Origin of the sequence: Microcoleus sp. D2_18a_D3 (assembly GCF_036702455.1) — a bacterium.
In the GTDB taxonomy this organism is placed as follows: Bacteria; Cyanobacteriota; Cyanobacteriia; order Cyanobacteriales; family Microcoleaceae; genus Microcoleus.
This window is the reverse complement of the sequence record NZ_JAUBTK010000007.1, coordinates 57,672-107,186: the sequence shown is the minus strand read 5'-3', so window position 1 is coordinate 107,186 and position 49,515 is coordinate 57,672. Positions and strand designations below refer to the sequence as shown.

Annotated in this window: 48 protein-coding genes, 2 tRNA genes and 1 pseudogene (1 of these 51 cut by a window edge); 23 read left to right on the top strand and 28 right to left on the bottom strand. The window is 44.4% G+C overall.

Annotation, left to right across the window (positions count from 1 at the left end; genetic code table 11):
- Together QUB06_RS05660 and QUB06_RS05655 are read left to right on the top strand one after the other, a co-directional pair.
- Nucleotides 1-73, top strand: a tRNA-Met gene (locus QUB06_RS05660).
- A gap of 74 nt (nt 74-147) precedes the next feature.
- Nucleotides 148-224 (top strand) — tRNA-Met (locus QUB06_RS05655).
- A gap of 307 nt (nt 225-531) precedes the next feature.
- On the opposite strand, the gene QUB06_RS05650 is transcribed toward QUB06_RS05655, so the two are convergent.
- The 3 genes from QUB06_RS05650 to QUB06_RS05640 form a co-directional block, all read right to left on the bottom strand.
- Complete coding sequence (locus tag QUB06_RS05650; RefSeq protein ID WP_333434499.1) at nt 532-720, bottom strand: DUF2949 domain-containing protein; 189 nt, start codon at nt 718-720, stop codon at nt 532-534.
- A gap of 230 nt (nt 721-950) precedes the next feature.
- Nucleotides 951-1,334 (bottom strand): hypothetical protein, encoded by a 384-nt coding sequence (locus QUB06_RS05645; RefSeq protein ID WP_333288678.1) that lies wholly within the window; start codon nt 1,332-1,334, stop codon nt 951-953.
- Between the two features lie 569 nt (nt 1,335-1,903).
- Nucleotides 1,904-2,098, bottom strand: coding sequence for a hypothetical protein (locus QUB06_RS05640; RefSeq protein WP_333434472.1), 195 nt, complete (start codon nt 2,096-2,098; stop codon nt 1,904-1,906).
- Between the two features lie 87 nt (nt 2,099-2,185).
- Between QUB06_RS05640 and QUB06_RS05635 the strand changes: the two genes are divergently transcribed.
- The gene (locus QUB06_RS05635; RefSeq protein WP_333434471.1) at nt 2,186-5,059 is read left to right on the top strand and encodes a PAS domain S-box protein; all 2,874 of its coding nucleotides are present in this window, start codon (nt 2,186-2,188) and stop codon (nt 5,057-5,059) included.
- Nucleotides 5,060-5,312: 253 nt separating this feature from the next.
- Here the strand turns inward: QUB06_RS05635 and QUB06_RS05630 are convergent, their stop codons facing one another.
- Nucleotides 5,313-5,903 (bottom strand): rhomboid family intramembrane serine protease, encoded by a 591-nt coding sequence (locus tag QUB06_RS05630; protein ID WP_333434470.1) that lies wholly within the window; start codon nt 5,901-5,903, stop codon nt 5,313-5,315.
- Nucleotides 5,904-6,372: 469 nt separating this feature from the next.
- On the opposite strand from QUB06_RS05630, the gene QUB06_RS05625 reads away from it, so the two are divergent.
- A complete protein-coding gene (locus QUB06_RS05625; protein ID WP_333434469.1) occupies nt 6,373-6,750 on the top strand; it encodes a Mo-dependent nitrogenase C-terminal domain-containing protein in 378 nt (125 codons plus the stop codon).
- Nucleotides 6,751-6,782: 32 nt separating this feature from the next.
- On the opposite strand, the gene QUB06_RS05620 is transcribed toward QUB06_RS05625, so the two are convergent.
- Complete coding sequence (locus QUB06_RS05620; protein WP_333434467.1) at nt 6,783-7,049, bottom strand: hypothetical protein; 267 nt, start codon at nt 7,047-7,049, stop codon at nt 6,783-6,785.
- Between the two features lie 519 nt (nt 7,050-7,568).
- On the opposite strand from QUB06_RS05620, the gene QUB06_RS05615 reads away from it, so the two are divergent.
- Together QUB06_RS05615 and QUB06_RS05610 are read left to right on the top strand one after the other, a co-directional pair.
- The gene (locus QUB06_RS05615) at nt 7,569-8,405 is read left to right on the top strand and encodes an SGNH/GDSL hydrolase family protein (RefSeq protein ID WP_333434466.1); all 837 of its coding nucleotides are present in this window, start codon (nt 7,569-7,571) and stop codon (nt 8,403-8,405) included.
- 124 nt (nt 8,406-8,529) lie between these two features.
- Nucleotides 8,530-8,664, top strand: a pseudogene (locus QUB06_RS05610) (Mo-dependent nitrogenase C-terminal domain-containing protein); the annotation flags it as partial.
- A 254-nt stretch (nt 8,665-8,918) separates the two neighbouring features.
- On the opposite strand, the gene QUB06_RS05605 reads toward QUB06_RS05610, so the two are convergent.
- The 3 genes from QUB06_RS05605 to QUB06_RS05595 form a co-directional block, all read right to left on the bottom strand.
- Nucleotides 8,919-9,377 carry a hypothetical protein gene (locus QUB06_RS05605; RefSeq protein WP_333434465.1) on the bottom strand — a complete coding sequence of 153 codons (459 nt, stop codon included), beginning with the start codon at nt 9,375-9,377 and terminating at the stop codon, nt 8,919-8,921.
- A gap of 449 nt (nt 9,378-9,826) precedes the next feature.
- Complete coding sequence (locus tag QUB06_RS05600; RefSeq protein WP_333200861.1) at nt 9,827-10,009, bottom strand: ribbon-helix-helix domain-containing protein; 183 nt, start codon at nt 10,007-10,009, stop codon at nt 9,827-9,829.
- Nucleotides 10,010-10,079: 70 nt separating this feature from the next.
- Entirely contained in the window at nt 10,080-10,301 is a 222-nt protein-coding gene (locus QUB06_RS05595) for a helix-turn-helix domain-containing protein (protein WP_332944252.1), read from the bottom strand.
- A 140-nt stretch (nt 10,302-10,441) separates the two neighbouring features.
- Between QUB06_RS05595 and QUB06_RS05590 the strand changes: the two genes are divergently transcribed.
- On the top strand, nt 10,442-10,699 hold the full coding sequence (locus tag QUB06_RS05590; RefSeq protein WP_333434501.1) for a hypothetical protein: 258 nt from the start codon (nt 10,442-10,444) through the stop codon (nt 10,697-10,699).
- Between the two features lie 137 nt (nt 10,700-10,836).
- Nucleotides 10,837-11,466 (top strand): Uma2 family endonuclease, encoded by a 630-nt coding sequence (locus tag QUB06_RS05585; RefSeq protein WP_333434464.1) that lies wholly within the window; start codon nt 10,837-10,839, stop codon nt 11,464-11,466.
- A gap of 55 nt (nt 11,467-11,521) precedes the next feature.
- Here the strand turns inward: QUB06_RS05585 and QUB06_RS05580 are convergent, their stop codons facing one another.
- The 4 genes from QUB06_RS05580 to QUB06_RS05565 are packed head-to-tail and all read right to left on the bottom strand — an operon-like array spanning nt 11,522 to nt 12,644.
- Complete coding sequence (locus QUB06_RS05580) at nt 11,522-11,788, bottom strand: DUF4926 domain-containing protein (RefSeq protein WP_333434463.1); 267 nt, start codon at nt 11,786-11,788, stop codon at nt 11,522-11,524.
- A gap of 43 nt (nt 11,789-11,831) precedes the next feature.
- A complete protein-coding gene (locus tag QUB06_RS05575; RefSeq protein WP_333434462.1) occupies nt 11,832-12,116 on the bottom strand; it encodes a type II toxin-antitoxin system mRNA interferase toxin, RelE/StbE family in 285 nt (94 codons plus the stop codon).
- A complete protein-coding gene (locus QUB06_RS05570; protein WP_333434461.1) occupies nt 12,113-12,337 on the bottom strand; it encodes a hypothetical protein in 225 nt (74 codons plus the stop codon). Before QUB06_RS05570 ends, QUB06_RS05575 begins: the two co-directional genes overlap by 4 nt.
- A gap of 16 nt (nt 12,338-12,353) precedes the next feature.
- Nucleotides 12,354-12,644 carry a DUF1778 domain-containing protein gene (locus tag QUB06_RS05565; protein ID WP_333434460.1) on the bottom strand — a complete coding sequence of 97 codons (291 nt, stop codon included), beginning with the start codon at nt 12,642-12,644 and terminating at the stop codon, nt 12,354-12,356.
- A 148-nt stretch (nt 12,645-12,792) separates the two neighbouring features.
- On the opposite strand from QUB06_RS05565, the gene QUB06_RS05560 reads away from it, so the two are divergent.
- The 3 genes from QUB06_RS05560 (at nt 12,793) to QUB06_RS05550 (ending at nt 14,343) form a co-directional block, all read left to right on the top strand.
- On the top strand, nt 12,793-12,942 hold the full coding sequence (locus QUB06_RS05560; RefSeq protein WP_333434459.1) for a hypothetical protein: 150 nt from the start codon (nt 12,793-12,795) through the stop codon (nt 12,940-12,942).
- A 9-nt stretch (nt 12,943-12,951) separates the two neighbouring features.
- Nucleotides 12,952-13,089: a hypothetical protein gene (locus tag QUB06_RS05555; protein WP_333434458.1), complete on the top strand. Its 138-nt coding sequence runs from the start codon at nt 12,952-12,954 to the stop codon at nt 13,087-13,089.
- Between the two features lie 135 nt (nt 13,090-13,224).
- Nucleotides 13,225-14,343 carry an endonuclease NucS domain-containing protein gene (locus QUB06_RS05550; RefSeq protein ID WP_333434457.1) on the top strand — a complete coding sequence of 373 codons (1,119 nt, stop codon included), beginning with the start codon at nt 13,225-13,227 and terminating at the stop codon, nt 14,341-14,343.
- A 63-nt stretch (nt 14,344-14,406) separates the two neighbouring features.
- Here the strand turns inward: QUB06_RS05550 and bchB are convergent, their stop codons facing one another.
- The gene (gene bchB / locus QUB06_RS05545) at nt 14,407-15,933 is read right to left on the bottom strand and encodes a ferredoxin:protochlorophyllide reductase (ATP-dependent) subunit B (RefSeq protein ID WP_190659189.1); all 1,527 of its coding nucleotides are present in this window, start codon (nt 15,931-15,933) and stop codon (nt 14,407-14,409) included.
- Nucleotides 15,934-16,672: 739 nt separating this feature from the next.
- Nucleotides 16,673-16,864 carry a hypothetical protein gene (locus QUB06_RS05540; RefSeq protein WP_333434456.1) on the bottom strand — a complete coding sequence of 64 codons (192 nt, stop codon included), beginning with the start codon at nt 16,862-16,864 and terminating at the stop codon, nt 16,673-16,675.
- A gap of 142 nt (nt 16,865-17,006) precedes the next feature.
- Between QUB06_RS05540 and QUB06_RS05535 the strand changes: the two genes are divergently transcribed.
- Both QUB06_RS05535 and QUB06_RS05530 read left to right on the top strand, forming a co-directional pair.
- Nucleotides 17,007-22,520 (top strand): AAA family ATPase, encoded by a 5,514-nt coding sequence (locus QUB06_RS05535; protein ID WP_333434455.1) that lies wholly within the window; start codon nt 17,007-17,009, stop codon nt 22,518-22,520.
- Between the two features lie 453 nt (nt 22,521-22,973).
- On the top strand, nt 22,974-25,160 hold the full coding sequence (locus QUB06_RS05530) for an ATP-binding protein (RefSeq protein ID WP_333434454.1): 2,187 nt from the start codon (nt 22,974-22,976) through the stop codon (nt 25,158-25,160).
- A gap of 276 nt (nt 25,161-25,436) precedes the next feature.
- On the opposite strand, the gene QUB06_RS05525 is transcribed toward QUB06_RS05530, so the two are convergent.
- Entirely contained in the window at nt 25,437-26,648 is a 1,212-nt protein-coding gene (locus QUB06_RS05525) for an acetate kinase (protein WP_333434453.1), read from the bottom strand.
- Nucleotides 26,649-26,876: 228 nt separating this feature from the next.
- Here QUB06_RS05525 and psaK point away from each other — a divergent pair, with 228 nt between their 5' ends.
- Nucleotides 26,877-27,137, top strand: a complete 261-nt coding sequence (gene psaK / locus QUB06_RS05520; protein ID WP_333285462.1) for a photosystem I reaction center subunit PsaK — start codon at nt 26,877-26,879, stop codon at nt 27,135-27,137.
- Nucleotides 27,138-27,177: 40 nt separating this feature from the next.
- On the opposite strand, the gene QUB06_RS05515 is transcribed toward psaK, so the two are convergent.
- Genes QUB06_RS05515 through QUB06_RS05505 form a run of 3 tightly spaced genes read right to left on the bottom strand, consistent with a single transcriptional unit; the run spans nt 27,178 to nt 29,532 of the window.
- Complete coding sequence (locus tag QUB06_RS05515) at nt 27,178-27,816, bottom strand: histidine phosphatase family protein (RefSeq protein ID WP_333434452.1); 639 nt, start codon at nt 27,814-27,816, stop codon at nt 27,178-27,180.
- Between the two features lie 32 nt (nt 27,817-27,848).
- Nucleotides 27,849-28,535 carry a DUF3226 domain-containing protein gene (locus QUB06_RS05510; RefSeq protein WP_333434451.1) on the bottom strand — a complete coding sequence of 229 codons (687 nt, stop codon included), beginning with the start codon at nt 28,533-28,535 and terminating at the stop codon, nt 27,849-27,851.
- Nucleotides 28,528-29,532, bottom strand: a complete 1,005-nt coding sequence (locus QUB06_RS05505; RefSeq protein ID WP_333434450.1) for an AAA family ATPase — start codon at nt 29,530-29,532, stop codon at nt 28,528-28,530. Before QUB06_RS05505 ends, QUB06_RS05510 begins: the two co-directional genes overlap by 8 nt.
- Between QUB06_RS05505 and QUB06_RS05500 the strand changes: the two genes are divergently transcribed.
- Nucleotides 29,531-29,860 (top strand): DUF433 domain-containing protein, encoded by a 330-nt coding sequence (locus QUB06_RS05500; protein ID WP_333434449.1) that lies wholly within the window; start codon nt 29,531-29,533, stop codon nt 29,858-29,860. The two genes, QUB06_RS05505 and QUB06_RS05500, sit on opposite strands and share 2 nt — an antisense overlap.
- Complete coding sequence (locus tag QUB06_RS05495) at nt 29,857-30,180, top strand: hypothetical protein (protein ID WP_333434448.1); 324 nt, start codon at nt 29,857-29,859, stop codon at nt 30,178-30,180. The genes QUB06_RS05500 and QUB06_RS05495 overlap by 4 nt, the downstream gene beginning before the upstream one ends.
- A 149-nt stretch (nt 30,181-30,329) precedes the next feature.
- Here QUB06_RS05495 and QUB06_RS05490 read toward each other — a convergent pair whose 3' ends face one another.
- On the bottom strand, nt 30,330-32,804 hold the full coding sequence (locus QUB06_RS05490) for a phosphoketolase family protein (RefSeq protein ID WP_333434447.1): 2,475 nt from the start codon (nt 32,802-32,804) through the stop codon (nt 30,330-30,332).
- Between the two features lie 891 nt (nt 32,805-33,695).
- Here QUB06_RS05490 and QUB06_RS05485 point away from each other — a divergent pair.
- Both QUB06_RS05485 and QUB06_RS05480 read left to right on the top strand, forming a co-directional pair.
- On the top strand, nt 33,696-33,917 hold the full coding sequence (locus tag QUB06_RS05485) for a DUF433 domain-containing protein (RefSeq protein WP_333434498.1): 222 nt from the start codon (nt 33,696-33,698) through the stop codon (nt 33,915-33,917).
- Nucleotides 33,904-34,242, top strand: a complete 339-nt coding sequence (locus QUB06_RS05480) for a DUF5615 family PIN-like protein (protein ID WP_333434446.1) — start codon at nt 33,904-33,906, stop codon at nt 34,240-34,242. Before QUB06_RS05485 ends, QUB06_RS05480 begins: the two co-directional genes overlap by 14 nt.
- 136 nt (nt 34,243-34,378) lie before the next feature.
- Here the strand turns inward: QUB06_RS05480 and QUB06_RS05475 are convergent, their stop codons facing one another.
- Nucleotides 34,379-34,627, bottom strand: a complete 249-nt coding sequence (locus tag QUB06_RS05475) for a hypothetical protein (RefSeq protein WP_333434445.1) — start codon at nt 34,625-34,627, stop codon at nt 34,379-34,381.
- A gap of 630 nt (nt 34,628-35,257) precedes the next feature.
- Between QUB06_RS05475 and QUB06_RS05470 the strand changes: the two genes are divergently transcribed.
- Nucleotides 35,258-35,617 (top strand): DUF433 domain-containing protein, encoded by a 360-nt coding sequence (locus tag QUB06_RS05470; protein ID WP_333285489.1) that lies wholly within the window; start codon nt 35,258-35,260, stop codon nt 35,615-35,617.
- Nucleotides 35,618-35,621: 4 nt separating this feature from the next.
- Nucleotides 35,622-35,969 (top strand): DUF5615 family PIN-like protein, encoded by a 348-nt coding sequence (locus tag QUB06_RS05465; RefSeq protein WP_333108475.1) that lies wholly within the window; start codon nt 35,622-35,624, stop codon nt 35,967-35,969.
- 406 nt (nt 35,970-36,375) lie between these two features.
- Here QUB06_RS05465 and QUB06_RS05460 read toward each other — a convergent pair whose 3' ends face one another.
- The 3 genes from QUB06_RS05460 to topA all read right to left on the bottom strand — a co-directional run bounded on the left by QUB06_RS05460 (nt 36,376) and on the right by topA (nt 40,799).
- On the bottom strand, nt 36,376-37,332 hold the full coding sequence (locus tag QUB06_RS05460; protein WP_333434444.1) for an MrcB family domain-containing protein: 957 nt from the start codon (nt 37,330-37,332) through the stop codon (nt 36,376-36,378).
- A gap of 258 nt (nt 37,333-37,590) precedes the next feature.
- Entirely contained in the window at nt 37,591-37,836 is a 246-nt protein-coding gene (locus tag QUB06_RS05455; RefSeq protein WP_333434443.1) for a hypothetical protein, read from the bottom strand.
- A gap of 191 nt (nt 37,837-38,027) precedes the next feature.
- Complete coding sequence (topA, locus tag QUB06_RS05450) at nt 38,028-40,799, bottom strand: type I DNA topoisomerase (RefSeq protein ID WP_333434442.1); 2,772 nt, start codon at nt 40,797-40,799, stop codon at nt 38,028-38,030.
- Between the two features lie 565 nt (nt 40,800-41,364).
- On the opposite strand from topA, the gene QUB06_RS05445 reads away from it, so the two are divergent.
- Nucleotides 41,365-42,036 (top strand): hypothetical protein, encoded by a 672-nt coding sequence (locus tag QUB06_RS05445; protein ID WP_333434441.1) that lies wholly within the window; start codon nt 41,365-41,367, stop codon nt 42,034-42,036.
- Between the two features lie 491 nt (nt 42,037-42,527).
- Complete coding sequence (locus QUB06_RS05440) at nt 42,528-43,541, top strand: poly(ethylene terephthalate) hydrolase family protein (RefSeq protein WP_333434440.1); 1,014 nt, start codon at nt 42,528-42,530, stop codon at nt 43,539-43,541.
- 254 nt (nt 43,542-43,795) lie between these two features.
- Here the strand turns inward: QUB06_RS05440 and QUB06_RS05435 are convergent, their stop codons facing one another.
- The 5 genes from QUB06_RS05435 to QUB06_RS05415 form a co-directional block, all read right to left on the bottom strand.
- Nucleotides 43,796-44,149, bottom strand: coding sequence for a helix-turn-helix domain-containing protein (locus QUB06_RS05435; protein ID WP_445251360.1), 354 nt, complete (start codon nt 44,147-44,149; stop codon nt 43,796-43,798).
- Between the two features lie 150 nt (nt 44,150-44,299).
- Nucleotides 44,300-46,399 carry a SpoIIE family protein phosphatase gene (locus QUB06_RS05430; RefSeq protein WP_333434439.1) on the bottom strand — a complete coding sequence of 700 codons (2,100 nt, stop codon included), beginning with the start codon at nt 46,397-46,399 and terminating at the stop codon, nt 44,300-44,302.
- Nucleotides 46,396-47,385, bottom strand: coding sequence for an ABC transporter substrate-binding protein (locus QUB06_RS05425; protein WP_333434438.1), 990 nt, complete (start codon nt 47,383-47,385; stop codon nt 46,396-46,398). The genes QUB06_RS05430 and QUB06_RS05425 overlap by 4 nt, the downstream gene beginning before the upstream one ends.
- Nucleotides 47,382-48,374, bottom strand: a complete 993-nt coding sequence (locus QUB06_RS05420; RefSeq protein WP_333434437.1) for an ABC transporter substrate-binding protein — start codon at nt 48,372-48,374, stop codon at nt 47,382-47,384. Before QUB06_RS05420 ends, QUB06_RS05425 begins: the two co-directional genes overlap by 4 nt.
- A 35-nt stretch (nt 48,375-48,409) precedes the next feature.
- Entirely contained in the window at nt 48,410-48,625 is a 216-nt protein-coding gene (locus QUB06_RS05415; protein ID WP_333434436.1) for a hypothetical protein, read from the bottom strand.
- Nucleotides 48,626-48,890: 265 nt separating this feature from the next.
- Between QUB06_RS05415 and QUB06_RS05410 the strand changes: the two genes are divergently transcribed.
- A protein-coding gene (locus QUB06_RS05410) for an NAD(P)H-quinone oxidoreductase subunit N (protein WP_333434496.1) crosses the window boundary here: on the top strand, nt 48,891-49,515 show its start. The gene runs 947 nt beyond the window's last position; the window shows 625 of its 1,572 coding nt (coding positions 1-625); the start codon lies at nt 48,891-48,893; its stop codon lies beyond the right edge, outside the window.

Sequence of the window (49,515 nt, the reverse complement as noted above, 5' to 3'; positions counted from 1 at the left end):
GGATAGAGCAGCCTGGTAGCTCGTCGGGCTCATAACCCGAAGGTCAGTGGTTCAAATCCACTTCCCGCCACCAAATTCAAGCGAACCCTGTAATCGTTAAGGTTTCAGGGTTTTGTTTTTGGAAACCACTAGAGAAAGACAACGCGACGCGGGATAGAGCAGCCTGGTAGCTCGTCGGGCTCATAACCCGAAGGTCAGTGGTTCAAATCCACTTCCCGCCACCAAATTAAACAAGATAAGCCCCGGCAGCCTAAAAGTTGCTGGGGTTTGTTTTATGCCGTCTGTTTGATGCCGTCTGCGATCGCATCTTCGACAGATTGAAAACAGTTTATTTTAGTCGGCAACAAAAAAGAGGACACAGCAGTGCTGTGTCCCTACTGTATATTTGTATTTTTCTAATTGGGACAAAATAAGACCCACCCTTAACCTAAACACTCAACCCTATACTTTCCGACGACCGTTTGTGCAAGCTTTATTTGTTAAAAAATTGCAATCCGATATCCATATTTTTTAAATCAGGATTTTAAATTGCTAAATTGGCTGAGCTTCCAACCAATCAAAAATCTGGTTTAACTGTTCCAGTGTCACTAACCCGTATTGCCACAGAACCATCGGCAGTTCGCTGGCATCTTGTTCACCGTGTCGGAGAGCAACGGCGATCGCGGAATGCGATATTGCCAACTCTCCCCGCAAATAATCGATCAGTTGAGCCTTTCTCATCACCTTCACCGCCAGTTTTATGCGATTTTGTAAAGATATGTAGCTAATCAGTCTGTATCGGAAGTTTAATTGGTCTAATTTTAGGTTCACAATAGAGAACCTTGTGTGATGGAAACCTCACAAAACTTGTGATCAAATTCATATCAAAAAGCGATCGCAGTCACAATCACTCCGAAAATCAAAAATTGGGTTCCGCGATCGCTCGCTTCCCAGGAATTCATTTAAAATTGCTAAAGTCCTAGCTGAAGCTGAACTCCCGCTTCTGTACCGCTGTCGGTTTGTTTTGGAGGTAAAGGATTTCCTTGACGCTGGGCGTCCGAAGGAGTAGTAATAAATTCCAATGGGCCCTCGATTTTGAGGCGAAATGTGTCGCCCAAGCTTCTTTCCCTTCTAGCAGAATTAGCCGCCGTTTCTGGTCCACCAATCAAGTTTTGGTAGTCCGAGTCTAAGGTTCTGTCCTCCACACTCCTCAACGAGTCCCCAGATAAAGTCGTTTCCGAATATTGGGGCGCTGGTTGCAGTCTTTGTTGGGCGAGAACCGCCGGAGTCAAACCGATAAAAATTGAGCTCAGTCCGAGAGCAGTGCCAAGAGTAGCAATAACTGCGTTCATCATCCATGCCTCCGCTAGTTGCATCCTACTATAGCAATCCTAAATGATTCAGATAAATTTGTAGAGGTAGTACCTTTCTTTGCCTACTCCCTATCTATCGGGCAACCGGGCGTGGGATTGCCCCTACTACAAGAATTATGCAAATGATGCGAGGATTGCTATATGCTTATTTTACCTAGCCGGAATTAAGTTGCACTCTATCAAAAGTAGCTGCTTGTGGAGATATCAATTAAAGTTACTGTCAAAACTTATAACTTTGGATAGCGCTATGGGTCAAATAGAACTGACGCAGCAAGCGGGTTTAAACTCCAAAATACGTCATTGCAGGAATGAGTCAACCAAAAACTCGGTTTGTTTGATTAGCGCGCGTCAGGAGTGGAAAAATAGTTAGTGCGGGACGCACGGGCGGCTATCCACCGGGTTTTTTCATAAAAATAGTTGGTTGCAGCCCGCCGACACGCTAAAAAAACCCGGTTTCAGATACCAGTTTAAAAAAAGAATGCAACAGCCCGCCAATTCTAAACCCTTACAGAATCAGTCTTTCCCACTTCTTTAATTCTTTAATCTCAAATCTATAATAGTATGAGCGTGTAGAGTGAGTCCAGGATTGATACTGCATTCATCTCGATCGCCAATGTTCCCAAAGCGGACGATCGCGCTAAGATGGCGGTGGCAGTCGTTAAAAATTCAGTTGCCAGCGGCGGATTCCGAACTCTTAACATCACTTTGCCTACTAAAACCATCTCAACTTCAAAACCTGCGCTCATCAAGTTGTACTTTACCGGAATGTTGTGGGTTCATCATAGTTCTGCTTCATCATGCCAATCAGATATTTGACCGACCAAATTTTAAAAATGTCAGGCAAAGTGCCAATTCGCATCGTCCTTGTTGTGCCTTTTGCCCTCCAGACTTTCGCGGCGGTAGGGTTGACGGGGTGGCTGTCGCTGCGGAACGGGCGCATAGCCGTCAACGATGTTGCCGCACAACTGCGGACAGAAGTCACATCGCGTATCCAGCAACATATTAATAGTTATATTGAAACGCCACACCAAATCAATCAGCTCAATCTCGATGCCATCCGTCTCGGCATTGTGAACCTGCAGGATAGTGATAGTTTGCAACGCTACTTCTACAAACAAATCAAAATTTTTGATAAAATTAGCTACATTCAATTCGCATCCGAAGAAAAAGATTTTATTGGAGTTGAACGCCTCGACGACGGCAAGTTGCAAGTTCAGATTTCTAATCCATCTACTGGCTATAATTTGCATAGCTACGCGCTGTCCGAGTTCGAGGAACCAACCAAGCTATTAAAAACTACTCTCAACTACGACCCCCGCGTCCGACCTTGGTACATAGCTCCGGTGCGCGCAGGCAAACCGACTTGGAGTAAAATCTATAATTTTTTTGACGCTCCCAAACTAGCGATTACGGCTGCTCAACCAGTTTATGGCGATGATGGTAAACTGATTGGCATCCTGGGTTCTGACTTGGCCCTTGCCAAGCTCAATCAATTCTTGGAAACTCTAAAAATTGGGAAATCAGGACAGACTTTTATTGTAGAAAGGTCGGGGCAATTGGTGGCAAATTCTACTAGGGAACCGCCATTTATTGTTAGCAATGGTGTTGCGAAACGGATTGTGGCAACGAGCAGCAAGAATGTTCTCATTCGATCGACCGCCCGCTATTTGACAGAACACTTCGGGGATTTGCACAAAATTGACAGATCTCGCCAGTTAGATTTTACGATCGACGGTCAACGGCAATTTCTACAGGTGACGCCGCTTTTAGACAGCAGGGGCCTCGACTGGTTGATTGTGGTGACGGTTCCTGAAGCCGATTTTATGGAAAGGATTCATGCCAACACTCGGTATACTGTGGTGATGTGTCTGGGTGCTTTGGTGCTGGCAACGGCGATTGGCGCTCTGACTTCTAGGTGGATTGTTGTACCGATTCGGCGTCTGAGCAAGGCTGCGGAGGCTTTGTCCCGGGGAGAATGGGACGGGATGGTGGTAGATTCCCGGTTGATGGCGTCTGTAGAGCGGGAGGATGAGGTGGGTGTTCTGGCTCGCTCTTTTAATATGATGGCCGCTCAATTGGAAGAGTCGTTTACTACTCTCGAAGATCGGGTACAATCTGCGATCGCCGACAAAAATGAATTAATTATTTCTCTGAAAAACTCGCAGCAAAAACTGGCTCTCCATCTTCACCAAACTCCTTTGGGAGCGATTGAATGGGATCTAAACTTTCAAGTAGCGGAATGGAATTTGTCAGCGGAAAGAATTTTTGGATACAACCGCTTGGAAGCAATGGGACGCCACGGAGTCGATCTCATAGTTCCTGAAAGTGCTAAGGAGTATGTCAGGCAACTATCTATAACTTTGCTCACTAATAAAGGAGGACTTACCAGCCTTAACGAGAACCTCAGAAAAGACGGCAAAATAATTCTGTGCGAGTGGTACAATACGACTTTGGTTGATGCTGACGGCAGCATCATTGGGGTGGCATCGCTGATTCAGGATGTGACTGAATTTCACAGTGCTGTGGAGAAGTTGCGCGCCAGCGAGGAGCGGTTTCGCCAGTTGGCAGAAAATATTCATGAGGTATTTTGGATTAGAGAACCCAATCAAAAGCAGCTAGTTTATGTGAGCCCTGCTTGCGAAAAAATATGGAATTTGAGCTGTCAGAGTTTGCAGTCAGAACCGGAGGCTTTTTGGGGTGCTATTCACCCGGAGGATGTCGATCGCGTCAAGGCTGCTTTTGAGAAACAGGTGCGGGGCGATTATGATGAGGAGTATCGGGTAGTGCGAGTCCCTACGGGGGCTACGCCAACGGAAGGTTCAGTTTGCTGGGTGCGCGATCGGGCTTTTCCAGTCCGCAACCAAACCGGAGAAATTTACCGCATCGTCGGTATTGCCGAAGATATTACCCAGCGCAAATTAGCAGAAGAATTCCAAAAGGTAGCTCAAACCGCTCAAGCAGCAAACCAAGCCAAAAGCGCCTTTTTAGCTAATATGAGCCACGAATTGCGAACTCCCCTCAACGCGATTATTGGTTACAGCGATATGCTCAAAGAAGACGCCGAGGATTTAGGCTGCGAAGATTTTATCCCCGACTTGCAAAAAATTCAAACAGCGGGCAAACACTTGCTATCTTTAATTAGCGACATTCTAGATATTTCTAAGATTGAAGCGGGTCGGATGGAACTTTACTTAGAAACTTTCAACCCGGTTAATTTAATTGACGAGGTAGTTTCTACTGTCAAACCCTTGGTAGATAAAAATTCTAATAAGTTTGAAGTTGATTGTGCTGACGACTTGGGAATGATGTATGCGGACATTACCAAAACTCGTCAAATATTGCTCAACCTGCTGAGCAATGCAGCCAAATTTACGGAACATGGCACTATTAGCCTCTGTATTGAAAGAGTTAAACATGACAGCTTAACCACTCAAGAAATAGGAGAACCTTCCGACTCAATAATTTTTCGCGTAGCTGATACGGGCATTGGGATTCCCCCCGAACAATTGCAGCATTTATTTCAAGCATTTATGCAGGGCGACGCATCAACTACCCGCAAGTATGGCGGCACGGGTTTGGGATTGACTATTAGTCGTCACTTTTGCGTGATGATGGGTGGCGATATGCACGTTGAAAGCGAGTTAGGTTGCGGTTCGGTTTTTACTGTGTGCTTGCCGGCCCGCGTTGAATTATTGGTCAGCAGTTAGTCTTGCTATCCGGGACGCAATTGTTATATCATTTCCGGTAACACCGGAATGATGTTGACTGTTGACAGTTGACTGTTGACGCCGTGAACAGTCAACTGTCAACGCCGTGAACACTGAACTCGAATTTACTATTCCGATGCTAACGGATTTGATCTTACACAAGAAACCAGGTTTATTGACAAAAAACCTACGCTTTTAGATAATTTATGAGCAATAAACCAAGGTGATGATAGGATGCAGCCTCAGTCTTATTCTAGTTAATTCGCCGTTTCTGCCGGCCCAAAAGTTGAGCTGTTAATACGCCGCCGACAAAGCCAAAGAAATGCGCTTGCCAGGAAACTCCCGGCTGCGACGGCAAAACTCCCCAAATTAAACTGCCGTAGAAGAAACCGACAATTAAAGATACCAAAATAGATGTAAAACTGCGTTCAAAATAGCCCCGCAGCAGCAAGAAACCGAAGTAACCAAAGATTAATCCGCTGGCACCAATGTGAACGGAATAGGGCGCGCCAGTCAGCCAAACTCCGAATCCGCTGACTAGCACAGTGACGGCACTCACAATAAAAAAGTCGCTCATTTCTCGCAGCATTATCAACCAACCCAATGTCACAAAAGGGAGGGTATTGGCGGCTAAGTGAGCAAAACTGCCATGCAGAAAAGGCATCAACAGGATGCCTTGAAGTCCGTCGAGGCTGCGGGGGCGGACTCCGTAGGCATTCAGCCTGCCTCGGAACAGGAATACATCGACAATTTCGATAATCCACAGAAGGGAGACGAAGCCACCGAGAATGGCGGCGTGGCTTTGCAATTCGCGGGTGATAGCTTTGGTTTCTGGGTTACTCATGGGTTGTGAGGGCGGTGATACCGATTATTTCTAATTGTAGGAGTTTCTGGGCGATCGCGAGCAAAGATTGTTGGGGGGAGGTTTCAGGGTTTTTTGCAGCAGAGCTTATTTAGAAATATTATAAGTTTTATTAAAAATTCCGCATTTTCACGTATAGGATAATTCACCTGAATGCGCCACAATTGTAATTGAACTACAAAAGGAGAGTCAACCGAAGGTTGAAGCTAAAACGTAGAAGACAGAATTTTTACCCTATCAATCAATTGTTGGGCTTGAAATGAGGACGCTTTTTAGAGCGCACACCGTCTTTAAAAAAATCAGGAACTACTTTTCTCGCCCTAAGTCATTAATTTAAGAAGTTCAATCCGGTAAAGCAAAACGAGATGCTGTAGATACTGATTGTAGATAATATCGCACAAGCTCTACAGAGAGTTCTTGGCACCTCGTTATAAAAGAGGAAGAGAGCAAAATGAACGTATTTGAGCATACAGTTTCCTACCGAACTCTGCCACAGTGGGTAGGAGTTGGCAAAGAAGAAACCGCCGTTAATGTCGCTACAAAATCTCACCCTTACGGTAAAAAGCCACACTTTGACCCCTTGCATCCGCTAAAACAATGGCTGGATAACACTGCAATTAAAAGTCAAAAGTTGGCTCGGTTGCTGTGTAAGTTTATTCCCAGCCAGTGTCCGTTTGAGCGAGAAGTCAAAATTGGCGATCGCACTTTATTATCCATTCCGCCGCTGTGCAAGTTAAATCCGCTTTACGAGCAAGTGGTTGGGCTGCGCTTTCGAGCTTTGTGTTATTTGGCTGACGAATGTGGCGAAGATGTAACTCCTTATTGTTAATTCTGCAAAAACTTAAATTTTTCACTGTCTTTTCACCCTCCCTTCTCCTTGTTGGGGAGGGTTTTTGTTTTGTGTCGGCTTTCAAGGAACAAAAGTGCGGTCAATTTCTCGATCGCCCATTCATTCAGTTGACAGTTGACAGTTGACAGTTGACAGTTGACAGTTGACAGTTGATAGCGACCTCTACCTGGAAGTCCGAGGATTGGAGTAATGAATAGTCTTCTTTTAATTTCTCCATGCAAGGGTTCCGGCTTTAAACCAATTCTTTTTGGTAATACCAATTCACTATGAAGCTGCATTTAATATAACGCTAAGGATATAGTTCCAACCAGGAAGACATCAGCCTCATTTAGTGTATCTTCATAGTGAATTGGTATAAATCAGTTTTAAATCGATTCTTTTTTTTATTTATCTTTACCTCAAGGGTAGTTGTTTGGGAGGTTTTCGTGGTTCGCCTCTTGCTTAACTTTATTGGGTAATCCCCCAAAATATGTACGGTTTTGTCCCCGCCACAGGGCTATGAGCTAGATACCATTAGACAAGTGCCCAGGACATCATCAATCTATGTAGGTGAAGGCGTGGAGTGAGGCAAACCGCAATTAAAGTTCAGTTTTACTACCCACATTTTTTACAAAATTGCTATCTTAGTAAGTGGGGCAAATATTTTTTAAGCGATTTCAAGAATATAAGTAACACTAAAATTTAAACTCACGAACTCGGTAAAGAACGGTACAAATTATTAAAAATTTAAAGGATATAACTAATACCAAGTGTTGAAAAAAACGTTTTTTGCAGTAATTATTGCGCTTTTATCTTTTATGGTTGCACTCATCCTATCAGCTCAAAGTTCTGAGGCTGTCAATGAACTATATGTATTTGGGGACAGTCTTTCGGATATGGGAATGGTGTTTCGATCGAGCGGGGGTCAATATCCGCCTCGTTCGACTTACTTTCAAGGGCGTTACTCGAATGGTAAAGTTTGGGTAGAGTATCTTGCCGATCGCCTAAAGTTGCCGCCTGAACGAGTCACTAATTTAGCCTATGGAGGTGCAACAACGGGGAGCGATCGCAATAGCCTTGTCCCTGGTGTGTTAGCTCAAGTTCAGTCATGGACTAAATCCCAAAAACAGGCAAATCCTCATGCGCTGTATGTACTGTGGGCGGGTGCAAATGACTATTTGCAGGGGGTAAATAATGCGAATCTTCCCGTTGAAAATGTGGCGAAGGCGATCGCGTCTCTTGCTGATGTGGGTGCCAAAAATATCTTGGTGGCAAATTTACCAGATTTGGGGCAGTTACCGGCGACGCGAACAGCCGCTAATTCTGCAAGGCTCACTGCATTAACACAAGCACACAATCAGGGTTTGAGGCGAACGGTTAAGGTATTAAGTCAACAGCATTCTGACTTAAAGATTGCGACTCTGGATGCTAATGCGCTTTATCAGGAAGCGATCGCAAACCAGGCTAAATATGGCTTGACTAATGTGACGAGTGCGTGTTTATCGGGTGGAGGTGTTTGTGGTAGTCCCGATCGATTTTTGTTTTGGGACGGCATTCATCCGACGACTGCCGCACACAAAATTTTGGGGGAAGCAGCATCCGCGATTGTGCAGGAGAGTGGGATGATTAAATCTGGATTGGGGACGTTTCGGTAAACCATTTTAAGGCTTTCCGGGCGATCGCTACAAGAGCGGGATGCTGCCTTTTCGTAGAGGTTGACATGATTTTTTGCATGAGAACGAGATGGGCTCATCTGATATTGTAGAAATTTTCCTCGTGGGCGATCGCACTTTATTTTCCATTCCGCCACTGTGCAAGTTAAATTCGCTTTACGAGCAAGTGTTTGGGCTGCGCTTTCGAGCTTTGTGTTATTTGGCTGACGAGTGGGGCGAAGATGTAACTCCTTATTGTTAATGCTGCAAAAACTTAAATTTCTCACTGTCTTTTCACTCTCCCTTCTCCTTGTTGGGGAGGTTTTTTTTATTTTGAGATAATTCGGCGGTTGAAACCTGTTAACCTCAAACTCAAATGTGGCGAAGCGCCTGTCATTTGAGTTCGAGGTTAAATTACACAAACTTTCGTCTGCCTCAGCAGAAAAGCCAGATATTCTGTTAGATACCCGGCTTTTTTAAGAAGTCGGGGCTTGAAAGAGTGATCGCATTTAAATACTAAAGGGAGCGAATCACTCGTTGTTCGAGAATGCGTTTGCCTTTGTTATAAATACTAAGGCTGGCTCCTGTAACGATGTAATCGTAGCTGCCATTTTCTGCCACGTAACCAGTCCCCTCTTCAGTTCGAGCACGCAGGGCGATCGTGCTGCCGTTACTCTTTTTAACGCCGTAGTAATATAGTTGATTGGCGTGGTTGTAGCACAGATAAATCCGAAAGTTGCTTGTCTCGAAATAGTTTTCCACTTTCTGTCTTTTGCGAGCACAAAAATCCCTCACCAGTTTTTGGGGGGTGGATACATTAGCTATTTGTATGGTTTCAATCGGAGACTGAGTGCGAGACGCTGTTGGTGCAGTGCTTGTGTTCGATTGTCCTAGAGCCAAGGTTGCCGCTGGATTGCTGGCAAATAGCATTAAACCGAGTAAGCTGGTTTGTGTGAGTCTTGCTGTGAAGTTCATAAGTCATTCCTTTAAAATATGTTGATGCGTCTAATCTAGGTAAGTTGGATTGATGAGGGCGATCGAACTGTACAGTTTTCATAATTGGCCTCAAGGAGGAAATCCTTGGATGAAATTTCCGTTTCCCCTGAGATCGGGCACTATTCTCAATAAGCTTTTAGGGGCCGGCTAGAAGCCCGCCCCACAATAGGATTGAATGTATAGTCGAAATCTCTTTACTGAGAATGATATTTTTTTGTGAGTTTCCCTGCAACTGACTAGCCGGCGGACAATTCAAAAACTGGCACTTTCGATTGCTGAGAGGACTTATGTACTAATACGCGATCGCGAGGACAAAGCAGAGAATTATTTTAAATATTGTGCGCCAACTGCGGGCGCGGATGCTAGTTTTCATCAATTTCGATAAGTGCGATCGGGCGACACGCACCAGCAACCCACGAGGGAAGTCTTTACGCGCCGCTTTTGGGCTTTTCAGGTTCAGAAGGTAAATCTCCCTTTTTTTTCGCTTCCAAAACCGCTGTTTCAACGATAAAAGCGATCAAACTAGCTGTGGGTCTACCTTGGCGATCGGCCCACAGTTCTAAGGATTCATAGATGTAGTCGGGGAGTGTGATGTGAACGCGCTTGCTCACTGTCAATATTTACTGTTTGCGAACGCTCCCAATCATATCAAAGCTGTGGGCTTGCTTATGCCCTCAAATTTCAGGCTCGATCGGGACTGTCCTCCTCGTAATCCATTAAGTCTCCAGGCTTGCAATTGAGTGATTTGCAGAGAACGTTTAACGTTGCTGCGTCTATTCTGGTGAGGTAACGGCGAGTTTTGAGTCGAGAAATAGACCTGGGATTCATGCCCGTTAGGACAGCCAGTTCCTTGTTACTGATATTCCGATCGGCCATGACAACTGCTAATCTCCACCGGATCACTGTTTAACTGCTCGTATAGCACAACCTTTGCAAGGCAGATGCTAGCACCTTGTATGCCAAATTTTTTGCTGTATAGACTGTTACAGTTGTATAATAGACCGCAGCGGTTGTCACACTGCTTTATTTGGATTAAACTAAGTATGCAAAAGTCAAAAGCCAGTCCGACGCTTTCCGAGGGCTCAGGACTGGCTATGGCTCCAATTTACAAAGGAGATACATCTATTATGCGGTATGAAAAACGTCTCAAACCGTGGATCGTTGTTCGTTTGCTTCCGAATCTGCAAAGGGTCGTTGTGGGTCGCTTTCGCAGTTGGTCAGATGCAGAGGGTCACTTGGGAGTTCTCAAACAACTGCTTCCCGGTGCTCGATTGACTCTTGTTTTCGATCCGATCGATTAATTTTGGTGGCGACTGTCTGAAAGTACGCGCGGCGAAGCTATCCCGCTCTTAATCGCCCGAATGTTTGATTCGGGCGATCGTATTTTTGGGCAATGTTAGACTGGACGCAAGATATGAATTGAATTGGGTAAAAAACCGTGACAGCTAGTCTACAAGTAACAGAACAGCCAACAGCACAGCGATACTTTACTCCAGAAGAATATCTAGCTCTGGAAGAAACAGCAGAGTACAAAAGTGAATATTGCGACGGAGTAATTATTCCCATGACAGGTGGAACTACGAATCACAATCGAATTTCCCTGAATATGAGTATAGCATTACGTCTTGCTCTTAAAGGACTTGACTATGATGTTTTCATGAGCGACGTGCGTTTGTGGATGATGAAAAAGCGAATTTATACTTATCCTGATGTGATGGTAGTTCCGGGGAAACCTGAGTATTTCAATAATCGCCAGGATACGGTGATGAATCCTCAAGTGATTGTGGAAGTTTTATCGAAATCTACGAAAGCTTACGATCGCAGTGATAAGTTTAAGTTTTATCAAACGCTGCCGACATTTCAAGAGTATATTCTGATCGATCAATCTCAGGTTTATGTAGAACAGTATTGTAAGTTGGCAAACAAGCGGTGGTCGTACCGTCAGTATGATGAAGAGGATGTGGCGTTAGTTTTTAATTTTTTTCAAGTTGAAGTGCCGCTGGCAGATGTCTATGAGAAGGTGGATTTTGAGGCGGAGAATGAGCCAGAAGAAAGCGGGGAGGAATAAGGGCGATCGCACTTGGTTTCAGAAGGGCGATCGTCCTTTCCTTATTCCTCCTATTTTAATGCAAACTCTTCTCTTGAATGTCAGTTGAGCTGTATTGAGAATCTCCCCAAATTTCAGGTAGCGGTGTCACCCAAGAAATAGGTACCGCAATCACGTCTAAAGTTTCACCATCTTTAAAGACTTCTAAAGTATATCCAGATTCGGGCTGCTTTCTGGTTGGATGGAGAGGGTCTAATACCACTCCCGTGTCCCCTTTTTTTACTGGAGTATTAGGAACATCTTGCTTGAGTTTTACCCACTGAAATAATGTTGCTGTTATCATTGTTTAGCCCTCCTAGGACTTATCAGGATAAAGTAATTGCTCTCTAATAAACTTCATCATGCGTTCCAATATCAATCAATATAATCAACTCTTCTGCTGTTTCACTATCCCGAGCGAGACTATAAATAATCCGGCAATCGTACTCAACCCAACACGCCCATAATCCTTCTAATTGACCGCGCAATTTATGAGATTTTAAAGATGGTTCAAATTGGTCATTTGCTAAATTTTCCAAAATAGCCAACATTTTAGCTTCTAAGTGTGGATTTTTGCGAATAATCCGCTTAAAAGCTCGCTTAAAGCTGTTATCCCATACTAAATTTCTCATTCATCATCATCCAGTAAATCAGCTTTCAATTGTTCTAGATTACCGCGCTTGACATTCCCTGCTTTGAACGCTGCTAGGGTTTTTCTAGCATTTATAGCAATTTCTTCGCGACGATTTTCAATCCGCCGTTTTTGGATTAATTCAACTAATAAGTCTTGTTCTTCGGTTGAGAGAACTTCAACATATTCAAGGACTTTTTGTAAAGAGATATAATCGCTCATAAACGTTAACCTTTATTTATTTGCTTTCGTATTTTTGCCGATACCTCTCGATCGCTGCTTTCAGCTTAGAGTTAAGTTCTGGTGGGTTTTCAATCGCTGAGGTAACAATTTCCCAATTGGGTTCGGAAAGAACGATCGTTTCTGGTTTGAATGGCAGTTCTTCGGCTAGATTTAGAGCAACTTCGAGCAGATATTCGCTCAGACTAAGACTCCACAGGGTAGCTGCTTTTTCTAACAGTTCTTTTTGTTCCTGATTGATAGTTATCTCAAGGGTGCTTGTTTGGGGAGTTTGTGTAGGGGTTGACATATTTTTTCACTGAGAGCAAGGTTGGCTCATTTGATATTATAGCAATTTTTCAGGTGGGCGATCGCACGCTTGTTGGAAAAGGGCGATCGCTCCGACAATAGTGTTAAACTGAATAAGGGCGATCGTGTTAAGCAAGGAAACAATAGCCGTGATACCTATCCAAGAACAAATTGTTGACCAACTGAAAAATTTCTCTGAAGTCGAACTGCAAGAAATCCTCAACTTTGCTGATTTCCTGTTATGGCAGCGGAGAAAGCAGGAAGTAGCTTCGCCGCCCGATGAAACTGGCAACAGCTAACCAGCAAATATGGATGAAGAGTGCGAGGTTCATTATGTGGGTGGAGTTTTAGTCGTCAAAGCATCATCAATAAAAAATCAAGGACTGATTAATTGGGATACAATTATTCCCGATATGCGCGCTGAAAGAATCGGGAAGTTCATCTAAAATGAACATTATTAAGGCCATCGCACTTGGTTTGAAAACGCAAGCGTTGATGATGACAAGTAGAAAGTATTGATTGACGGAATTCTTCTAATGTGATATGTTGAAATTTATATTTATTACATTCATCAACTTAATATGACTAAGCCATTTCAAAGAATAATGCAAGCCGAGGATTTGCTAGAAAAAGCTAAGCGTCGCGAACAACAGTTGAGAATTAAATCGAGGCAGCGGTCGTTACACGGAAAGTCTATTAGAACTCCTGCTATTAACACGATACTGAAAAAATCCGGAAAACAATGGGGATTTGGAAGTGAAAAAGCCTTGGAAGATTTTGTGTGGGATAACTTGGATTGTTTGTTTGGACTAACACCTTTGAACCGTCAACATACGGTTAACGGAGAAGTTGGTGATATTTTGGCAGTAGATGAAAGTAAACAGTTAGTAGTGCAAGAGCTAAAAAATGAGGCAGATAAAAGTCTGATTCAGCAATTAACTCGTTATTATAGTAATTTGATTCATTTCAAACCATACGATCGGGAAATAGATTATATCAAACCTATCAGGTTGGTCGCTATTGCACCTAGCTTTCATAAACAAAATTTAATAGATATAAAGTACAGCCAACTATCTTTTGAATTATTGAAATTTGATGTAATTCAAGAGGAAAATAAACTTTTTATAAATTTTAATAATATAGATACAGGTCAGGTTTTTAGTGCAGAGTTTCAACACAGTCAACAAGATGTTTGGGATATAGCAGCCAATTTACCGGAACCACCCAAAGCATTGTATAACATTATGGCCGAATGCACTTCGGAACATCAGGGAAAAGTTCTTAAAATTAGAGAACAGATTCTTTGTTTCCATGAGAAAATTCAGGAAATAACTGCTAGTGGTGTTGTTAAGTATGGTCGCGGTCAAAGTAAAATTTGTGCTGAAATTCGTCAGAGCAGTTCATCAAAAATGAATCTGGCTAATTCATCAAATGATCCAGGAATTTACTTGTATCTACCCATCCCTGATAAACAATCAGTAAGTTACAGGCAACCTCTAGGCAGAATGCAAGTCCTTGCTGATGAATTGCAGAATGTTATCTTGGCAGGCTATATTCCTCCCGGTAAAAGAGGCGTGTCAAGTTTTTATAAGTTTCAAGATTTTGAAAAGTTTATAAAGCCGACAACTGTAACAAACCAATCTACACAATTAGAAATTTTGATAGACTTAGCTTTAGAAAACTGGTTGGAAAGATTTTAAGTTTACTAAGATTGGATTCAAGAGATTAGCAATAAGGTGGGCATTTGCCCACCTTACAACTAACTACGCGCCGACAGATTCCTTCGCTGCGTAAAGAACCTCAACGGTAATCTTATCAATCCCCCGATCGCGCGCGAACTTCTCAGTATTCCGCTTCACCTTACCCCGCACGAAACCAGGGATTTTATTCAACTCAGCTTGTCCATCCTTCGTCCAACCCATATCAGAATCAGCCGAAATGCCCTTGGTAATAACTTCCTTGGTATCGTGGCCGCCGAAGATTTCCAGCAAGTGGTCTTCCATTCCCAAAGTAAAGGAATTGTAGACCAAATCTACGCACTGATTTGTACCTTCATAACCCAAAAATGGCTTGTAGCCGATCGGGAAATTTTGAACGTGAATCGGTGCAGCAATTACGCCGCAGGGAATATCCAACCGCTTACCGACGTGGCGTTCCATTTGCGTGCCGAAAATCGCCGAAGGTTCCGCTTTGGCGATCGCATCTCCGATCGCCCCGTGATCGTCCGTCACCAGCACTTCATCGCAATACTCGCTAACCTGTTCCCGGAACCAGTCAGCGTCGTGTTTGCAGTAGGTTCCAGCCCACACAACGTGGATTCCCATCTCGCGAGCCAAAATCTTCGTCATCGCCGCAGCGTGCGTATTATCGCCAAATACGACGGCTTTTTTGCCGGTTAAGTTTTGGCAGTCGATCGATCGCGAAAACCAAGCAGCCTGCGACACAAACCGCGTTTGTTGGTCAATAAAATTTTCGTAATCAACATCCGCACCTTGAGCATTCAAAACTTGCTGAATCTTGCGGATACAGCGTGCAGTTTCCACCACACCCATCGGCGTAATATCCACCATCGGCGTACCGAATTCTTTTTGCAAATACTCCCCGGCCATCATCCCTAATTCCCGATAAGGAACCAAGTTAAACCAAGCGCGCGGCAGTCTTTTTAAGTTATGAACCGAAGCACCTTCGGGAATAACTTCGTTGACTTCAATGCCCAAGTCTGCCATCAAACGCTTCAACTCGGTGCAGTCGTGCTGGTTGTGGAAACCCAGGGTAGACATACCGATAATGTTGACAGATGGTTTTTCGCTTTTGGCTTCTACTAAATCGCCTTTTTTGCGGGCTTTGTTTATGTAAAATTGGACGATTTGATCCAAAGTGCGATCGGCTGCTTGCAGTTCGTTTACCCGATAATGGTTAACATCCGCCAGCAATACATCGCCTTTAGCATCCAATTGAGCTCTCTCCACGAAGTTTTCCAAGTCTTCTTGCAGAATGCTGGAGGTGCAAGTCGGGGTGAGCACGATTAAATCCGGGTGTTCTTCTCTGTCTTTGCGGGTGATGTTGTCCACCACCCGTTCCTGCGAACCCCGCGCCAGTACGTGTCTGTCAACGACGCTGGTAGTTACCGGGGTGAAATCCCGTTCCCTCTCCAGCATGGAACGCATGACGTTGAAATAGTCGTCTCCTATGGGTGCGTGCATGATCGCATGGACGTTTTTGAAGGAAGTGGCCACGCGCAAAGTGCCGATGTGGGCTGGGCCTGCGTACATCCAATAAGCCAATTTCATAGGTTTTTTCCTGGTGCTGGTTGAGAATTGCCCGATCGGGCGATTACTGCTAAATTTTAAGGTTGTTTCTGATTTTCTCACCGGATGAATCCTTGAGAAATACTAAGTTTCTGAGGATTTACACATTTGGGAAATGCTCAAACGCTTTGCCTGCTTGGCATTTGACTCGCAATTCAAACAACTTTACCTGGGTTTTATGGCAATAATTCTTAATCTTTCCTCAACTTTTCTTAAGAGTTAGGCAAATTTGATTAATGTAGGGTTCGCGGCCGCGCACCAGACAAGGTGCAATAATTCTGCATTTTTTGTCAAATTTACCCTGGTCAAACGGTCAATCGATTTTAGATTTTAGATTTTAGATTTTAGATTTTAGAATTGACCCCACGGATAAATTCGGGGGTTTGTTTATCGGATACAGGTTTTTTATTTCTGGGTTCTGAGTCTGGGAAGGAATGAATCAGGGGGCTTGTATCCTGGATGCTTTCGGTCAGTTAGTATTGTTAATCGATCGGTCAAAATAGATAGAACTGAAGGAAATTGCAGCTTGTGAAGCAACACTTAACTCCCTGGGCGCCTCGGTAGCGAATTATAGTTAAGATTTGCACCGCCCGGTTTTTTTCAAGCACCCCAAATTCGTGCCCGATCGCCGGAAAAAATAAATCTTTCAGCACTTGCGTATTTTCGCGAGATGTGGTGAAGCTCCACTAAAGCCAAGCGATTGCTGAGAATCTGAGATGATTTAGTTGTCAACAGGGCGATCGAGCATTAGAGTAAATCCTTGCACAAATCCTGTATTTGTGATTTTGTTTACATAACTGCTGAGGTGACGAAAGCCCCAGCGTGCTTTTGTCAGCAGTACCTCTTTGCTGTCAAGGCCTGCTTTCCCACACATCCCAAAAGATAGCTCTTGAGCGATAATGAAAAATAACATAGGATTTACGAAAAGAAACCCGATTTACACGAAAAAATCTTGGGTTTGTCAACGACTAGCAACGAAGAAACCCGGTTTCTAGCCCGCCGCGCGTAAGTCCTGTAACATTGACCAAGCACACCTAATTTGAGAGAACCCAACTATGATGGCAATTCCCGGCGTTGCAGTTCTCGCTCTCATTTATGAAAGCAGCACTTCCCTGGTTTACCGCGGCCACAACGAGCAGAACAACCAACCTGTTATTATCAAACTTATCAAAGAAGACTATCCGACTCCTGAAGAACTGAATAGATACAAGCGCGAATATGAGATCACTGCCAACTTAAGCCTGTTGGACGGAGTTGTGAAAGTGTATAAGTTGCAACAGGTTAGAAATAGTCTGGCAATGATCTTAGAAGATTTTGGCGGGGAATCTTTAAAAATATTTATGGGCTCCCAAAAATTCACTATTTTAGGATTTCTGACTACGGCTATCAAAGTTGCTGAAACTTTGGGCGAAATTCACGGAAAAAATGTAATTCATAAAGATATAAATCCATCTAATATAGTTTTTAATCCGGCTACAGGACAAGTGAAACTCATAGATTTCAGCATCTCAACAGCATCCAATCTCGAAAATATTACCAATAAAAATCCCAATTTTTTAGAAGGCACTTTAGCCTATATGTCTCCCGAACAAACCGGCAGAATGAACCGGGTAGTCGATTACCGCACCGACTTTTATTCCCTCGGCGTGACCTTCTATGAAATCCTGGCCGGACAACTCCCTTTTCCCACTACAGATCCGATGGAGTTAGTTCACTGTCACATTGCCAAACAGCCAGTACCTCTCGCTGAAATTGCCCCAGAAATTCCTCAAGCTGTTTCAGATATTGTGATGAAATTGTTAGCAAAAACCGCTGAGGAGCGCTATCAAAGTGCTTGGGGACTAAAAGCAGATTTGGAATCCTGCCTGTTTCAGTGGCAAACATCTGGGTTTGTTTCGGATTTTCCTCTCGGTCGCCAAGATATTTCCGACAAATTTCAAATACCTCAAAAACTTTACGGCAGACAGCGAGAAGTTGAAACTCTTTTAGCCGCATTTGAACGGGTAGCAGCAACAAATAATCGAGGCTACCGCACCGACGAATCTCAAATTTCTGTAATCAAAAAAGAGATCAAATCGAAAAAAGAAATTCCCCTGTCAGTTTTGGCTAGAGGACAGCATAAATCCCGCAGCGAGATGATGCTGATTGCCGGTTATTCCGGCATTGGCAAATCTGCAATGGTGAAGATTTTAGACAAACCTATTACCCGCAGGCGCGGCTATTTTATTTGGGGAAAGTTTGACCAGTACAAGCGGACTATTCCTTACTCGGCCGTTGTCAGCGCTTTTTCGGAATTGGTGCGGCAACTGTTAACTGAAAGCGAGGCTCAATTAGCAGTTTGGCGCGAAAAACTCCGCACTTCCTTCGGTCAAAACGGGCAAATTATTATTGATGTTATTCCCGAAGTTGAACTAATTGTCGGCGCTCAGTCTCCTGTAGCTGAATTGGGGCCGACGGAATCTCTGAACCGCTTTAATTTAGTATTTCAAAATTTCATTCGCGTATTTTGCCAGCCAGAACATCCGCTGGTCATTTTTCTCGACGATTTGCAGTGGGCTGATTCTGCTACTCTCAAGCTGATCGAATTGATGATGACAGATGAAGCTACGCAATATCTGTTTTTAATTGGCGCTTATCGGGATAATGAAGTTAGTCCTACTCATCCTTTAATGATGACTTTGGAGACGCTGCGAAATCAGGAAGCTATCATTAATCAAATTGCTTTGTCGCCGCTGGGGGTGGAAAACATAACTCATTTGATTGCGGAGACTTTGCACAGCGATCGCGAATCTGTCAAACCGTTAGCTGAATTGGTAATCAGCAAAACCGACGGCAATCCTTTTTTTGTCAATCAATTCCTACAAACATTGTATCAGGAAAACCTGCTAGTTTTTCACCCGCCACAGTCGGGGAGCAAGGGCGGCTGGCATTGGGATATGACTCAAATTGAGCAGTGCGCTATCACTGACAATGTAGTAGATTTGATGGTACAAAAATTGAGAAAACTGCCAAGTTCAACGCAGCAAGTTTTGCGTTTGGTGGCTTGTTTGGGCAACGAATTTGACTTGAATACTCTTTCTTTAATTAATGAAAAAGAAGCATCGGAAACTTTTTCTCACCTGTTGCCCGCGATTAAGTCGGGACTGATTCTGCCAACTTCGGAATTGGAAAGCAAGTCATTAGATTACGTGATGTTTCCGCTATTAATTCTGAATTATAAATTTTTGCACGATCGCGTACAACAAGCAGCTTACGCTCTGATCGACGACTCGCAAAAAAAGGCAGTTCACCTGAAAATAGGCAGGCAAATCCTAGAAAACACTCCGGCTGAATATCGCGCTGACAGAATCTTTGAATTAGTCGATCACTTGAATGTGGCTCGATCGCTAATTAGAGACGATCGAGAATTAATTGAACTGGCCACGCTGAATTTAGACGCGGCCCGCAGAGCCAAAGATGCCACTGCTTATGTTGCTGCCTTGCAGTATTTGACGGCAGGCATGGACGGTTTGAGCGCCGATATTTGGGATTCCCACTATGACTTAGCCTTTGCTTTGCACATGGAGCGGGCAAATGTCGAGTATTTAAACGGTTATTTCGAGAACTCCGAAGAATTTATTAATATAACTCTGGAAAAAGCGCGATCGCCCTTAGAAAAGGTAGAAATTTACAACCTGCTGATCGTGCAGTACACCCTGCGGGCGAAGTACGAAGAAGCCGTTAAAGCCGGAATCACAGCTTTAGACTTGCTAGGCATTGACTTGCCGCTAGATGGGCTACAAAAAGTCATATCCGAAGAATTTGCAACAGCCACAAATATTTTAGCAGGTAGAGAAATAGCTTCCCTAATTGACGCCCCCGAAATGACTGTACCAGACAAAAAAGTTGCAGTCAAGTTAATTACAAACTTGCTGACATCGGCGTACCTCAAAAATCCCGACTTGTGGAAAGTCAGCGTTTTAAAAGGAGTCAATCTTTCTCTACAATACGGTTTAGTACCCGAAGCATCTCTTTGCTATGCTGGCTACGGTATGTTTTTAAACGCAGTTTCGGGAGATTACAAAGCTGCGTATCAATTCGGCTTGCTCTCGCTGAATCTCAGCGAAAAATCTGGCAATATCGGCTTGAAATGCAGAGCTTGTTCATCTCTGGTCAGTATTTTTTATTACTGGTTCAACCACATCAAAGATTCCCACGCGATCAGCAATGAAGGATATCAAGCAGCTTTAGAATCTGGAGATTTAGAGTATGCGGGTTATATCCTGTCCAACCGCATAGCTAACTCATTTTTTCAAGGTAAAGAAATCTCGCAAATTCTCGCCGACACGAGCAGGTATTTGCAGTTCAGCCAAAAAACCAAAAATCAGCTTGTAACCGATATATTATTGGGAGTAGAGTTAATCCTGCGTAACTTGAGCAAACTAACTCCTGAAAAGTTTGTATTTGAAAGCGAAGATATCAGCGAAGCTGAATACGTACACAACTGTCAAGTTCATCAGAATTTGTACTCGCTCTGCCTTTATCAGATTCGCAAATGCCAGGTAATGTACTGGTACGGCAACTTCAACGAAGCGCTACAACTAGCTTTTGAAGTAGAAAAACAGCTATCTTTTATTACCGGAGCCATACCCGCTACTGAATGGAATTTTTTCTTTTCTCTAACTTTAGCCGCCGTTTTCCCAAATGTTTCAGAAGAGAAGCAAAAGGAATACTTGGAAAAATTAGAGGAAAACCAAAAACAGATGAAAATTTGGGCAGACAATTGTGCCGAAAATTTTCTGCACAAGTACCTTTTAGTACAAGCAGAAATAGCCAGAATTTCCAAGAAAGATTCAGAAGCTGTAGAATTGTACGATTTCTCTATAAATTTAGCCCAAGACAATGAGTTTGTCCAAAATGAAGCGCTAGCTAATGAACTAGCAGCTAAGTTTTGGTTGAGTAAAGGCAAGTATCAATATGCCAAAATCCACTTGCGCGAAGCTCACTCGTGCTACTTGCGCTGGGGTGCAGTTCGCAAAGTAGAAGATTTAGAACAGAAGTATCCGCAGTTGCGGGAAATGACGCCGATTAACGGAAGTTTTAACAACAGTCAAACTACCACAACTATTCATACTTCTACTGGCAGCGATGCGAGAGTGCTGGATTTGGCAACGGTAATGAAAGCATCTCTGGCGATTTCTAGCGAAATTGTCCTCGATAAGTTGCTGGCTTCTTTGATGAGAATATCTTTGGAAAATGCGGGGGCTCAATTAGGTTTTCTGATTTTAGTCAGAGATGGTCAACTGTTGATTTCAGCTAAAGCGTCAGTATTTGCTGAAGATGTAGCTGTGCTGCAATTTACGCCTGTTGGAGACTATCAGGATTTACCTGTGACGGTGATTAATTATGTGGAAAGGACTCGCTCGGATTTGGTGTTGAGCAATGCGGCGGCTGAGGGACTATTCACAGCCGATCCTTACATCGCTAAACACAAACTGCAATCTATTTTGTGTACTCCAATCATCAATCAAGGCAAACTGATCGGCATTCTTTATTTAGAAAACAATTTGACTGTCGGAGCATTTACTCCCCACAGATTAGAAGTTTTAAGGTTGCTTTCTTCCCAAGTTGCTATTTCTTTGGAAAATGCTCTGCTTTACAATTCTGTGGAACAGAAAGTGCAAGAACGGACGCAGGAGTTAAATGAAAAGAACGAGCGTTTAGAACAAACTTTGCGCGAACTGAAACTAACTCAAGCTCAATTAATCCAAACTGAGAAGATGTCTAGTTTGGGGCAAATGGTCGCTGGTGTCGCTCACGAAATTAATAATCCTGTAAGTTTTATCTACGGCAATCTTAATCCGGCTAGCGAATACGTTAAAGACTTGCTAAAATTGATTGAGCTTTACCAGCAGCACTATCCAGAACCTGCTGAGGAAATTCTCGAAGAAATAGAAACAATTGAGCTGGAATTCTTGAGCGAGGATTTGCAAAAGTTGCTGGATTCCATGAAAGTAGGAGCGGAAAGAATCCGGGATATTGTGCTAAGCTTGCGGAATTTCTCGCGCCTCGACGAAGCGCAAATGAAGTCGGTAGATATCCATCAAGGCATCGACAGTACGGTGATGTTGCTGCAACCGCGCCTGAGAAAAGAGGGCGGGCGTTTGGGAATTGAGGTGATTAGAAATTACAGCACGCTACCCCTAATTACTTGTTATGCGTCTCAGTTGAATCAGGTATTTATGAATATTTTGACAAATGCGATCGATGCTCTCCTCGTAGCAAGAGATTACCCGGAAAACTCTCATCAACAGCCTACGATTACAATTTCTACAGAGGTGACAGACAGGAATTCTGCCATAATTAGAATTGCCGACAGCGGGCCAGGGATGAGCACTGAGGTGCTGCACAAGATATTCGATCCATTTTTTACAACTAAGCCCGTGGGTTCGGGAACGGGTTTGGGATTGTCTATTTCTCACTCGATTGTTGTCAGTTCTCATGGCGGAAAATTGACTTGCATTTCTGCACCCGGAGAGGGGAGCGAGTTTATTATTGAAATTCCGATCGCCCCCAGGCAAGTTTTGTAACCGGCGCTACCATCAACCAACATCCCCAAATAAATTACAGTTAGCAACCCTTAACAATCCGGCCACGCATTGCGTTTACCTGATATCTTTCACCATTTTCATGAACAGGCTTTCGGGCCTGTTCCACAAAAAATGAATTTCTTGTGGGGTGCGCCCCCGAACCCGCCCATAAAAACCTTATTGAGAATCGTGTAACATCTCAGTTTACTAAACTTTGAATTCGCAATTTAAACTCGGCGAAAACTCTGTAGCAAAGTCGAGCGATCTGGTTTTCCTAAAAGGGCGATCGCCCTTTTGCAGCCGCACTGAGGGCTTTTCATCACGACGAGGTGGCAATGCTCCGGGAAAGGATAAAAAGTGTCAGATTTTTAATTAAAAAAGTAAATAGTGTGTGTATCTTCATGATCGAACTGTAGATAGTAGATCATACTAAAATAAAAGTAATTTCACATCATGAAGATACGTCACTTCGGCAAAACTCAGGCGATCCCATTGCAGCTCATACTGATGGTGCCATTTGTTTTGCAAATCTGTGGAGCGGTCGGTTTGGTGGGATATTTGTCGTTCAAAAATGGGCAAAAAGCGGTAAACGACCTGGCGGATCGGTTGATGGATCGAACCAGCAGTACGGTGAATCAACATCTGAATGCTTATTTATCTATTCCGCATCAAGTGATTCAGATTAACGCCGAGGCGATTCGGATGGGATTGCTGGATGTGCGCGATCGCCAAACCGTCGCTAAGTATTTCTGGCACCAAATGCAGGCCTATGACCTAAGCTTCATCGGCATTGGACTGACCACGGGTGAGGGAGTAGGAGCCGGACGCTACGACGGCAAAACCGTCGTGATTGATGATTGGAGTCCGAAACCGCCGAATAATGTCAGCAGTTACGCCACCGATAGCAAAGGCGATCGCACTCACGTCCTGACTATTTATGATTGGAACAACTTCCAAGAACCCTGGTACACCGAGCCCGTGAAAGCAGGTAAACCCATGTGGTCGCGGATCGTCACCATGAATTATCCCAATTATCCCTACATCGTTGCCTCCGCTGGTCGCCCCATCTATGACGCAAATAATCGCTTGCTAGGAATGGTTGGAGTCGATATCCATCTGTTGAAACTGAGCGATTTCTTACGGAATATAGATGTCAGTAGCTCAGGGCAGGTTTTCATCATGGAACGAAATGGGCTGTTGATCGCAAATTCTGCGAAAGAACAACCCTTTACCACCGTCAAAGACGAGATTCGGCGTTTGAAGGCGATCGACAGTGGCAATCCCATAGTGCAGGGAATTGCCAAACAAATCCAGCAACGCTTCAAAGGGTTTCAATCCATTTCTGGAAACACGGATCTCCGACTTGATTTTCAGGGAGAACTCTACTATGTGCAAGTCACTCCTTGGCGCGACCAATATGGATTGGATTGGTTAGTGGTGGTGAGTGTGCCCGAAAGCGAGTTCATGGCACAGATTGATGCCAACACTCGCACCACAATCTTGCTCTGCTTAGCAGCATTGGGGGTAGCTTGTGGGATGGGCGTTATTACCTCCAGTTGGATTGCGCGTCCGATTCTGCGACTGAATCGGGCGAGTGAGGCAATAACATCTGGCAACTTCGACCAAGCTGTAGAAGACAGCCGTATTCAAGAACTCAACGCCCTTGCCAACTCCTTTAACCACATGGCAACACAACTGCGCGAATCGTTTACCGCCTTAGAAAAAAGTAATGCAGAATTAGAAGACCGGGTGGAAGACCGCACCGTTGAACTCAAAAACGCCCTAAGTGAGTTGCAACGCACCCAATCACAGATAATTCAGAGCGAAAAAATGTCTAGTTTGGGGCAACTGGTTGCTGGAGTCGCCCACGAAATTAACAACCCGGTCAACTTCATTCACGGCAACCTCGTCCATACACAGGAATACGCCCAAGATTTGTTAGGGTTCGTGCAGCTTTATCAACAGCACTATCCTAACCCTGCTGACGAAATTCAAATAGCAGCCGAAGAAATCGACCTGGAGTTCTTGCAAGAAGACCTGCCCAAAATGCTGTCTTCGATGAAAATGGGTACCGATCGCATCCGCCAAATTGTCCTGTCGTTGCGGAACTTTTCGCGGATGGACGAAGCAGAGTTTAAACCAGTGGATATCCATGAGGGTATTAACAGCACCCTACTGATTTTGCAACACCGCCTCAAAGATAGACCGGAACGATCGTCTATTGAGGTGATTCAAAACTACGGTTCTCTACCCCTGGTGGAATGCTACGCCGGACAACTCAATCAGGTGTTTATGAATATTCTCACCAATGCGATCGATGCTCTCCTCGTAGCAAGACATTGCCAGGAAAACTCTCATCAACAGCCTACGATTACAATTTCTACAGAGGTGACTGACAGGAATTCTGTCATAATTAGAATTGCCGACAACGGGCCGGGGATGAGCACTGAGGTGCTGCACAAGATATTCGATCCATTTTTTACAACTAAGCCCGTGGGTTCGGGAACTGGTTTGGGATTGTCTATTTCTCACTCGATTGTTGTGAGTTCTCATGGCGGAAAATTGACTTGCGTTTCTGCACCCGGAGAGGGGAGCGAGTTTATTATTGAAATTCCGATCGCCCCCAGGCAAGTTTTGTAATCGGCGCCACCATCAACCCACAGCATTGCTGAATGAGTAATGATGTTTCAGGGAAAATGGAAGAATAAACGTCTCTACCTCTCTTTATCTGCGTAAATCCGCGTCCATCCATTGTCATCTGCGGTGAATACATTCTCTTTTTTTAACCGCAGATTAGGGCAGATAAACACAGATTAACGCAGATGAATTAGATATATTCCGGTTGCGCCGTTCGTGATTTTTGACCATTATGCGAAGCTGAGTGGGCATCGCTGTTGAAGGAATTCATAAAATAAATTAGTGATAAAGTTTCCAGCATTCTCGCGCAATTTCCCAATCCTCCTGCGTGTGAATTACCAAAATTCTTACGGCAGAATCCACTGCCGCAATATCTTGATCAAGTGGTGAATGTTGATTTTTATCCCCATCCAATTTTAACCCGATAAATCCAAAAGCTTCGCAAGCGGCAGCCCGTACAATAGCAGAATTTTCCCCAACTCCCGCCGTAAAAATTAAAGCATCCAACCCTCCTAAACTGGCCAGCATGGCACCAATTCCGGCACGCAAACGGTGGATGTAAATATCCAAAGCAAGTTGAGCTCTCTGATTACCTTGGGCGATCGCATCTCCAATCTGCCGCAGATCGCTAGACACCCCTGAAATCCCTTTTAAACCAGAATTTCGATTGAGAATACCATCAAGTTTCTCAGCAGTAAAATCGGATTGTTTTAACAGATGAATGATAATGCCTGGATCGATCGAACCCGATCGACTTCCCATCATCAAACCTTCCAGAGGCGTAAATCCCATCGTGGTGTCAACACTCCAGCCACCGCGAATGGCCGCCAGAGAACATCCGTTGCCCAAATGACAGCTAACTAACCGCAAATCTGCCACATCTTGACCCAGAATGTCGGCGGCCCGACGCGCGCAATATTGATGGCTAATCCCGTGAAAACCGTAACGGCGAATCCCATTTTCCAGCCATTCATAGGGGCCGGGATAAACAAAGGCTGCGGGCGGCAATTGTGCGTGAAAAGCTGTATCAAATACTGCTACTTGCGGCACATTTGGGAGAATTTTTTCAATCGCTTCGATACCTTCGAGGTTAACGGGATTGTGAACGGGGGCGAAAACAGATAAACGGGCGATCGCCTTTTTAACATCCGGCGAAATTAACGTACTTTGCTGATAATCTTGTCCGCCGTGTACGACGCGGTGGCCGACAATATCAATCTCTTTTAAATCATTAATTGTTTGAGTTCTTCCCCTCCAAAGACTCTGCAGCATTCGAGAAATAGCATCTTTGCGAGAGTCTGAGGCAAACTCCTCTTCAAGCCGATCGCCTTTTGCTGTTTTGACTGTCAACTCTGCTATACCCTGCTGGTGAGTCCAATCAATTTGAGCTGACCAGAGGGGTTGCAAAGGTCGATCGGGGAGGACATCGTTTAACTCGTAAAGACAGCTTTTTTGACTGCTAGAACCCGCATTTAACACCAGTATTTTCATGCTTTATTATTTCCTGTTGATTCGTTCTTTCGATCGCTAGGCGATTGCAATCGCATCTTGTCCAACTTTCATCCGCCTGCACAGACTAAGAAACCTTGAGATCCTGGGAAAATTTTTAAGAAATATGTCGAAAAATTAACTGTTAATGCAATGTGTAGCGAACAGTTGCATTTTTTTGATATATCTTCTATGCACATTTTCGTTTACTAAAGTTTAAGGAGTCGATCGATGTTTACACCAATTTTACTTGCCGTTGCCCCCAGAACCATAGAGTGGAGCCCCACGATCGGTTTGATTATGATTCTTTGCAATATTTTAGCTATTGCGATCGGCAAATCAACCATCCAAAAGCCTCACACAGGCCCAGCAATGCCCTCATCGAGTATGTTCGGCGGTTTGAGTTTGGGTGCAGTTGTGGGAACTATGGCCTTTGGTCATATTTTGGGAGCAGGTGCTATTTTAGGATTGTCTAACATAGGCGCGATTTAGTTGCAGAATGTAGGTGCGATCCCGCACCTTACCGGCAATTTCAAGTACCGGGCAAATTGCGGAGGTTTTCATCCATGTACGATCGATCGCCCAAAACCTCCAGCAGCGGCCCGTGCACCTCAAACTTGACAATACTGACAGAAGCTGCTAAAGCGGCAATGCGATCGCGATAACGTCCCAAATCAATCCCCAACAAACTGCACAGAATAATTCTAATAGTCGCTTTGTGCGAGACAACCAAAACATTACCGTTTTTGTACTTTTCCTCAATTTCTGCGATAACTAAGGAAGCTCTACTGGCAATTTGCACAGAAGTTTCGCCGCCGTTTGGTGCATTCCAAGCAGGTTCTGTCAGCCAGTTAATATAATCTTCTGCGTATTCTTTTTTGACTGATTCTACTGTTTTGCCTTCCCACTCACCGTACTTAATTTCCCTCAGTCCGTCGCGAAGCTGCATTTCAATTCCCACAGCATCGCACAAAGGTTTTGCAGTAGCAATAGTTCGTTTCATCGGACTGACATAAACAGCCTCCCAGGGCAATTTTGCGTAAGTAGCGGCAAACTGTTCTGCCATTTGAGAACCTTCGGGCGTTAATTCTGGATCGATAGCGCCGCAGAAACCGCCTGTTTGGCTGTAAGTCGTTTCACCGTGTCGTACAAAGTAGATTCTTAAGCTCATGAGTTAGTTAATTGTGTGTGAATTTTACTATATTAGCAAAAGAGTTTAAAAAACTCCTTCAAATCATCGAGAGCAGGATTATCCCAATCCCAAATATCTTTTTTGTGTTCCATAACATAATCAAACCCAGACATACTGCATTTTTTTCCAGCTTGCGTCTGTTCCTGATTTGAGCAAGTATCATACCTGAGATAGATGCTCACCCAGAATTTATCAAAACCTTTCTGGTTAATTTGCTGTCCCTGGCTTTCTATACAAGTTTTCCAGCTATTCAAACAATCAGCATGAGGTGATTCTCTAGCCTTTATTGCCTTTAAAAGCGTTTCCAGTTCGCCTATACCTCCAACATTTGTAAAGTAACAAGCCAATTTTGCAGTTGTTCCATTATCTCCCCAAATATCTATAAATTGTTTAGTGCTTGACAAAGTTTCTGATTCAAACACCTGTTGTATACATTCATTTACGAATTCCAGCCGCTCTGCCTCTGAATAGTTATCAATATCAATAATAATCCCAATTTTTTCTATATCTCTTTTTTGAAGGTCGGCTTCTAAAGCTTTTAAAGTAGTGATTAACTTTGTTTCGCTCAATCCTTCCAAACGTTCATAATCATCTATGTAAATAGGTTTTTCTACCTGGATCTCGCAGTTTAGTTGGGCAACCATTGCCTGCATAAAAATTGCATCATTTTTACTTTCTACTATGACAATATTACTCACCTCTCACTCCTTTTTGATGCTCTAGTGCGTAATTCAAAGTTTCTAAATCGCGCCGGATTCCGATTATTTGATCTGTTTTCGGTTTCTTTGCTAGCTCAAAATATGCACTGCTCAATTTCTGATTGGGTTCTAAACCAACATCCGCAAATGCTTGCAGCATCTCTAAACTGTGAGTGGCCGCAAAAATCTGGGTATCCAGTTCAACCGCTAACCGAAATAACATTCTCCAAAACTCCCGCTGGTTTGTATAATGTATGCCATTTTCTATCTCATCGATTAGCAAGATTTTGTATTCGCTGTTTACCAGTTTAAGGATAATTTCTGCCACTCTGTTAATGGCATCTCCAAACAATGATAAAGGCAAACGCTTTTCGCCTTTTCTTCTCAAGTAGAGCGTAGGTTCCCCAATCGTAAAACTCTCTACTGATTCGATTGTAGGGTCAATAATTTGAAAAGCTTTCAAAACTTCGCTATCTTTCTCATCCAAACGCGCTTTATCGTATGCTTGTGTGAGTTCTTTTCCCGAAATCCTGATCCAGGAGGGAATGATTGGTACTTCGTCAAGAGAACTGTAATAACGCATTAAACCTTGGGCAGAAACCTCTGTTAATGACCAAGTAGATTGGTCTTCGTTTCTCATGAACTCAAAATTTATCTTATATCTAACTGAATTAATTTCTACTTTAATTTCTAATCGCTCGGTGTTATTGTTGTCGTCTTTGCCAATAATTACTATAAATTTATTTTTTATTTGTGCATAAAATAAGTTATCCCAGGCTCTATTAGGCATGGCTTGTAGGGCTTCTGATGGCTCTCTTCTCAGCACTCTTAGCATTGCTAGAATGCTAGGGTCTGGAGCAAAATTGAGAAGAAGTGCTTCTAGCAAGGCTGTCTTGCCAGCATTGTTTTTACCGCCGATTAAATTGACTCTTTCAAACCCACAAATTTTGATTTGCTCAAAGCACCTAAAATTTTGAATTTCTATTTCTTTAAGCATGACCGCCTCTTTTGAATATACAAATCCTAAATCACCGTTGATTTATGGTAAGATTAATTCTATCTTAGTTGTTTTACTCGATCCGCAACAAGCAACGATCGCCATGCAGAATGTAGATCTATTTGAAGTCATTGAACGCGATCCAACCAAGGTGAGTGGTACATGGATATTTCGGGGAACGCGCGTACCGGTTGCCGCCTTTTTCGAGAACCTTAAAGATGGAGCATCTATTGACGAGTTTCTGGAATGGTTTCCGGGAGTAACTCGCGCCCAAGTTGAGGTGCTACTCGATCGCGCGCTAGCCTCGTTAACGCAGATGGTGGCATGAAGATATTGTTCGATCAAGGTACGCCAGTACCGTTGCGCCGATCGCTGCTGAGTCATACAGTAGATACTGCTTATGAACGTGGATGGTCAACATTAGCAAATGGCGATCTGCTCGACACAGCCGAACGCGATGGGTATAATCTGCTGGTAACAACCGATCGCAACTTGCGTTATCAACAAAACCTGACAAGCCGACAAATTGCTATTGTGGTTTTGCTGTCTACTTCTTGGCCTCGCATTCAAAGGCATCAAGACGATATTCGGAACGCGATCGACACTATTGTTCCGGGCGCATACCTAGAACTTGAGATTGCTTGCTGAAGCTTTATTTAACTGATGTCACTCCCTATGATTGTCAAACTGAGATGAAACCTCGATCTTGCCTAGGTTGTATACTCGCAAAATCGTTAATTTTCTCTGTGGTTGACAATCATAGGGATGAGTAGCTTGTGCTCTACAAGCGATCGCACCTAGCCCGGTGCACCCGATCGCACGGTTTGATCTCCTGTCGTTGTCGGATCTTTCGTTTCCTTCGGCGCTTCCGACGAAACCGGGCCCGCGTGCGGCCACTTCCAGTCGCGGACTTCCGGCATATCATCGCCGTGTTCGTTGATATAGTGCCTGTGTTCGATCAGCTTGTCACGGATAGCTTGTTTGCCGTAAGCTGCGACAGAACTCAGTTTCGGAACGCGATCGAGTACATCTGCAACTAAATGGAATCGATCGAGGTCATTAATCACCACCATATCAAACGGCGTCGTAGTCGTTCCCTCTTCCTTGTAACCCCGAACGTGAATATTCGAGTGATTTGTCCGGCGATAAGTCAAGCGGTGAATCAGCCAAGGATAGCCGTGAAAAGCAAAAATCACCGGCTTATCTTTCGTGAACAAAGTATCAAAATCCTTGTCAGACAAACCGTGGGGATGTTCGCTAGCAGGTTGCAGCGTCATCAAATCCACCACATTCACCACCCGTACTTTTAAATCGGGATAATCTCGGCGGAGAATGTCAACAGCAGCCAAAGTTTCCAGCGTCGGAACATCACCCGCGCAAGCCATCACCACATCCGGTTCGCCACCTTTATCGTTGCTGGCCCACTCCCAAATGCCGATGCCGGCGGTACAGTGTTTAATCGCAGAATCCATATCCAAATACTGCAATGCCGGCTGCTTCCCTGCAATAATCACGTTGACATAGTGGCGGCTGCGGAGACAGTGATCCGTTACAGACAGCAAAGTATTCGCATCCGGCGGCAAATAAATCCGCACAACCTCGGCTTTCTTGTTAATTACGTGGTCGATAAAACCCGGATCTTGGTGAGAAAAACCGTTGTGGTCTTGCCGCCAAACGTGAGAAGTTAGCAGGTAGTTGAGAGAGGCGATCGGTCGGCGCCAAGGAATGTGACGAGTAGTTTTCAACCACTTGGCGTGTTGGTTGAACATCGAATCGATGATGTGAATAAACGCCTCGTAGCAGGAGAAAAAGCCGTGGCGTCCCGTCAGCAAATAGCCTTCCAGCCATCCCTGACATAGATGTTCGCTGAGGACTTCCATCACCCGGCCGTCGGGGGAGATGTGGTCGTCTTCGGGCAAAATTTCTCCCGCCCACATCCGGTTCGTCAGTTCAAACACCGGATCGAGGCGGTTTGAGGCCGTCTCGTCGGGCCCGACAATGCGGAAATTGGCGTTTTCCTGATTTAGTTTCATCACGTCTCGCAGGAAGCGGCCGGAAACGCGGGTTGCTTCTGCCATTACAGTGCCCGGTTTTTGCACGTCAACGGCGTAGTCTTCAAATTTCGGCATTTTCAAGTCTCGCAGCAGCAGACCGCCGTTAGCGTGGGGATTTGCCCCCATGCGTCGAGCTCCCTTGGGTGCGAGTTCTGCTAATTCGGGAATTAACTTGCCGTTTTCGTCGAAGAGTTCTTCCGGCTTGTAGCTTTTCATCCAATCTTCCAGGAGTTGGACGTGTCCCGGCTTAGAAGCCATTTCCGAAAGTGGGACTTGGTGCGATCGCCAATAATCCTCTGTTTTCTTACCGTCAACTTCCTTCGGCCCCGTCCAGCCTTTGGGAGTTTTCATCACAATCATCGGCCACTGGGGACGGCCGGAATAGCCCTCTGTCCGGGCTTTTTCCTGAATCGCCTTAATTTCGCCGATCGCGGTATCGAGAGTTGCAGCCATCAACTGGTGCATGGTTTCCGGGTCTGAACCTTCCACCCAATAAGGTTTGTAGCCGTAACCGACCATTAAACTTTCCAATTCCTCCTGCGGAATGCGGGCCAACAGAGTTGGATTGGCAATTTTGTAGCCATTCAAGTGCAAAATCGGCAACACGGCCCCGTCGCGAACCGGGTTGAGAAACTTGTTAGAATGCCAGCTAGCAGCTAGCGGGCCGCTTTCGGCTTCCCCGTCGCCGACAACGGCCGCCACAATCAAATCGGGATTGTCGAAGACTGCCCCGTAAGCGTGCACCAGGGCGTAGCCGAGTTCGCCGCCTTCGTGAATCGAACCGGGGGTTTCCGGGGCGACGTGGCTGGGGATACCGCCGGGAAAGGAGAACTGTTTGAACAGCCGTTTGATACCCTCTTCATCTTCGGAAATGTTCGAGTAATATTCGGTATAAGTGCCTTCGAGATAGGTGTTGGCGACCAAGCCCGGCCCGCCGTGTCCGGGGCCTGCGATGTAGATGGCGTTGAGGTCTTGGGCTTTGATGATGCGGTTGAGGTGAACGTAGATGAAGTTTAAACCTGGAGTAGTGCCCCAATGTCCGAGGAGTCTCGGTTTGACGTGTTCGATTTTGAGGGGTTCTTTGAGTAGGGGGTTGTCGAGGAGATAGATTTGTCCGACGGATAGGTAGTTTGCCGCCCGCCAGTAGGCGTTCATTTTGTGTAGTTCTGAGTCGGAAAGCGGCTTTAATTGCGGGATATCGGTTGTTCCTAGCATCATCAGCGATTGACTCCTAAGTTGTGGTTGTTTTGTAAAGTGCGATCGAGAAGTGCGATCGATATTAATTTGTTATAGCAGACTTTTTGTATTTAACCTCCATGTCTTCCACGCAAACTATTGAATTCTAGCTCCTTTATGCCTAAATAAAAGTTTAAATCAATGTTAATTTCTGGCTAAACATCGCACAGTTCTGCTCGAAGAAAGACTACGATTTTCGGGGATCAAGGAATTCAGCAATAGAAAATAGGATTTACACCAGATTTTGCGTAGAGTGTGCATTGCGAACCGATCCGTATATGTTGCGAGTGGTGCGATATGTTGTGCAAGTCCCCAAAAAGATACTTCTCAAGGGAGAGGTCATAAGGATTTATAGGTGAAGTTAATTTTACTTTGTGCCTGCAGATGGCTGATACCAGTTATCAAAAAAAATCCCACTGTAGGCAATATCAAAAGCTTTAAGTCCTCAGTCATTCCCAATTCTTTAATCTCAAATATAAAATGGTATGAGTCGTTTTGGGTTAAAGTTTTTTAGGTTCGTTTAAGCTCCGGGTAAAAGGGGGAGCAATTTTTATAAGGAGAGAGATTTAGCCTGAAGTTAAAAAGATATAGTAATGCTATTTCATTTGTGAAAGGGCTTTTTTTTATGAACTGCAGAGGGCGCAGATGGCGCAGAGGAAGAGAGGAGAGAGAAAGGAATTGCGTATAATAGCAAATAGATATTATAGCAATCCTTGCAGGAGTCGTAAAAAGATGTAGGGGTAGTGCTAAGAGTGCCTACCCCGGCCTCATGGGGGCAACCACGGGGGGTTTGCCCCTACAAGGATTACACAAATGATTTAGGATTGCTATATCTAATTATTAACCCAAAATTTAGCTAACACCTGGCAATGAATTAGCCAAACTCCCGGTGTCTGTGGCGGTGATGCTTGTATGAGAAACACTCGCATTCCTGTTTGGGTACTGGAAAGTTTTCGTCGTTTGGGTATGAACGAGTCTCGACTTTTAAATAACTATCCCACACTAATAGCTACTGATTTAGCAAATGCCTGGGCTTATGCGGCAGCTTTTCCCGAGGAAATTGAAATAGCTATCCGCGAGAATGACGAGGATTGAAATGATGGCGCGTCTTTATGGTGACGAACAATTTCCCAGAGAGGTTGTAGAATTGCTGCGCCAGATGGGGGACAATATTCTGACAGTGCAAGCAGCCGGAAAGGATAACCCAAAAAATCCGGACGCAGAAGTGTTAGCTTTTACAGTCAGTGAAAATCGAGCTGTTTTAACTCAAAATTGCCGTTATTTTATCAGACTGCACAGCTTACAGTCTGACCCTGCTGGAATTATTGTCTGTAGGGGAGAGGATGATTTAACAAGAAGGGCTGGTAACATTAATCAAGCTATTTCCTCACTTGAAACATTAACAGGTCAAGTGATTTGAGTCGATCGCACTCTCGTCGCCATCTATATCTTAAGCGATCGCCACAAAGTAAACTCAAGCAATCTCAATCCGAAAATCACTGCATCGGTTTGATTGCTGGCTAGATGCCATCGCCGATATTTCCCGCTGAAAAAACCTAGGAGGCGACTAAAACAGGACACTGTGAAATCCGGCAAATATTGGACACAGTTGGCTGGTGGGAAACGACTCGCAGTTCGTGAGCATAGCGGGGACGCGGGTCATTTTCTAACCAGATGGGCGGTACCATCATCACTTCATAGTAAGCGATCTTATGCAAAACCCCGGGCTGGGATTTCAACTCCACTGTTAAGCCCGCTCGGTACTCAAATGCTTCTTCCCAGTCTAAGTTTTCATTGATACCCATAGCGATCGCGCCTCTTAATCTTGTTTCTTTTCTCAATTGTAGAGCGCTACATAAAAGATTGGGTACTTTCTGTTGCTTATGATACAATTTTTAACCTTATATGTTCGATCCATGACAATTTAACAGAGAGCAGCAATTGTCAATAAGTAAATAGGATGATTTTGCTGACGGGTGACAAGTAAGCAGAAAAGCTAGGCTTGACAAGAGTTGGAGTTGAGATGTCTCAAAAAAAATAAGGGCGATCGAACCGCAAAGACGCTGATGACACAAAGGAAGATAAGAGAATTTTAAGGACGGAAGTACAAACCTATTTTTGCAAACTTGGTTAATATTTTATAAGTCAGCCTTAATTTGGAACTGGTATAAACACATGATTATCTAGCCCCAAAACACTACATCTAGCCTTTCGATCTCTCATATGAGGTACTCATGGGCATAGGCCTCCGTGGCCTCCGTGGGCATATCTCACTTTTTTGAGAACCGCTATATTTTGTGCTTTGTCAAGCAAGCTATAATCAAAAAAATTATCAAAATTTTCACGCTCCCTCGATTGCAATCTAGAGTCAACTGATTCGGGCGATCGCACTATAATAGCAAATAGCTACATAATTCATAAATCCTAAAATTTCCATGACAATCAAAGAATTAGAAACACAACTTTTGGCATTAACGCCAACCGAGAAAGCTGAGGCAATCAGCATCTTAACCCAAAGCCTGAAAAACAGCGGCCGCCCGATTACAAAAACTCCCGGCGTGATGGGCGGTGATGCTTGTATTCACGAAACTCGCATTCCCGTTTGGTTGCTCGCCAGCTATCACAATGACGGCGCTACCGATGCTTTTATCCTAGACTGCTATCCCCATCTCAGTGCTGCTGATTTGGTAAATGTTTGGGCTTATGCTGAAGCTTATCCTGACGAAATTGAGGAAGCAATTAGACTGCAAGATGAGGCTGACGAAATATTAGATACACCTGAAAATATCAAATAAACCTATGGCGCGTCTCTACGCAGACGAACAATTTCCTCGGCAAGTCGTGCAAAACCTGCGGTCTTTGGGGCATGATGTCCTGACTGTTCAAGAAGCAGGAAATGCTGGACTACCTGATGAGGATGTATTAGCATTTGCCATCATTGAAAATCGGGCTGTTTTGACCGTCAACCGACGGGATTTCTTTCAACTGCACAAGCTGCAACCTGACCACTATGGTATTATTGCCTGCACGCGAGATGACGATATTGCTAGACTGACTGCTAATATTAATGATGCAATATCTACTGCTGAGACATTGACGAAAAAAGTGATTCGTGTCTATCGCTCAGGGCCGCCGTCCATATCTTAATTGAATTCAATAATAAGGAATTACCGAAGCCCTAAAATAACAAAGGCTCCTTAAGGAGCCTTCGCCAAAATATAAATTTTGGTATTCAGAACGTCTTTACCGGAATTCCTAGACCCTCGTGGGTAACGGGATGTCATGATTAAATCATGTCTGCTGCATCCATAGGTCTAATATAATTCATGGTTTGGATCTGTGTCAAGTTTTACTCAAGCAAAGTATTAAAATTTTCCAGTGTGGGCGATTTGCGGTATAGTACGCTTTCTAGTTCTGGATTGCCGCAGTTTTGTCGTGAAAGTCGATCGCGCATATCGCCTTTTTGGCGGCTGAGGAGATTTTAGACCAACGAGAGGTGAGGGATATGGGGTTTGGGCGGCGTTGGGGGCGCGAGATCAGCATATTTAGCATTTTACATCTTCAATATTTTCTTGAATTCCTCCAAAGTTGGCGTTGGCTTAATTCGATGGATCATGCGATGACAGTTGGAGCAAAGAACCGTAAAGTCTTGTATTGGATCTAATTTAATTTTCGCCTTGCTCAAGCTTGATATTGGAACAGTATGATGCGCCTCTATAAATTGCTTGCCTACTTCTCCATATCGAGCTTCAAAGTTGAAATCGCAAGCTTTGCATATATAACCTTGCAACTGCTTGACTTTTTTAGATAAACTTTGGTTTCTTTCAGTAACTCTATGTATTCTATATTTTGTCAAATCTTCAAACCAGTCGTCTTTTTTTGGCTCGGAGTTCTGAATATCATTTATTAAAAAAACTTTTTCAAAAAGAGTAAAGTAAATTTCTAGGAGTTTATTGAGGTCGTCAGTCAATACCTCATCATCAGGTATCTCATTTCTAGGGTAAAATTTGGATGCAATGTTACCTGCTTCATAAGCCTGCCCCAATCTTCTAGCGTCTTTTTTAGAAATGAAAGTTAGCTTTAAGTCTAGTGAATCAGAAAAATCTTTAATCGCTTCTTCTCCAAGGGTATCTCTAAAAAATATTGCTTGATTTCTCACCATATTTCTTGATCCAGGAAGCCCACACTCATCGCGTATATCTGCAATACCCTGATTTAAAGAAAGATAAACACCAGAGCCATCCACAGGGAAAAAGTAAACACAGTAAAATCCTGAAGTTACAGTCTCAGTGACTAATTTATTAAATATTGCAATCCAAGGAACTTTAGCCCAAGCACCGTTACCGGCCGAAGCTTTAATGCTGTACATATCGGGGAGATGTAAGAATGACTCTATAGATTTTGGGATCGTCTTTCTGAAATAGCTAGCAAATTGGTGTCCTGTAAAGCTATCTTTGCTAGCTTCTGGATACTCAAGAACTACTTTCTCCAGGCAATGTTTAAGCACCATATGATACGGCCTCAATATTGATAGTGAGATTGATTGGTTGGCCTCCAGAAGATCGAGGAATTATTAGGTCAAAGGACATGAACTCATTTGTATATTTTTCCATATATTCCCGAAATAGACTCCTGTTTTTTTACGAGAAAATTCCCTTATAATATGGTAGCGGATCGAGTAGGGTGCGTCCCCAGAGAAACTTTAATTACTGCATTCTCCATCGAAAGGGACGCACCCTACAAGCCACTAAATTTCTAGTAGCGCGGTTTACGGACATGAGGCTGCTATAACTTTAGCGTTAATTAAGGTAAAAATCCCATCTAGTTCTAGTAAGCTTGCTAATTCTACAACCTCTTCTGAAGTTAAAAGATTAGCCTTTTTTCTGTCGGCTAGTTCTTCTAATCTAGTTTGCAGGTTTTCCGTAAATTTGAATAAGTAAAGATTTCTGACTTTCTCAATCGAAATCTCACGATCGATCCAGTAGGAAGGTTGTACCATAAGTTCAGCTATCATGGTGATTCAATTACTCCAATTACTACATGGATAGTTTTGATTATATCATGAGAACGAAAGGATTACTTTAGAAAGAGCCGACCTACTTACGCACGGCGCGATCGAAGAAACCGGGTTTTTTACCGAATCTGTCTGCTAAAACAAATTATTGCAAAAAACCCGGTTTCTGACCGTACAGTGCGTAAATCCTGCTAACTTGACTTAGTTGTTTTCTTGGCTGTTGTGGCAGTCGCCGTCTTCTTAGCAGTGGTTTTCTTCGCCGCAGTCTCCGTCTTTTTAGCAGTGGTTTTCTTCGCCGCAGTTTCTGACTTCGCCGCAGTGGTTTTCTTCGCAGTAGTTGTTTTCTTCGCCGCAGTTTCCGATTTCGCCGCCGCAGTCTTGGTTGACTTCTTCGACTTGCTGCTAGATTTTCCGCCGCCCGCTGCTTCCTTCGCTGCTAACAAATCCAGTGCTTTTTGTAAGGTGAAATTCTCCACAGATTCATCCTTAGCCAAAGAAGCATTGATATCGCCGTGTTTCACGTAGGGCCCATAACGGCCGTCGTAAACATTGATAAGTTCTCCCGATTCTGGATGCGCGCCCAATTCCTTCAAAGGTTTAGCTGTTTTGCTGCTGCCGCGGGCGGCTTTCGGTTGCGATAACAATTCTAATGCCCGATCGAGCGTTATCGTCAAAACATCATCCGGCGGTTTGATCGATCGATAATCTTTCCCCACCTTACCCTGGTCATGCACCACATAAGGCCCGTACATCCCCAAATTAGCTTGCACCTTCGCCCCCGTCTCCGGGTGAGTGCCCAACAACCGGGGTAAAGTCAACAAACTCACCGCCATATCCAGCGTCACGCTATCCTTATCCGTCCCCTTCGGTAAAGAAGCCCGCTTCGGTTTCTTGTTCGTTTCCGAAACATCCCCTAACTGAACGTATGGCCCATAACTGCCAATCAGCACATAAATCGGTTCCCCGGTTTCCGGGTGAAGACCCAATTTTTCCGGGCCTTCCATTTTTTGCTTTAACAGAAACTCCACTTGTTCCGGGTCTAAATCTGCCGGCGTCAAATCTTGGGGAATCGATGCTTTTACCAGGCCTTCTTCGCCTTCCGATTCCAGGTATGCGCCGAATTTGCCGATGCAGACTTTAGCAGAAATATTCTCCAATACCACAGTTCGGGCAACTTTCGCATCAATCTGACTTTCCTGTTCTTTGACTTGGGTTGCGAGTCCGGTTTCCCCTGTATAAAACTTTTGCAAATACGGCAGCCATTTCGCCTCACCGGTGGCAATTTCATCGAGGGTTTGTTCCATTCGGGAAGTAAAACCCGTGTCTACTAAATCGGGAAAATGTGTTTCCAATAAAGTAGTGACGGCGAAAGCGGTGAATGTCGGAATTAGGGCGTTAGCTATTAATTTGGCGTATCCCCGATCGACAATTGTACCGATAATACTCGCATAGGTACTCGGACGGCCCACACCTTCGCTTTCTAGCATTTTGACCAGAGAAGCTTCCGTGTAGCGGGCGGGAGGTTGAGTTTCGTGCCCGATCGCCTCTAAATCCTTACAATTAGGTTTATCCCCCACCTTCAGCGCCGGCAAAATCACCTCTTGGTCTTCCAACGCCGCATTCGGATCGTCGGAACCTTCCACGTATGCCCGCAAAAAGCCTGGAAAATCAATGCGTTTGCCGCTGGAACGGAAACCGGCATCTTCTACCTGAGTTAATACAGTGACGTGAGTTTGGCGGGAATCGGCCATTTGAGAAGCCACAGTCCGCTTCCAAATCAAATCATAGAGGCGGAAATCAATGCCATCCAATCCGGTTTGCTGCGGAGTCCGAAAAGTGCTGCCGGCGGGACGAATAGCTTCGTGGGCTTCCTGGGCGCCTTTGCTTTTCGTGGTGTATTTGCGCGGTTGGGGGCTGAGGTATTCGCTGCCGTAAAGTTCTTGCACGCAACTGCGCGCCGCTTCTAAAGCCTGTTCGGACAAATGCACCGAATCCGTCCGCATATAGGTGATAAAACCGCGTTCGTAGAGACCTTGGGCAATTCGCATTGTTTCCCGCGCACCCAGCCGCAGCTTGCGGTTAGCTTCCTGCTGCAAAGTCGAGGTCGTAAACGGCGGCGACGGTTTGCGGGTGACTGGCCGTTCTTCGATATTGCCGACAGTCCAGGGTTTGTTTTGAATGCGTGAGAGTAAAGCCCGCGCCTGTTCTTCATTCAGCAAAAGTACGCGGCGGCCGGAGATAATTTGCCCGGTATTTTCATCAAAATCGCTGCCGTTTGCAACTTTCACATTGCCGACAGTCACGAGTTTGGCATCAAAGGAAATCTTGCCCTTTTCCAAAAGGGCTTTCAAATCCCAGTAACTACCTTGGCGGAAAGCGCGGCGTTCGCGTTCCCGGCGCACCAAAAGCCTGACTGCGACTGACTGCACTCTACCAGCGGACAAACCCCAAGCGATTTTTTTCCACAGTAGCGGGGAGAGTGTGTAACCGACGAGTCTGTCGAGAATTCGGCGAGTTTCTTGGGCTTGTACTACTCGATTGTCGATATCGCGACAGTGAGTCAAAGCATCGCGGATTGCTTCGCGGGTGATTTCGTGAAACACCATCCGCTTGATCGGAACTTTGGGTTTGAGGATTTGCAGCAAATGCCAGGAAATGCTTTCGCCTTCCCGGTCTTCGTCAGTGGCTAGAATCAGTTCTGTGGCGTCTTTGAGGGCGTCTTTGAGTTCTTTAACAATTTTCTTTTTATCTTTCGGGATGACGTAGAGGGGTTCAAAGTCTGCTTCCACGTTTACGCCCAGTTGCGCCCATTTTTCTCCTTTAACGGCTTCTGGTATTTCTTCGGCGGAGGATGGTAGGTCGCGGACATGGCCCATCGATGCCTCTACACGGTAGGTGGAGGGCAGGAAGTTGCGGATGGTGCGGGCTTTGGTAGGAGATTCGACGATGACTAAGGTTGACATGGCATCTTTTAAATATGGATGGCAGCGCAGCTAGAGGGTCTAAGTTAGAGAGTTTAGGTCAGATGTCAAGGTTTCTTTCAACTTTGGGCGATTATTTTCAAACTACCTTAATTTTTAACTTACTGCCGATCGGGTGGCAGGTGACAATGTGATGGGATTTTACTGCTTTGGGGGCAGAGGCTGCGAATCGCGTCTCTACAAGATGCACCGGATGATGACCTGACTCTAGCAGAATTGTCGCTAACTGGATGTTGAGACTGCTGGATGCGGGCGGATGGTTCCTCAATCTGGTTGTAACTTGAAGGCTGGGGCGATCGATTGCGCGATTTGAGATTTTAGATTTTAGATTTTAGATTGGGAAAGATTTACTGAGTAGAGGTTTGGGATTATCGATCGGGCGATTTGAGATTTTAGATTTGAGATTTTAGATTGGAAAAGATTTACTGAGTAGAGGTTTTGGACTTCGGCTCGCCACGCTGTGCAGCATCAGCGTGGCGAGCCGAAGGAAAGCCATCACAGAAGGTTAAAATTATTTGAGCGATCGATCGATTGTATGAACAATGCTATGACATTTGAATTCGACCATCTTTTCATCCTTACTGATATTGGTGCTTCGGAAGCTAATCGTTTATCATCCTTCGGTTTAGTTGAGGGTGCATCTCGCATTCATCGCGGACAAGGTACAGCCAATCGCTCTTTCTTTTTCCATAACGCAATGTTGGAATTGTTATGGATTCACGATCCAGAAGAGGCGAAGTCTGAACCAATTCATCTGACTCGTCTTTGGGAGCGATCGACAAATCGGAATAATGGTGCGTGTCCATTTGGCATCTGTTTGCGTCCCGCCAAAGGTTCTGAGGACACAGTTGCATTTTCTAGTTGGGCATATCGTCCACCTTATTTATCTGAAACGATGAGTATCGCAGTAGGAACAAATAGTGATGTTTTGACTGAGCCCATGCTTTTCCAAATTTCCTTTGGTAAACGTCCCGATCAATACTCGGCCCAGAAGTCACAGCCTTTGGATCATGGTGTTGGTTTCCGGGAAATTACTCGCGTAGAATTAGTCAGTCCTGCTGCCAATAATCCGTCACCAGAACTTCAAGCAGTGCTTGAGACAAATCAGCTAAAGTTACGGATAGGAAGCGAGTATTTTGTGGAGCTGGGTTTTGATGGAGAAGTGCAGGGACAACAGGTAGATTTTCGACCGGGATTGCCGCTTATTATCAGTTGGTAATCTAAAGCCGCCAGTTAACAAGGAGTTCTATAGAACCCATTTAACATCCAGGGCTGTTTCATTCTCGCTCCGGGGCAAACCCCCCGTGGTTGCCCCGATGCCTGAAACGGCCCTTCGCTCGTCGGTGGGGGGTAGGCACGGGGAGTAGGGGTAGCACTACCCCTATAAAACCATGATTTTCCTGAGAATGAAACCACCCTGCACCGAAATTCCGATTCACCACTCTAAAAAAGGTTTTTATAAAGCAGATTTGGTCGGGGTATAAGCCACGCTAAAATAAAAGTAGTCAAAAAGGGTCTAAAATCTGGAATCGTGTTTATTTATGAATCAGTTTATTGGCAGTTTTTACACAAACTTCCATTAATGGCAAGTTGATACTCTTAGTCACAGAGTCCGAAACCTTTCCCGGCAACGCTCCTTAAATAAATTACCAACCGTCGCCGACTTGCTTTTTTTCAGTAGCTTATGCACGCACTCTCAAACCCAAAATAATGATGAATTTAAACCCTGATCTTTTTTCAGTAAAAACCCTAGCAATTGTTTGTGTAATTGCTGCGTTTGTTGTCCTTGGTGGCAAAGTCTTTGCCACAACAATCGATTATGCACCGCCATTTAAAGAAACTAGCTTTTACAGTACGACTATATCGGCTAATAACGATTTAGCTGATATTTATTATCCTAAACCATCCGATCTTAATTCCGGTAATTACTCTTTCCCCATTGTACTTTTATTGCAAGGTGTGCTTGTAGATAAATCATTTTATTCAGATTACGCTAGCCATGTGGCGCGGTACGGCTTTGTGGTAGTCGTTCCGAACCATTTGCGGCCTTCGCCCTTCAATCCGACTTCACCGCCTAATTTGGCGTCGGAAACTTCGCAAATTGCGGCGGTTTTGTCTCAAATGGGGATCGAAAACACAAAGCCCACATCCCCGATCGCGTCTGTTATCGATACGCAGCGCCTTGGTTTATTGGGTCATTCTTTTGGTGGTGCAGTGGGGTTATCCGTGATTGCTAACAAATGTCTCCCAGAATTGTATTTGTGTCAAGAGCCATTTACGCGCCCGAAAGAATTATTAGCGGGTGCATTTTTTGGAGCTAACCTGCGGAATCCGATTGCTAATGAATTTGTACCCATCGCTAATGATGGCATTGCAGTGGCGTTGATTCAAGGATCTATCGATGGTGTCGCCCCGCCCGATCGAGCTCAAAGCACCTTTGACCAAATTCAAACACCACCCAAAGCTTTGATTACTGTTATGGGTGCAAATCACTTCGGCATTACCAATGTTAATAACCCCGCTGGTGCGATGCCCGATCGCAATACTGCTACCTTAGAGCGAGCCGTGGGTATTGAAACGATCGCCCGTTGGAGCGCCCTGTTTTTGCGGGCAAATATGCTTAAAGATCGAGCTGCATTTGATTATATTTACTCTCAAGGTGACGCCCTCGATCCGAATGTCCGTGTTACCACCGTTGCAGTTCCCAAACCATCTTCTAACTAGCTCCACCTAAAAAAACCTAAGAGAGATTAAAGCTAATATAGCACTACTCGCATCAGTCGTAAATTTTTTACCACACCCCAACTCTCCCCTTATCAAGGGGAGGGAGTAAGAAATTAACAAATGATGCGAGGATTGCTATAGCTCTCTAAATAATAAGCTTTAAAATTCCCTTTTACTTGACCTAGCGATTTTAGTTTAAAAACTGTAATCTTGTTCCTTTCAATCGTTTTTTAGCAACTTTTTTGATTTTTTTTTTACTCGATGGCGGCCTCCTGAGCTTTTTCGTTACTCATAGGCTTTGGTTCCTTTAAGTTGGCTTTCATTCGATAGTGTACTTGCTTGTGTAATGTTTGATATTTGACTGAGACTTGATAGTTCTCTTCTACCCACTGACCAATTTCTTTATAAGTCTTAAAATCACAGGACTCTTCACTTAATTTTTCTGATATTCCGGCTATTACCGCTGAAGGAATTACGCGGGGTCTACCAGTTGCTTGCCGTATTTCTAACAGTTCTGACAGACCGCCCGCACTATATTGTTTTAACCATCTATGTACAGTAATTCTATGTACACCTAAACGTTCAGCTACATCTGTAAGGCTTTGAATCGCTCCTGTTTTTAACCAATAAAGTGCCTGAATTTTTTGTTTATTAGGTAGAGTTCGCTGCTCGGACAGAATTATTTTTAAGTCGTATGCTGTTAAATCAATTCTTTGGTGGTAGTTGACTTTTCTAAAGTATTTCTCAAAGTTTGTTTTTCATTGTAGCAGTTCTTTTTCGGAAATGATATTATTAACTAAGTTTCCCTTTTCAGTAACCTCAGCCTGCCGCTTAAAGACTAGCAACGTAATATCATCAAACACTTTCTGCTTACCGATATGTTGCCGTACATCTACAATCACCGCATCCTTAACTTCTGCTGCTGACTTGTGCCAATTTTGACTAATCACTTCACACAATTGCTTCAGTCCATACTGCTTTTTGCGGATGTTATAGGCTTCTGGAATGCCATCAGTATAAAGCACCACGCCATCTCCAGGTTCTAGCTCAATCAGGATGTGACTGATGAAGCCTGCGATATCATCATCTAATGCGATCGGGAAGCCTAACTCCATCGTGTCGATGCGCTCAACATCTCCATTTTTTCGCACAACTAGCGTTTCTTCATGCTGACCGCTGATGCTAATGAGTCCTTCGGAGTAGCTCAAAATCGCTAGCGTCAGACTTTTCTCAGAATTCATGCGCTGTACGTTTTTGTAGAGGGTACGGTTGAGTACATCCAGGAATCGAACGGGGTCTAGTTCACGAATCTCTTGCAGGGTGCGAACTGAGGTTTGCGCCATCAGCATCAGAATGCCGCTTTCCAGGCCATGTCCGGTGACATCACCTATAGCCAGTGTGACAACACCATCGATCTGTAGCACGTCGTAGTAGTCACCTCCTACTTCATCAGCGGGTTCCATGTATCCGGCGATATCTAGTCCGTCAATTTCGAGTTCTTCAGGGTTAGGCAAAATCATTTGCTGGATCTGACGCGCCACATTCAATTCTGCACCTAAGCGGAGGTTGTCTACTTTGAGTTTTTCGTTGAGGGTAATGATTTCCTGATTAGCATTAGCAAGTTCTGCTGTTCGTTCTTTAACTTTGTCTTCGAGAGTTTCAAAGGATTCTTGGATTTGCCTCGCCATGCTGTTGAAAGATCGTGCCAGCAGACCGATTTCGTCTCGCGATCGCATCTTCACACGCATATCTAAGTGACCCGCCGTAAACTGGGCAACCGCTTGGGTGAGGTAAATCACAGGCTTTGTTAATAGTTGTGCGATCGCAAAAGCGATGATAGTTACAATTGTGGCGATGATTGCTAATAAAAGAAGTGCATCACGTATTTGTTTTTTTACAGGTGCTAGGGCAACGGCAATGGGTTGTGCGAAGAGGACTGACCAAGGTTTATATTTCAGGTGGGCGATCGCTAAGAGGCTCAACTCATTATTATTACCCGTAGCTGCCAATCGTGTCGTTAGATAGGGCTGTTTAGTGTCTAATGCTTGCTTGAGGTCGGGCAAATTGATTGCAAGTTCTTTTGTTAGAGTCTTAGGCAAACGCCCTTCGCGTTGCATTTTCGCTACAACATTCGGTGACAACGGCACAATCGATTTGAAAAGGAGTTCAGGTGTAGTGCTATGTGCCAGATGGATATAGTGTTCATCTAAAAGAACTGCTAAGGATTTTGCACCTGCGTGTTCAGTTTCGCGAGTCACCAACTGCTGGACAGATGTGGCATTGTATGTAACCCGCAATACACCCAATATATTTCCCTTCGCATCGCTAACAGGACTGCTAAAAATAAGCGTAACGAGGTTGGGAATTGTCGGCGATTGCCTAATACTAGAAACAAAAGGTAGTTGAGTTTTGAGCGGTTCTTGGAAGTAATCTTGACCGGATTCATCTCGTCCAACATCCGGTGTATTCGTATCGAGTACATTCCGCCCCTTTAAATTGAGCAAGGCATAGGAGATAATATTAAGCATATCTTTGCGACTGAGCCTGGTTAAGGTTTCAGTCGCTAACATCTCTTCGGGACTACCCTCTCGCCGTTCTGGAGGTAGGCCCAAATAGGCAGCCAAACCTGGTAAAATCGCTTCTACGCGCACGGCATTGAGATTCGCATCGATAAACCCATCTATTCTATTAGCGGTTTGGTTAGCCTGTGCATATAGGGCTTGTCGTGCGTTGTCGGTCAAGGCCTTTTCAGTTGTCTCTTTGTTGATCAATGCTAACAGCAACAAGGGAATCAGAGCAACGACGAGAAACGAGACGATTAACTTTGTACGAATGCTTTTGAAAAACGAGCGCTTCATGGTTTCAGACTAGGAGGGGGGGTTAAGAAAGAAGAATTGAACAAGGTTTCTAGATTGGGAAGGCGCGTCACATTGCCAGCGCGAATAAAAAAGTCCGCATATTTTTTTGCTGTTTTGTAGATATAATTAGGACTGTTTGATTGAAAGAACTTTTGATTCTCGGCAAAGTCAGTGAGGTCTATTCCCTCGAAAGAGATTGTATTGCTGGGAATATTCAACGCTTTGCTCACGATCGCGTTTCCTTCGGGAATATTTGCTTCCCAATATGACAAGGCTTGAAACCAGCCTCGCACAAAGGCGCGAATATCTTCGGGGCGATCGCGTATCGCCTCACCCCGAAACGCGATCAAATCCAAAATTAAGCCTGGGGTTTGTTTGCTTGTAAACAAAATTTTTGCCCCTAATTTTAATGCTTCAGAAAGATGCGGTTCCCAAGTGTGCCCTGCTTGGATAGCATTGTTTTGTAAGCGCTGGGGAACTTCTAAACCATCAACTTTAACCAGCCTAACATCATCGCTCGTCAGCTTAGAGATTTTCAACATCTCAGTAACGAAGACTTCGCTAAAGCCGCCTAGATTTGCACCAAGCTTTTTTCCTTTCAAGTTAAGAATTGTTTTAATGTTTGATTGCGCGACTACCACATCTGCACCTGTCGATTCATCCACAACCATCACAGCTTGGATATCAGGATTTGTGGCACTCAAGATCATAAAATCTCCCAAGGTTAATCCGATCCCATCATACTTCCCTGCACTGAAATCTGCTTGTTGCAATTGTAAGTAGTCTACATAGCTCAGTTCCACGTCTAGCCCTTGCGCTTTGAAGAATCCTTTCTCTTGAGCAATGATGCCAGGTCTATGGCCAACAAAAGAGATAAAACTTACTTTCAGGGGAGGACGTTTTACTTCTAGAGATTCCGGAGAATGACAAGCAAACAGCAGCCAGCAGATAATAATAAAGATGCTGTTGAAAAAGGATCGCTTCATGGTTTCAGACTAGGAGGGGGAGCTAAGAAAGAAGAATTGAACAAGGTTTCTAAATTTGGAAGGCGCGTCACATTGCCAGCGCGAATAAAAAAGTCGGCATATTTCTTGGCGGTTTTGAAGATATAATTAGGACTGTCTGATTGAAAGAACTTTTGATTTTCTGCAAAGTCAGTGAGGTCTATTCCCTTGAAAGAGATTGTCTTGATGGGAATATTCAACGCTTGGCTCAGGATGTCGTTTCCTTCGGGAATATTTGCTTCCCAATATGACAAGCCTTGAAGCCAGCCTCGCACAAAGGCGCGAATATCTTCGGGGCGATCGCGTATCACCTCACCCCGAAAGGCGACCACATCCAAAATTAAGCCTGGGGTTTGCTTGCTTGTAAACAGGATTTGTGCGCCTAATTTTAATGCTTCAGAAAGATACGGTTCCCAAGTGTGTCCTGCTTGGATAGCATTGTTTTGTAAGCGATTGGGAACTTCTAGAGCCTCGACTTTAACCAGACTAACATCATCGCTCGTCAGTTGAGAGGTTTTCAACATCTCAGTAACGAAAAGTTCGCTAAAGCTGCCTAGATGTGCACCAAGCTTTTTTCCTTTCAAGTTAGGGATTGTTTTAATCTCTGATTGCGCGACTACCACATCTGCACCTGTCGATTCATCCACAACCATTACAGCTTGCATATCAGGATTTGTGGCACTCAAGATCACCAAATCGCCCAAGGTCAATCCGATCCCATCATACTTCCCTGCACTGAAATCCGCGAAAAGCAATTGTGAGTAGTCTACATAGCTGAGTTCCACGTCTACCCCTTGCAATTTGAAGAATCCTTTCTCTTGAGCAATGATGAGAGGTGTATAGCCAACAAAAGGTACACAAGATACTTTCAGGGGAGGGCGTTTTACTTTTAGGGATTCCGGGGAATGACAAGCAAACAGCAGGCAGCCGATAATAATAAATATATAGATGTAATTGAGTAGTTTAGACATACTAGCTATAGCATTCCTGGTGTAGAAAAGGCGACTCATATTTTCTTGAGTCCGATCGACCTAAGTGCATCCTCCACAATCGCCACTAAATCTGTTCCAGTGGCTATATCTATAACAAGCTTGCCCGATCGCACTTTTGCCAATTCTACTAACCGAGTTGCAGCTTGTTTGTGAAATTCATTCTCGTAGTCGGGGCGGTTGTTGAAGCCCTTGGAAGTCTGCCGTTTGTAGGCACTTAGCGAGTCAGTCATGCCGAATTACTGGTTTAACTTTCTACATTGTGGCAGTTATGGTCGATCGCGACTCTCGTGGCAGGTGACATCAGGCGGCAATCTCTACAATGCCCGCCCATGTATGCAAAACCGCTACCGAGTATCAACTCTCCGGCAACAAACACCCGCCCAATTGGGATCGCGAAGCTGTAATCCGCTACAATCTGTGTTTGGTAAAGAATTTTTACAAGTTCACAGCCCATTACAGCCTTTGCGGCTTGTACTACCCAATCTGCCTGAAAATATGGATTTTGCTACTCTTGCTGCCCAGCTAAATGCTGGAACTATCTTGCCAGAGGGAATTGTCATCATCACCCTCTTGGTGGTTCTCGTCGGCGATTTAATCGTAGGCCGCAGTTCCTCGGCTTGGACTCCCTACGTTGCCGTTGCGGGTTTGTTGGCCGCCGTCGCTGCCTTGTGTTTGCAGTGGGATAACACGGATACCATCTCGTTTCTGGGCGGTTTTAACAGCGATGCCTTGAGTTTAGTGTTTCGCGGAATTATCGCTTTGAGTACGGCTGTCACTATTTTGATATCCGTCCGCTATGTACTGCAAACAGGTACTGCTTTAGCGGAATTTATCGGCATTTTGCTAACCGCTACTTTGGGGGGAATGTTCCTCAGCGGCGCTGATGAATTGGTGATGATTTTTATTTCGTTGGAAACTCTGAGTATCTCGTCTTATTTGCTGACGGGTTACACAAAACGCGACCCGCGTTCCAATGAAGCTGCTTTGAAATATTTGTTAATTGGGTCGTCTTCTTCGGCTGTGTTTCTCTACGGGCTTTCGTTGCTGTACGGGTTGTCTGGCGGCGAAACTAAGCTGAGTGCGATCGCGGCTAACCTTTCTACAGTCAATGAAGGTCAAT

Excerpts from the sequence above, each read along its gene's own strand:
- QUB06_RS05650 (WP_333434499.1), bottom strand. The coding sequence starts at position 720 with ATGAGAAAGGCTCAACTGATCGATTATTTGCGGGGAGAGTTGGCAATA.
- QUB06_RS05645 (WP_333288678.1), bottom strand. The coding sequence starts at position 1,334 with ATGATGAACGCAGTTATTGCTACTCTTGGCACTGCTCTCGGACTGAGC.
- QUB06_RS05640 (WP_333434472.1), bottom strand. The coding sequence starts at position 2,098 with ATGAGCGCAGGTTTTGAAGTTGAGATGGTTTTAGTAGGCAAAGTGATG.
- QUB06_RS05635 (WP_333434471.1), top strand. The coding sequence starts at position 2,186 with ATGTCAGGCAAAGTGCCAATTCGCATCGTCCTTGTTGTGCCTTTTGCC.
- QUB06_RS05630 (WP_333434470.1), bottom strand. The coding sequence starts at position 5,903 with ATGAGTAACCCAGAAACCAAAGCTATCACCCGCGAATTGCAAAGCCAC.
- QUB06_RS05625 (WP_333434469.1), top strand. The coding sequence starts at position 6,373 with ATGAACGTATTTGAGCATACAGTTTCCTACCGAACTCTGCCACAGTGG.
- QUB06_RS05620 (WP_333434467.1), bottom strand. The coding sequence starts at position 7,049 with ATGCAGCTTCATAGTGAATTGGTATTACCAAAAAGAATTGGTTTAAAG.
- QUB06_RS05615 (WP_333434466.1), top strand. The coding sequence starts at position 7,569 with ATGGTTGCACTCATCCTATCAGCTCAAAGTTCTGAGGCTGTCAATGAA.
- QUB06_RS05605 (WP_333434465.1), bottom strand. The coding sequence starts at position 9,377 with ATGAACTTCACAGCAAGACTCACACAAACCAGCTTACTCGGTTTAATG.
- QUB06_RS05590 (WP_333434501.1), top strand. The coding sequence starts at position 10,442 with ATGCAAAAGTCAAAAGCCAGTCCGACGCTTTCCGAGGGCTCAGGACTG.
- QUB06_RS05580 (WP_333434463.1), bottom strand. The coding sequence starts at position 11,788 with ATGATAACAGCAACATTATTTCAGTGGGTAAAACTCAAGCAAGATGTT.
- QUB06_RS05575 (WP_333434462.1), bottom strand. The coding sequence starts at position 12,116 with ATGAGAAATTTAGTATGGGATAACAGCTTTAAGCGAGCTTTTAAGCGG.
- QUB06_RS05570 (WP_333434461.1), bottom strand. The coding sequence starts at position 12,337 with ATGAGCGATTATATCTCTTTACAAAAAGTCCTTGAATATGTTGAAGTT.
- QUB06_RS05565 (WP_333434460.1), bottom strand. The coding sequence starts at position 12,644 with ATGTCAACCCCTACACAAACTCCCCAAACAAGCACCCTTGAGATAACT.
- QUB06_RS05555 (WP_333434458.1), top strand. The coding sequence starts at position 12,952 with ATGGATGAAGAGTGCGAGGTTCATTATGTGGGTGGAGTTTTAGTCGTC.
- QUB06_RS05550 (WP_333434457.1), top strand. The coding sequence starts at position 13,225 with ATGACTAAGCCATTTCAAAGAATAATGCAAGCCGAGGATTTGCTAGAA.
- bchB (WP_190659189.1), bottom strand. The coding sequence starts at position 15,933 with ATGAAATTGGCTTATTGGATGTACGCAGGCCCAGCCCACATCGGCACT.
- QUB06_RS05540 (WP_333434456.1), bottom strand. The coding sequence starts at position 16,864 with ATGTTATTTTTCATTATCGCTCAAGAGCTATCTTTTGGGATGTGTGGG.
- QUB06_RS05535 (WP_333434455.1), top strand. The coding sequence starts at position 17,007 with ATGATGGCAATTCCCGGCGTTGCAGTTCTCGCTCTCATTTATGAAAGC.
- QUB06_RS05530 (WP_333434454.1), top strand. The coding sequence starts at position 22,974 with ATGAAGATACGTCACTTCGGCAAAACTCAGGCGATCCCATTGCAGCTC.
- QUB06_RS05525 (WP_333434453.1), bottom strand. The coding sequence starts at position 26,648 with ATGAAAATACTGGTGTTAAATGCGGGTTCTAGCAGTCAAAAAAGCTGT.
- psaK (WP_333285462.1), top strand. The coding sequence starts at position 26,877 with ATGTTTACACCAATTTTACTTGCCGTTGCCCCCAGAACCATAGAGTGG.
- QUB06_RS05515 (WP_333434452.1), bottom strand. The coding sequence starts at position 27,816 with ATGAGCTTAAGAATCTACTTTGTACGACACGGTGAAACGACTTACAGC.
- QUB06_RS05500 (WP_333434449.1), top strand. The coding sequence starts at position 29,531 with ATGACCGCCTCTTTTGAATATACAAATCCTAAATCACCGTTGATTTAT.
- QUB06_RS05505 (WP_333434450.1), bottom strand. The coding sequence starts at position 29,532 with ATGCTTAAAGAAATAGAAATTCAAAATTTTAGGTGCTTTGAGCAAATC.
- QUB06_RS05495 (WP_333434448.1), top strand. The coding sequence starts at position 29,857 with ATGAAGATATTGTTCGATCAAGGTACGCCAGTACCGTTGCGCCGATCG.
- QUB06_RS05490 (WP_333434447.1), bottom strand. The coding sequence starts at position 32,804 with ATGATGCTAGGAACAACCGATATCCCGCAATTAAAGCCGCTTTCCGAC.
- QUB06_RS05480 (WP_333434446.1), top strand. The coding sequence starts at position 33,904 with ATGACGAGGATTGAAATGATGGCGCGTCTTTATGGTGACGAACAATTT.
- QUB06_RS05475 (WP_333434445.1), bottom strand. The coding sequence starts at position 34,627 with ATGGGTATCAATGAAAACTTAGACTGGGAAGAAGCATTTGAGTACCGA.
- QUB06_RS05470 (WP_333285489.1), top strand. The coding sequence starts at position 35,258 with ATGACAATCAAAGAATTAGAAACACAACTTTTGGCATTAACGCCAACC.
- QUB06_RS05465 (WP_333108475.1), top strand. The coding sequence starts at position 35,622 with ATGGCGCGTCTCTACGCAGACGAACAATTTCCTCGGCAAGTCGTGCAA.
- QUB06_RS05460 (WP_333434444.1), bottom strand. The coding sequence starts at position 37,332 with ATGGTGCTTAAACATTGCCTGGAGAAAGTAGTTCTTGAGTATCCAGAA.
- QUB06_RS05455 (WP_333434443.1), bottom strand. The coding sequence starts at position 37,836 with ATGATAGCTGAACTTATGGTACAACCTTCCTACTGGATCGATCGTGAG.
- topA (WP_333434442.1), bottom strand. The coding sequence starts at position 40,799 with ATGTCAACCTTAGTCATCGTCGAATCTCCTACCAAAGCCCGCACCATC.
- QUB06_RS05445 (WP_333434441.1), top strand. The coding sequence starts at position 41,365 with ATGACATTTGAATTCGACCATCTTTTCATCCTTACTGATATTGGTGCT.
- QUB06_RS05440 (WP_333434440.1), top strand. The coding sequence starts at position 42,528 with ATGATGAATTTAAACCCTGATCTTTTTTCAGTAAAAACCCTAGCAATT.
- QUB06_RS05430 (WP_333434439.1), bottom strand. The coding sequence starts at position 46,399 with ATGAAGCGCTCGTTTTTCAAAAGCATTCGTACAAAGTTAATCGTCTCG.
- QUB06_RS05425 (WP_333434438.1), bottom strand. The coding sequence starts at position 47,385 with ATGAAGCGATCCTTTTTCAACAGCATCTTTATTATTATCTGCTGGCTG.
- QUB06_RS05420 (WP_333434437.1), bottom strand. The coding sequence starts at position 48,374 with ATGTCTAAACTACTCAATTACATCTATATATTTATTATTATCGGCTGC.
- QUB06_RS05415 (WP_333434436.1), bottom strand. The coding sequence starts at position 48,625 with ATGACTGACTCGCTAAGTGCCTACAAACGGCAGACTTCCAAGGGCTTC.